This window comes from Saprospiraceae bacterium, from assembly GCA_026129545.1.
Lineage (GTDB): Bacteria > Bacteroidota > Bacteroidia > Chitinophagales > Saprospiraceae > M3007.
Genome location: JAHCHX010000001.1, coordinates 1,054,899 through 1,112,569, shown reverse-complemented (window position 1 = coordinate 1,112,569; position 57,671 = coordinate 1,054,899). Strand labels below are relative to the sequence as shown.

General features: G+C 48.7%; 44 protein-coding genes (2 of these 44 cut by a window edge). 29 read left to right on the top strand and 15 right to left on the bottom strand.

Annotated features, from left to right (window positions below; genetic code table 11):
* From KIS77_04040 to KIS77_03960, 17 genes are all read left to right on the top strand, one after another.
* Positions 1 to 1,307, top strand: partial view of a hypothetical protein gene (locus KIS77_04040; GenBank protein MCW5921489.1) — the 3' portion only. It extends 430 nt beyond the left edge of the window; the window shows 1,307 of its 1,737 coding nt (coding positions 431-1,737); its start codon lies beyond the left edge, outside the window; its stop codon occupies positions 1,305 to 1,307.
* Between the two features lie 20 nt (positions 1,308 to 1,327).
* Positions 1,328 to 1,897, top strand: coding sequence for an N-acetyltransferase (locus KIS77_04035; GenBank protein ID MCW5921488.1), 570 nt, complete (start codon positions 1,328 to 1,330; stop codon positions 1,895 to 1,897).
* Positions 1,898 to 1,925: 28 nt separating this feature from the next.
* Complete coding sequence (locus tag KIS77_04030; protein MCW5921487.1) at positions 1,926 to 2,735, top strand: SUMF1/EgtB/PvdO family nonheme iron enzyme; 810 nt, start codon at positions 1,926 to 1,928, stop codon at positions 2,733 to 2,735.
* A 63-nt stretch (positions 2,736 to 2,798) separates the two neighbouring features.
* Positions 2,799 to 3,428, top strand: a complete 630-nt coding sequence (locus KIS77_04025) for a CatB-related O-acetyltransferase (GenBank protein MCW5921486.1) — start codon at positions 2,799 to 2,801, stop codon at positions 3,426 to 3,428.
* 35 nt (positions 3,429 to 3,463) lie between these two features.
* Positions 3,464 to 4,030 (top strand): UpxY family transcription antiterminator, encoded by a 567-nt coding sequence (locus KIS77_04020; protein MCW5921485.1) that lies wholly within the window; start codon positions 3,464 to 3,466, stop codon positions 4,028 to 4,030.
* A gap of 32 nt (positions 4,031 to 4,062) precedes the next feature.
* Positions 4,063 to 6,258, top strand: a complete 2,196-nt coding sequence (locus KIS77_04015) for a peptidase domain-containing ABC transporter (GenBank protein MCW5921484.1) — start codon at positions 4,063 to 4,065, stop codon at positions 6,256 to 6,258.
* A 325-nt stretch (positions 6,259 to 6,583) separates the two neighbouring features.
* On the top strand, positions 6,584 to 9,424 hold the full coding sequence (locus KIS77_04010; protein MCW5921483.1) for a gliding motility-associated C-terminal domain-containing protein: 2,841 nt from the start codon (positions 6,584 to 6,586) through the stop codon (positions 9,422 to 9,424).
* A gap of 293 nt (positions 9,425 to 9,717) precedes the next feature.
* Entirely contained in the window at positions 9,718 to 10,716 is a 999-nt protein-coding gene (dusB, locus tag KIS77_04005) for a tRNA dihydrouridine synthase DusB (protein MCW5921482.1), read from the top strand.
* Between the two features lie 391 nt (positions 10,717 to 11,107).
* The gene (locus tag KIS77_04000) at positions 11,108 to 12,676 is read left to right on the top strand and encodes a hypothetical protein (GenBank protein ID MCW5921481.1); all 1,569 of its coding nucleotides are present in this window, start codon (positions 11,108 to 11,110) and stop codon (positions 12,674 to 12,676) included.
* 24 nt (positions 12,677 to 12,700) lie between these two features.
* Positions 12,701 to 18,082 (top strand): AAA family ATPase, encoded by a 5,382-nt coding sequence (locus tag KIS77_03995; protein ID MCW5921480.1) that lies wholly within the window; start codon positions 12,701 to 12,703, stop codon positions 18,080 to 18,082.
* Positions 18,083 to 18,259: 177 nt separating this feature from the next.
* Positions 18,260 to 19,369 carry a response regulator gene (locus KIS77_03990; GenBank protein ID MCW5921479.1) on the top strand — a complete coding sequence of 370 codons (1,110 nt, stop codon included), beginning with the start codon at positions 18,260 to 18,262 and terminating at the stop codon, positions 19,367 to 19,369.
* An 84-nt stretch (positions 19,370 to 19,453) separates the two neighbouring features.
* Positions 19,454 to 19,966, top strand: a complete 513-nt coding sequence (locus KIS77_03985; protein MCW5921478.1) for an RNA polymerase sigma factor — start codon at positions 19,454 to 19,456, stop codon at positions 19,964 to 19,966.
* A complete protein-coding gene (locus KIS77_03980; GenBank protein ID MCW5921477.1) occupies positions 19,963 to 20,571 on the top strand; it encodes a hypothetical protein in 609 nt (202 codons plus the stop codon). Before KIS77_03985 ends, KIS77_03980 begins: the two co-directional genes overlap by 4 nt.
* Positions 20,572 to 20,596: 25 nt before the next feature.
* Entirely contained in the window at positions 20,597 to 21,481 is an 885-nt protein-coding gene (locus KIS77_03975; protein MCW5921476.1) for a DUF4097 family beta strand repeat protein, read from the top strand.
* Positions 21,482 to 21,516: 35 nt separating this feature from the next.
* Entirely contained in the window at positions 21,517 to 22,860 is a 1,344-nt protein-coding gene (locus KIS77_03970) for a hypothetical protein (GenBank protein MCW5921475.1), read from the top strand.
* Positions 22,857 to 24,179, top strand: a complete 1,323-nt coding sequence (locus KIS77_03965; GenBank protein ID MCW5921474.1) for a hypothetical protein — start codon at positions 22,857 to 22,859, stop codon at positions 24,177 to 24,179. Before KIS77_03970 ends, KIS77_03965 begins: the two co-directional genes overlap by 4 nt.
* Before the next feature lie 24 nt (positions 24,180 to 24,203).
* Positions 24,204 to 25,547, top strand: a complete 1,344-nt coding sequence (locus tag KIS77_03960; protein ID MCW5921473.1) for a hypothetical protein — start codon at positions 24,204 to 24,206, stop codon at positions 25,545 to 25,547.
* A gap of 174 nt (positions 25,548 to 25,721) precedes the next feature.
* On the opposite strand, the gene prfB is transcribed toward KIS77_03960, so the two are convergent.
* The 3 genes from prfB to KIS77_03945 form a co-directional block, all read right to left on the bottom strand.
* Positions 25,722 to 26,829, bottom strand: a protein-coding gene (prfB, locus tag KIS77_03955; protein MCW5921472.1) for a peptide chain release factor 2 whose coding sequence is annotated in 2 segments (ribosomal slippage) — positions 25,722 to 26,768 and positions 26,770 to 26,829 — 1,107 coding nt in all. Because the reading frame shifts where the segments join, the coding sequence is not laid out codon by codon here.
* A gap of 93 nt (positions 26,830 to 26,922) precedes the next feature.
* Complete coding sequence (locus KIS77_03950) at positions 26,923 to 27,801, bottom strand: FKBP-type peptidyl-prolyl cis-trans isomerase (protein MCW5921471.1); 879 nt, start codon at positions 27,799 to 27,801, stop codon at positions 26,923 to 26,925.
* Between the two features lie 89 nt (positions 27,802 to 27,890).
* Positions 27,891 to 28,898, bottom strand: a complete 1,008-nt coding sequence (locus KIS77_03945) for a bifunctional oligoribonuclease/PAP phosphatase NrnA (protein MCW5921470.1) — start codon at positions 28,896 to 28,898, stop codon at positions 27,891 to 27,893.
* A gap of 243 nt (positions 28,899 to 29,141) precedes the next feature.
* On the opposite strand from KIS77_03945, the gene KIS77_03940 reads away from it, so the two are divergent.
* Both KIS77_03940 and KIS77_03935 read left to right on the top strand, forming a co-directional pair.
* Complete coding sequence (locus KIS77_03940) at positions 29,142 to 29,561, top strand: nucleoside-diphosphate kinase (protein MCW5921469.1); 420 nt, start codon at positions 29,142 to 29,144, stop codon at positions 29,559 to 29,561.
* Positions 29,562 to 29,843: 282 nt separating this feature from the next.
* On the top strand, positions 29,844 to 30,143 hold the full coding sequence (locus KIS77_03935) for a hypothetical protein (GenBank protein MCW5921468.1): 300 nt from the start codon (positions 29,844 to 29,846) through the stop codon (positions 30,141 to 30,143).
* 16 nt (positions 30,144 to 30,159) lie between these two features.
* Here KIS77_03935 and KIS77_03930 read toward each other — a convergent pair whose 3' ends face one another.
* Positions 30,160 to 30,477 (bottom strand): antibiotic biosynthesis monooxygenase, encoded by a 318-nt coding sequence (locus KIS77_03930; GenBank protein MCW5921467.1) that lies wholly within the window; start codon positions 30,475 to 30,477, stop codon positions 30,160 to 30,162.
* A 95-nt stretch (positions 30,478 to 30,572) separates the two neighbouring features.
* Here KIS77_03930 and KIS77_03925 point away from each other — a divergent pair, with 95 nt between their 5' ends.
* Together KIS77_03925 and mqnB are read left to right on the top strand one after the other, a co-directional pair.
* Positions 30,573 to 31,556, top strand: a complete 984-nt coding sequence (locus KIS77_03925) for an aldo/keto reductase (GenBank protein ID MCW5921466.1) — start codon at positions 30,573 to 30,575, stop codon at positions 31,554 to 31,556.
* Between the two features lie 26 nt (positions 31,557 to 31,582).
* Entirely contained in the window at positions 31,583 to 32,269 is a 687-nt protein-coding gene (gene mqnB / locus KIS77_03920) for a futalosine hydrolase (GenBank protein MCW5921465.1), read from the top strand.
* A gap of 24 nt (positions 32,270 to 32,293) precedes the next feature.
* On the opposite strand, the gene KIS77_03915 is transcribed toward mqnB, so the two are convergent.
* The 4 genes from KIS77_03915 to KIS77_03900 form a co-directional block, all read right to left on the bottom strand.
* Positions 32,294 to 33,625 (bottom strand): saccharopine dehydrogenase NADP-binding domain-containing protein, encoded by a 1,332-nt coding sequence (locus KIS77_03915; protein ID MCW5921464.1) that lies wholly within the window; start codon positions 33,623 to 33,625, stop codon positions 32,294 to 32,296.
* Between the two features lie 116 nt (positions 33,626 to 33,741).
* Positions 33,742 to 35,319: a DUF1501 domain-containing protein gene (locus KIS77_03910; GenBank protein ID MCW5921463.1), complete on the bottom strand. Its 1,578-nt coding sequence runs from the start codon at positions 35,317 to 35,319 to the stop codon at positions 33,742 to 33,744.
* Between the two features lie 63 nt (positions 35,320 to 35,382).
* Positions 35,383 to 37,086, bottom strand: a complete 1,704-nt coding sequence (locus KIS77_03905) for a DUF1800 domain-containing protein (GenBank protein MCW5921462.1) — start codon at positions 37,084 to 37,086, stop codon at positions 35,383 to 35,385.
* A gap of 71 nt (positions 37,087 to 37,157) precedes the next feature.
* Complete coding sequence (locus KIS77_03900) at positions 37,158 to 37,847, bottom strand: hypothetical protein (GenBank protein MCW5921461.1); 690 nt, start codon at positions 37,845 to 37,847, stop codon at positions 37,158 to 37,160.
* A gap of 490 nt (positions 37,848 to 38,337) precedes the next feature.
* Here KIS77_03900 and KIS77_03895 point away from each other — a divergent pair, with 490 nt between their 5' ends.
* From KIS77_03895 to KIS77_03875, 5 genes are all read left to right on the top strand, one after another.
* A complete protein-coding gene (locus KIS77_03895; protein MCW5921460.1) occupies positions 38,338 to 39,546 on the top strand; it encodes a site-specific integrase in 1,209 nt (402 codons plus the stop codon).
* Between the two features lie 11 nt (positions 39,547 to 39,557).
* Positions 39,558 to 40,214, top strand: a complete 657-nt coding sequence (locus tag KIS77_03890) for a hypothetical protein (protein MCW5921459.1) — start codon at positions 39,558 to 39,560, stop codon at positions 40,212 to 40,214.
* 566 nt (positions 40,215 to 40,780) lie between these two features.
* Positions 40,781 to 41,689, top strand: coding sequence for an Abi family protein (locus tag KIS77_03885; GenBank protein ID MCW5921458.1), 909 nt, complete (start codon positions 40,781 to 40,783; stop codon positions 41,687 to 41,689).
* 159 nt (positions 41,690 to 41,848) lie between these two features.
* Positions 41,849 to 43,864, top strand: coding sequence for a hypothetical protein (locus KIS77_03880; GenBank protein MCW5921457.1), 2,016 nt, complete (start codon positions 41,849 to 41,851; stop codon positions 43,862 to 43,864).
* The gene (locus KIS77_03875; GenBank protein MCW5921456.1) at positions 43,861 to 44,901 is read left to right on the top strand and encodes a hypothetical protein; all 1,041 of its coding nucleotides are present in this window, start codon (positions 43,861 to 43,863) and stop codon (positions 44,899 to 44,901) included. Before KIS77_03880 ends, KIS77_03875 begins: the two co-directional genes overlap by 4 nt.
* A 27-nt stretch (positions 44,902 to 44,928) precedes the next feature.
* On the opposite strand, the gene KIS77_03870 is transcribed toward KIS77_03875, so the two are convergent.
* The 6 genes from KIS77_03870 to KIS77_03845 form a co-directional block, all read right to left on the bottom strand.
* Positions 44,929 to 45,996, bottom strand: a complete 1,068-nt coding sequence (locus KIS77_03870) for a hypothetical protein (protein ID MCW5921455.1) — start codon at positions 45,994 to 45,996, stop codon at positions 44,929 to 44,931.
* A gap of 20 nt (positions 45,997 to 46,016) precedes the next feature.
* Complete coding sequence (locus tag KIS77_03865) at positions 46,017 to 49,013, bottom strand: type I restriction endonuclease subunit R (protein MCW5921454.1); 2,997 nt, start codon at positions 49,011 to 49,013, stop codon at positions 46,017 to 46,019.
* The gene (locus KIS77_03860; protein ID MCW5921453.1) at positions 48,997 to 50,406 is read right to left on the bottom strand and encodes a restriction endonuclease subunit S; all 1,410 of its coding nucleotides are present in this window, start codon (positions 50,404 to 50,406) and stop codon (positions 48,997 to 48,999) included. The genes KIS77_03865 and KIS77_03860 overlap by 17 nt, the downstream gene beginning before the upstream one ends.
* A complete protein-coding gene (locus KIS77_03855) occupies positions 50,403 to 52,226 on the bottom strand; it encodes a DUF262 domain-containing protein (protein MCW5921452.1) in 1,824 nt (607 codons plus the stop codon). The genes KIS77_03860 and KIS77_03855 overlap by 4 nt, the downstream gene beginning before the upstream one ends.
* 5 nt (positions 52,227 to 52,231) lie before the next feature.
* Positions 52,232 to 54,226 (bottom strand): SAM-dependent DNA methyltransferase, encoded by a 1,995-nt coding sequence (locus tag KIS77_03850; protein ID MCW5921451.1) that lies wholly within the window; start codon positions 54,224 to 54,226, stop codon positions 52,232 to 52,234.
* 174 nt (positions 54,227 to 54,400) lie between these two features.
* Positions 54,401 to 54,961, bottom strand: coding sequence for a recombinase family protein (locus KIS77_03845; GenBank protein MCW5921450.1), 561 nt, complete (start codon positions 54,959 to 54,961; stop codon positions 54,401 to 54,403).
* Positions 54,962 to 55,199: 238 nt separating this feature from the next.
* Between KIS77_03845 and KIS77_03840 the strand changes: the two genes are divergently transcribed.
* From KIS77_03840 to KIS77_03830, 3 genes are read left to right on the top strand one after another with little or no spacing between them, the layout of a single operon-like run.
* Positions 55,200 to 55,772 carry a DUF488 domain-containing protein gene (locus KIS77_03840; protein ID MCW5921449.1) on the top strand — a complete coding sequence of 191 codons (573 nt, stop codon included), beginning with the start codon at positions 55,200 to 55,202 and terminating at the stop codon, positions 55,770 to 55,772.
* Positions 55,756 to 56,244 (top strand): DUF488 domain-containing protein, encoded by a 489-nt coding sequence (locus tag KIS77_03835; GenBank protein ID MCW5921448.1) that lies wholly within the window; start codon positions 55,756 to 55,758, stop codon positions 56,242 to 56,244. The genes KIS77_03840 and KIS77_03835 overlap by 17 nt, the downstream gene beginning before the upstream one ends.
* Positions 56,241 to 56,873, top strand: a complete 633-nt coding sequence (locus tag KIS77_03830; protein ID MCW5921447.1) for a hypothetical protein — start codon at positions 56,241 to 56,243, stop codon at positions 56,871 to 56,873. Before KIS77_03835 ends, KIS77_03830 begins: the two co-directional genes overlap by 4 nt.
* Before the next feature lie 209 nt (positions 56,874 to 57,082).
* Here KIS77_03830 and KIS77_03825 read toward each other — a convergent pair whose 3' ends face one another.
* Positions 57,083 to 57,671: the 3' portion of a DUF1738 domain-containing protein gene (locus KIS77_03825; protein MCW5921446.1), read on the bottom strand. The gene runs 365 nt beyond the window's last position; the window shows 589 of its 954 coding nt (coding positions 366-954); its start codon lies beyond the right edge, outside the window; its stop codon occupies positions 57,083 to 57,085.

The window sequence follows — 57,671 nt, the reverse complement described above, 5'->3', positions numbered from 1 at the left end:
TCAACCCACTCTTCAATTTCCATATCGGCGAGCAAGCAGGCGACCCCGAACTTTTATTTGTGAATCAACGTGGCCTCGAGGTGCGTGGCTCGGTGGACGACAAGGTGTTTTTTTACACCAACGTAGTGGAAACTCAGGCGCGTTTTCCCAACTATGTGACGGAGCGTGTGGAGGAATTCAACGCGATACCCTATGCCGGAAACTTCAAGCGTTACAACCCGCGCGTGCTCGACGTGACCAATGCCTACGACTTCAACCAAGCCGTCGGGTACCTGTCCTTCAAGGCCACGAAGCATATCGGCGTTCAGTTGGGTCATGGAAAACATTTCATTGGCAATGGCCATCGTTCCCTTTTTCTTTCAGACGCGAACAATTACGCTTTTTACCTCAAATTGAACACTCGCGTTTGGCGCTTTCACTACCAAACCCTGTTACAGGAACTTAGCCCAATCGGCGCCAATGACTTGGGCAACAATATCCGCATCCCCAAAAAATATGTCGCGGCACACTACCTGAACTACCGTATCACCCCCAAACTCTCGGTCGGGTTGTTTGAGGCAACGGTGTTCAACCGCAGCCAACAGTTCGAGTTGCAATACCTCAATCCGCTCATCCTTTACCGCACAGTGGAGGGCATGCTCGGAAGTCCCGACAACGTGCTGGTAGGCTTCGACGCGCGATGGAATATTCTCGACCGCTTTCAAGTGTACGGCCAATTTGTGCTCGACGAGTTTTTGTTTTCCGCGCTCGTCAAGCCTGAGGAAAAAGGCTGGTGGGGCAACAAATACGGCTTTCAATCGGGTGTGAAATATATCAATGCGTTTGGGGCCGACCATCTTGATTTGCAGTTGGAATACAACTTGGTGCGGCCATTTACATACTCTCACGCCGATTCGCTCAACGCTTACACGCATTACAACCAGCCTTTGGCGCATCCTTTGTTGTCCAATTTCAAAGAAATCATCTGTATGGCGCGGTGGCAACCCTTGCCCCGACTAAGCCTTGCGGCACGCTACATCCACGCCAAAACAGGGGACAATACCAGCACCGAAAACTGGGGGGCCAACCCGATGATTAGCAACCAAAACCGGGTGCTGGACTATGGCAACTTCACGGGGCAAGGCATCGCTGCCAACATTGACATTTTTGGCTTCGACGCCTCGTGGATGATGTATCACAACCTGTTTGTGGATTTGAAATTTTTGTACCGCAAAAAAGACAGTGCCGACGATGGCCGCGATTTGAAAACCCAGATTTTTGGCCTCGGAATCCGCATGAACCTCTGGAATGCAAACCTTGACTTTTAACGAAACACCTTATTTTCAAAATGGACTACTACGCGCACCCCACCGCAGTCATTGACGATGGCGCCATCATCGGCGAAGGCTCCAAAATCTGGCATTTTTGCCACGTCATGCCCAACAGTGAAATGGGCAAAAAGTGCATTCTTGGGCAAAACGTGATGGTGGCCCCCCGCGTCAAACTTGGCAACAATGTGAAGGTGCAAAACAACGTCTCAATTTACACGGGGGTCATTTGCGAGGACGATACCTTTTTGGGACCGAGCATGGTTTTTACCAATGTCATCAACCCGCGCAGTTTTTTGGAACGAAAAGAAGAGTTTCGCACGACATTGGTGAAAAAAGGCGCCAGCATTGGCGCAAACGCCACCGTGATTTGCGGCGTGACGCTGGGCGCCTATTGCCTCATTGGCGCGGGCGCGGTGGTGACGAAGGATGTGCCGGATTATGCGCTGGTGGTGGGCAACCCCGCCCGCCATCTGGGTTGGGTGAGTCGGCGAGGAATGCGGCTTCATTTTGATGAAAAAGGCGAAGCCGTTTGCCCAGAGAGCAAGGAGCGATACCAATTGAAAAATGGCGCAGTTGCTTTGTTGTAATAGCACACCTTTGAAACCACTTCCAAATATGCTGCTTCGTTTCACCGTGTTTTCGTGGGTAGCGCTATCGGCCTGCACCGCGCTCCACAACAATCCAGACCACCCGCGCCCTATTCAAAAGGGGTTGCCCGGCACCATTTTTCTGCGCGACAGTCTTTGGCTCGACCAATACGAGCTGACAAACGCAGATTGGCGGGAATACGTCGGGTGGCTCGTTCGGCAACATGGCACGGGTTCGCCGGAATATCTTGCCGCACTTCCCGACAGCGCATTCTGGCTTACCCATCACGACCTGTCAAATGAGCCACAACATGAAACCTACTTCCGAGCAACGCGATATGACGACTACCCCATCACTGGCATCAGTCATGAGCAAGCTGTGGCCTACTGCCAGTGGCGCACCGAGCGCGTGCGTGAAGCCGTGTGTGCCACGCCACCAGAAAAGACCGCCATGCCGCAGCGCTTTCGTTATCGCCTGCCGAGCGTCGCCGAGTGGGAATATGCCGCCACCGCCGGGCTGAATGCGGAAGAACACCCCTTTGGCTACATATCTCTTCGAGACAAAAAGGGCCATCACAAAGTGGTCACAAAAGAAACCCTGCCGGCCAACACCGACCCAAGCGCGACCTTTGGCCTTCCGCGCAACACTGGCTCGCCAAACCGCTATGGCTTTCACAATTTGATTGGGAACGTCGCCGAAATGGTAGCCGAGCAAGGCGTGGCAAAAGGCGGCAGTTATGCGAATACACTTGAAGAAAGTCGAGTGAAAAACGAAATCCGGTACGACAGGGCCATGCCTTGGCTGGGATTCAGGTGCGTGTGCGCAGTGGGAAAATAGCCGCTGTCACCCGCCACCTTTTTAAGCAATGTTCGGTCAACCATTTCAAAACCCACACAAATTATGACAGGTCCAAGTCCTCACACTCATTTCCCACTTGCTGGCTACGAACGCCTGTGTTTTTTAAAAAATCTGGTCAAGAATCCCCTCATCCAAGTCGGCGACTACACCTACTATGATGATTTTGAGGATGTTGCCAATTTTGAAAAAAACGTGAAATACCTTTTTGACTTCACGGGCGACCGACTCATCATCGGAAAGTTTTGCGCCATCGCTTCCGGTGTCACTTTTATTATGAACGGCGCGAACCACCATATCGAGGGTTTTTCGACTTATCCCTTTGACATTTTCGGTCATGGTTGGGAAAATGCGATGGAAGGCCGCATCTACCCTACCAAAGGCAACACGGTCATCGGCAATGATGTTTGGCTCGGTTACAACGCTGTCATTATGCCGGGGGTAAAAATCGGTGATGGCGCGGTGATTGGCTCTTGCTCAGTGGTCGTCAAAGATGTGGAACCGTACACCATCGTCGGTGGCAACCCTGCCCGCGAGATTCGCAAACGATTTTCGGAAGAGCATATCCAAGCATTGTTGGAGGTAAAATGGTGGGATTGGGAGCCGGAAAAAATCACGCGCAATTTGGCGGCATTGACCGGAAACGACATGGAGGCGCTACGGCAGGCGGTGTAAGTGTCACCGTTTTTCCCCAAATTTGCCCCCAAATTATGTCAACTGCCCATCAACGTTCGTCGCCAGTCGCAACTAACCACCTGCACGATTCTGAGCCACGGTGGTTTGCGGTGCATACCCGTTCCAAAAGCGAGAAATTCGTGCAGCGCATGCTGGCAAAAAAAGGCATTCACGCATGGGTTCCCTTGCAGCGCCTCGTGCGGCGCTACACCCGGAGCACACGTTGGGTAGAAAAACCGCTTATCAATGCGTATATCTTTGTGAAAATCACGAAGGAGCAGTATGTGCCTGTGTTGGAGACCGAAAACGTGGCCGGTTTTGTCAAGTTCAGCAAGAACCTCATCGCCATTCCCGAATCGGAAATAGATTTGTTGAAACGCATCACGCTTGAGGATGGGCTTGACATGGAAGCCGTGCCGGGAGGCCTGAGCGAGGGCGATTGGGTGGAAATCGCGGCGGGCAATCTCATGGGCTTGAAAGGACGTATCGTGAAGGTGCAGGGCAAGCGAAAATTTCAGGTAGAGCTCAACTATCTTTTCCAAAGCTTGCTCATCACGGTGGATGCGGCGTTTTTGGAGAAGACACGACTGGCGATTCCTTGATTAGAGATACATTTGCCCTCGCAAGCTGAACAATGTTCTCCGACAACTTCCCATTCTACAAACAGTTAGATGCCTCCGATTGTGGGGTAGCATGCCTGCGCATGGTGGCCAAGTATTACAACAGGCATTATTCGTTGGAGTACTTGCGCGACCTCTCTTACCTCGACCGCGAGGGAGTATCGTTGATGGGCATATCGGATGCCGCGGAGAAAATCGGGTTTCGCACGTTGGGCGCAAAAACGGGGTTTGGCCGCCTTCAAGACAACATCCCATTGCCGTGCATTGCGCATTGGAAGCAAAACCATTTCGTGGTGGTTTACCGAATCGCCAACGGAAAAGTCTATGTGGCAGACCCCGCAGCGGGAAAAATCGAACTGAGCGAGCAAGAATTTCTCGATGGCTGGATTAGCGATGTGGTCAACACGGAGCCACAGGGCATTCTACTCTTGCTCGAAACAACCCCCGACTTTTTTAGCCGCGAGGGAGAAAAAGCCAATCGCTCGAGCTTGGGTTTTCTCTGGACGTATCTGTCGCAACACCAAAAGCTGCTCAGACAGCTTTTTTTCGGGCTGCTGCTGGGCAGCCTCATCCAGCTGGCATTTCCCTTTTTGATGCAGGCATTGGTGGACAAGGGGGTTCAGCTGGAGGACCTGAATTTCGTCTATCTCATACTGGCCGCGCAGGGCATGTTGTTCGTCAGCCAAGTAGCGGTTGAGTTCATCAGGGGGTGGATATTGCTACATATTGGCACACGGGTCAACATCAACCTGGTGTCGGACTTCCTGATTAAGTTGATGAAATTGCCCATGTCGTTTTTCGACTCCAAAATGACGGGCGACCTCTTGCAACGCATTTACGACAACGAGCGCGTAGAACGGTTTCTCACCTCCTCCTCTTTGGTCACCTTGTTTTCGATAGTCAGCTTGGCGGTGTTCGGTGTTGTGCTAGCCTTCTACTATCCGCCGATTTTCTTTGTTTTTTTCTTTGCCGCTTTGTTCTATTTCGGCTGGATTGCCATTTTCCTACAGCGCCGCCGGGCACTCGACTACCGACGTTTCGAGCAGATGGCCGAAAACCAAAACACCCTTATCCAAATGGTGAACGGTATGCAGGAAATCAAGCTCCACAATGCCGAGCGGCAGAAACGCTGGTCGTGGGAGCGCATTCAGGCGCGGCTGTTTCGAGTCAACGTCCAATACCTAGCCACCGACCAATTCCAGCGAGCAGGCGCGGCGTTCATCAACGAAGGGAAAAACATCCTCATTTCGGTGATGGCCGCGCACGCGGTCATCGAGGGTCACATGACGTTGGGCATGATGCTCGCCGTGCAATACATCATCGGCCACATGAACGCTCCCTTGGAGTCGCTCGTGCAGTTCATCCTCGCTGCACAAGAGGCTAAAATCAGCCTCGAGCGGATGAACGAAATCCATCTGCGCCCCGACGAGGAGCCGACCGATTATCCAAAAGTAACGGTGTTGCCCTCGAATGGCGACCTCTCGCTGCACAACGTCTCGTTCCGCTATGGAGGGCCTTACGACCCGTGGGTTTTGAAAAACATCAATCTATTCATCAGAGAGGGAAAAACCACCGCCATTGTCGGCACGAGCGGCAGCGGCAAAACAACGTTGATGAAACTGCTGCTCAACTTTTACCAGCCCACGGAAGGCCAAGTCAGGCTGGGCGACATCAACCTTTCCAACATCAACAATCAGCTCTGGCGCGACCGCTGCGGGGTAGTGATGCAGGATGGTTTTATTTTCTCCGACACCATTGCCCGCAACATCGCCTTGGGCGAGGAACACATTGACCGTCGGCGATTGCTCTACGCCGCCAAGGTGGCCAATATCCAATTGTTCGTGGAAAACTTGCCTTTGGGCTACAACACCAAGATAGGGCAAGACGGCGTGGGGCTTAGCCAAGGCCAAAAACAGCGGCTGCTCATCGCCCGTGCCATTTACAAAGACCCGCAGTATATCTTTTTCGACGAGGCTACCAATGCCTTGGATGCCTTCAACGAGCGGGTCATCATGCACAATCTGGAACATGCTTTTCGCAACAAAACAGTCTTCATCATCGCACACCGACTGAGTACCGTTCGCAACGCGGACAACATCATCGTGTTGGAGAAAGGCGAAATAGTGGAACAAGGGACGCACCAAGTTTTGACCGAACGACGCGGGGCTTATTTCCACCTCGTGAAAGAGCAATTGGAATTAGGGGCTTAGCGCGGCTTGCTTTGTCGGATAGCAGCAGTTTTTCGGCACAATTCATGCCGGGTTCGGCGGCTCGCCGAGTAGCCTTTTCTTCTGTCGCTGTTCGGCAAAATTTCTCAATTCCTTTGGTAAAAGCCCACCGAAGCCGGAATTTCGGGCGGCGAAAGTCAAGCACTCTATATTTTGATTTCCCAAGTTTTTCAAGCCGATTAAATTCATTTACATGAGACCTTATTTTACCCTGCTTCTCTTACTGTGTTGGGCAGTCGCTTTTTCTCAACCCTGCGATTTCAACCTTGGACCCAACATCACGGTTTGTAACAACGCCTCTTTTCAGTTGAATAAAAATGGCCCACAATTGGGCAACTACACTTGGACCGGACCGGCAGGACTTAGCTGTTACAATTGCCCTTCCCCAATGGTGACAGGGCTGACAACTGGGGTTTACACATACATCGCCACGTTGCAAACACCTCAATGCACGCAGAGCGACACGATAACCATCACAGTGGTGAATGGGCAACAACCGCAATACACCATCAGCCCCAACAAAGTGCTTTGTGCAGGTCAGTCAACCAACCTCGGTGGGCCGGGTTTCCCCAATACCTTTTACCAATGGAGCTCTGTGCCGCCCGGGTTTATCTCCTCCTTGCCCAACCCGTCGGTGGCACCATTGCAAACCACGACCTATTACTTGGTGGCGGTCAACCCGACCTGTCCTTTCCCTTCCACCGATAGCGTGAAAATAACGGTGTTCCAACAACCCGTACTAGCAGTGCAGGGCGACACAGCCATCTGCATCGGCGAGAGCGTGCGCCTTGCCAATACTGTGCCCGAACCCAATACCAATTATTCATGGACACCCAACAACGGCACCTTGGACACAGCCACCGTCGCCAACCCTGTCGCCACGCCGCAACAAACAACCACCTACATACTGACAGCCAGCAATCCCGGCTGCATCGTGAATCGCGCGGTACAAGTCACGGTCATCAACTTTGAACTGCAACTCAACCAACCCGACACGGTGCAAACTTGTAAAGGAGTGCCACTCACCATCCAAGCCACGCTTACCCCGCCCGGCGGCGTGGTGACGTGGGCGCCGCTGAGCAGTCTGCAAGTCACTCCCAATGGGCTAAGCGCCATCGCAACACCATCTGTACCAACGCTTTATTCTGCCTCTGCGACCGTACCCGGGTGCATCCGAACCCGCTACGTTTTTGTACAAGTAGATAGTTTGCCACCAGACTTAAACATTCAGCCATCCGACACCACGATATGTTTCGGCTCGCAAGTGACACTCGTGTCAAACTTGTTTGAGCCCTTTGAATACCCCAACATTCGATTCGAGTGGATACCCGCAGCAGGCCAACTCACCCCCGATAGTCTTTACAACATGGTGGTGCAACCCGACACCACCACGCTTTACCAACGTATCACCCGAAACGGCACCTGCGTGGACACCTCGGAAGCATTCGTGAAAGTGATACCTCCCGCGGAAATGTTTGCCACCCCCGACACCATCATTTGCCCCGGTCAGAGCGTCATACTCAATACAACTTTTACCCCAGGAGTGACCAACATAGAGTGGTCGCCCGCCGAAAGCTTGAGTTGCACTACCTGCAACAGTCCCATTGCCACTCCGAGCGCCTCCACGACATACACAGTGAAAGGTGAGTTTCAAGGCTGCCCCACGAGCGCCACCGCCGTGGTAAACATCCGCCCCTTGCCCATCATTCAATTCCCCGCCAATACGCAGATTTGCATCGGGCAGCCGGTATTGCTCAATCAGGCATTCGACCCCTCAGCCACTTACAATTGGACTTCGACCGATCCTGCGTTTGCCCCGACGACCAACCCGCAGCCCGTTGTGACACCTACTTTGCCGACAACCACCTATTTTGTGACAGCCAACAATGGCTGCCCTGCGCAGGGGCAAGTGACCCTTACACTCGTCAATGTCCAGCTCACCGTATCAAACGACACCACCGTATGCCGCAATTTCCCCGTGCTACTTACTGCCTCGGGGTCGGTGCCCGGCACTTATGTGTGGAGCACAGGACAAACGGGACAGGCCATCGAGGTGCGACCAAACGCCACCACAACCTATACCGTCACCTATACTGCCAACAATTGCCAAATCACTCGCCAAATCACGGTCACGGTAGATGGCATGGGGCCAGACATTGCTTTTCCCAACGACACGGAACTCTGCCCCGGCGAGAGCGTGACGCTCAACAACATCGCAACTCCCGGCGCTACTTACACTTGGACCTCTACCCCGCCGGGCTTCACTTTCAACGGAGCCACTCCGCCTCCCGTGTCGCCGAACCAAACTACCCGCTACAACCTTACCGCCACTTTGGGCAATTGCACCATCAACACTTCGGTGAACGTCGTTGTCTATAACGCCACTTTGACCATATCGCCCAACCAAAATCTTTGCGCGGGCGAAAGCGTGACATTGACCGCCAACGGCTCCTTGTCGGGCGAATACCTGTGGTCGTCAGGCCAAACCACTCCATCCATCACGGTATCGCCATCGCAGACAACCACCTACGATGTGGTTTACACCTACGGCGACGGCTGCACATTGGAAGCAGCGGTGCAAGTCACCGCAGTCCCCAACTTTACTCTGAACATTGCTGCCAATCCCGACACCAACCGCATCAACATCGGCGCCCCCATTTCCCTGCGAGCGGTGGTGGCACCTTCGCAGAACCTCTCGAATTTCCAGTTTCAGTGGCTCGAAAACGGCCTTACCCCAATAGGCAATACAGAAACCGTCGTCACCTCGCCCTCCACGAGCGACACCACGATTTTCTACAAACTCATCGCCACATCTCCCAATGGCTGCATGCAAATGGTGCAAATCAACTTCCAATTGGTGCAACCCTTAGTGATTGTGCCCAATGCTTTTTCGCCCAATGGCGACAGCGTGAATGATGTGTTCCGAATGAAAATTTTGGAAGGCTCCGCCACCATATTGGAGATGAGCATCTACGACAGATGGGGAAACAAAGTGTTCAGCAGCACCGACACCAATGCCGTATGGAATGGCAAGACCAACGACGGCAAGGACTTGCCCAGCGATGTCTATGTCTATTACATTCGCTGGCAACGAGGCGACGGAGCCTTGCAACCACCCAAAAAAGGAGACGTGACGCTCTTGCGCTGAGAGCCTGCGCACACAATTGGGATTTCATTCCAGACAAGTCAGGCTTGGTGTTGCATTTTGTGAAAAATTCGCAGAAACTTAGTCAGCCTCCAAGCACAGAGGGCTCGGCTGGCAGGCTTACATGTTTTTGACAGGAGCTGCAAAATTTGCAGGTTGGATGAGGTGGTTTCGCCGCCAAAAATCCTATAAACCTTGTCAATCCTGTCAAAATTCAATATCCGCTGCCCCAAGTTTTTACGTTTTTTGATAAAATCCTTTCTTATGAGGCTTCTGTAATACCCTAACTTTGCGCCATGGTCAAAATCGGCAACGTCGAGCTGGGCGAATTTCCACTCCTGCTCGCCCCTATGGAAGATGTGAGCGACCCGCCTTTCCGCAAGCTGTGCAAAGAGCAGGGCGCGGATATGGTTTACACAGAGTTCATCAGTGCCGACGGCTTGGTGCATGAAGCCAAAAACACTTTGCAGAAACTCGAAATTTTCGACTACGAGCGCCCCATCGGTATCCAGTATTTTGGTGGCCAGTTGGAAAGCATGCTCGAGGCAGCCGAAATCATAGAAGCCAAGAACCCCGATGTGATTGACATCAATTTTGGCTGCCCGGTGGCAAAAGTGGCCTGTCGCATGGCCGGGGCTGGCTTGCTCCGCGATGTGCCGCTCATGGTAAAACTGACGGAGGCCGTCGTGAAAAGCACCAAACGCCCCGTCACCGTGAAAACCCGCCTCGGCTGGGATGATGCCACCATCAATATCCAGGAAGTATCCGAACGCCTTCAAGACGTGGGCATTCAGGCGCTGAGCATTCACGCCCGCACCCGCTCGCAGATGTATAAAGGTGAGGCCAATTGGTCGTGGATCGCCAAAGTGAAGGAGAACCCACGCATCCACATCCCCATCTTTGGCAATGGCGATGTGGACAGCCCGCAAAAGGCGCTGGATTACAGAAACAGGTTTGGGGTGGATGGCATCATGATTGGGCGAGCCAGCATAGGTTATCCGTGGATATTCCGCGAAATCAAACACTACTTTTCCGCAGGCGAAATACTCCCGCCACCCACTGTTGAAGAGCGCGTTCGGGCAGCGCGCCAGCACCTTCGCGACAGCCTCGATTGGAAAGGCCCCAAACTCGGCGTTTTGGAGATGCGTCGCCATTACGCGCCTTATTTCCGGGATTTGCCCAACATCAAGCCTTACCGCGCACGTCTGGTCACAGAAATGCAGCCAGAAACACTTTTCGCCATCTTGGAAGAAATTGAGGCCGAGTATTCCGCAATGGAGATGGAGCTCGCTTAGATTTATGCCTTGATTCGCGTTAGGGTTTGTCAGATTAATATGATTGCTCTCCGTGATTTTGAGCGGATTGCGGCTGTAGTCATGCTCAAAAATTGGCGGCGCGAAGTGTATGTACGCGGCCAGTCCGAACCGAACAATATTTTCCCGCCCAAATGTAAAAACTTAGGCAGAGGGCGGAAGGTAGAGAGCTGAAAGACTTGCCTTGTATTCAATGGATATGGAATCAGCCTTCTTCCATCAACCTTCTACTCAAGTTTTTCCGCCCAAACATTTCTTTCGCAAAATCGCCTTTGCTTTGCCTTTCTTTGCCATTGATAATCGCTTGGAACGATTCGTCTAACACGCTGCATGTTCGCACAATATTAAACAAGACGGCATTAACGCAGCATCCATGAAGTCATCAGGCTACAAACTTCCCAACGTCAGGCCACAATCGGACTACCTCTACGAGCGTCGCGGCCCTTGGCCCCAACCACAACCCGCCCACCCCTTTGGCTTTGCGCCCGGCGTGGTGCATATTCCCAAAAACGAAATCCGCCACTGGAACCGCACCACTGGCTTGCGCTACACCCGCACCGTGCTGACCTATTGGCCCGTCGCTGCTTGGTATGCGTGGACGCATCGCTCGTTGGAGCCACTCTCCGACGAACAGTACGAAGAATACATCACGCACTCGGCGCTGAGCAAGTTTATCTCTAACGAGTTGAACGAGCCGGAACGCTCAAAATGCCCACAAAACGAAAAACTCCGCTACTTTGCCGAGTTCATGAAAAAAGAGCCAAACCAGTCGTGGTGGGTTTCGGATTTCACATTGGTCAAAGATTTGAAAAAGATGACCTACCCGGGCGTATATGTGGAGCCGACAATTGCATTGTTCAAAGGACCGCTGGTGAACGGCAAGCGCAAGGCGGTCGCCATTTATTTTCCCGAAAACAAACTGATGCTCACGCCGGAAGACGGCAATGCTTGGGAACTTGCCAAGTATTTCGTGATGCAGGGTGCCAGCTTGCGCATTTCGCTGTCGGCACACGCCAATTTGCATTTTCCTTACGACAGCATCAACGCCATCACAAAATCCGCACTGCCAAAAGACAGTGTGCTGCTTCGACTGCTGTTGCCGCACCTCGAGCTCTCGTTGGAATTGAATCACAACGTGTTGAATTCCAAAAACTCACCCGTCCAGAACCCCCACAACATGCCCTACGCGGCGTTGCCCTCCGATGCCAACGGATTGATGACGCTCTTCCTGTATGGGTATCACGGGATGCTCAACGACCCATCGGAAGACGCACAGGGGAACCTCATCTTCAACCCATCCTACCCGATGTACGAGTATCAGATGGAACCACGCTTTTTCCACTCCGATTACGGCACATTTTTGATGGCATATTACGATGTCATCAATGGATTTATACACAAAATCGTTGAACAGATTCCTGAAAAGGAATACGAGGACATCATGGTTTGGGCTGATTATGTCAAACATTGGGTGCCAAAATTTCCCGCCGGCCACGAAATATTCGTCAGTACCAACTCAGGCGTGAAATTTCGCAACTACGAGGAGGAGAATATTTTGGCCAAGGCGATTTCCAGTATCGTGTGGGACTTGTCAATCGGCCACGCGGCAGACCACTACAACTACAGCACCATCAACATCAACCACATGCCGTTCTGCATCCGCGTCCCGCCGCCCACAAGCAAAAACATCCCGCCGCTCGACCGCAAGGCCATGGTAACTTGGTGGGACATTTTCAAACACAAATACGAACGACAAATGTTCTTCGTGGCTCGCAACGTGACTTTGCTCAAAGACGTGCGCTACAACTTCAACAAACCCCACGAAGCCTCCCTCCGCGAACTGAACGAGCAGTTTTTGAAAGATTTGCACAAGACAGAAAAGAGCCTGACGGTCTTCAACTACATCCCGCTCGACCAGATAGCGAGGAGCATCCAATATTAAGGCAAACTTCATCAATCCATACCAATGATAGTTGTCCCGGATTTTGACATAAAAGACACCCTTCTGTCGGATGAGCGTCGCACCGTCTGCCGTGCCATGCGGCTGCGAGACGGGCAAGCCGTGATTTTGAAAATTTGCACGGGCGAGTTTTCCGATACGCGGGAAATGGCAAAGCTGCGCCGGGAATACGACATTGCCCGGCAACTTGATTTTGAAGGCGCGGTCAGAACGCTCGAACTGCACGAGTTCACAAGTGGGGCAGCCTTGGTGATGGAAGACTTTGGCGGCATGGCCTTGAGCCAAATCGCAGGCAAAAAACCGCTGCCGCTCGACTCCTTTTTCCCGATAGCCATCCGGCTGACAGAAATGCTGGCCGAACTCCACCACCGCAACATCATCCATAAAGACATCAAGCCCGACAATATCTTGGTGGACCCAAAGCAAAAGGATGTTCGGCTGATAGACTTCGGCATCGCTACCCTGCTGACCAACGAAACCGTAGGCATCGTCAGTCACAGCGAGTTGGAAGGCTCTTTGCACTACATCTCGCCCGAACAGACCGGACGCATGAACCGCCCGATTGACTACCGCTCCGACCTTTATTCGCTCGGTGCCACCTTCTACGAATTGCTCACCGGCACGCCGCCTTTCCCATCAGGCGATGCGGCAGTGTTGGTCCATGCGCATCTCGCGCGGATGCCTATTTCGCCGACAGAAGCCAACCCCACCGTGCCAGTTGTTTTGTCGGAACTAGTGCTGAAATTGCTCGAAAAATCCCCCGAATCGCGCTACCAAAGCTTGAAAGGGCTGAAAGCCGATTTGGAAAAATGCGCCTTGCAATGGCAACGAGCAGGCAGCATCGAGCCTTTCCCGTTGGGAGAAAACGACGTGTCCGACCGGTTTTTGATTCCTCAAAAACTCTACGGGCGCGAATGGGAGACGGAATTCCTGCTCGATGCTTTCGACGAGGCCGCGCAAGGCGACGCGGTGCTGCTCACCGTGTCGGGCTTTTCGGGCATCGGCAAAACAAAACTCATCGAAGAAATCCACAAACCTGTGGTGGCGCAGCGCGGCTATTTTATTCACGGAAAATTTGACCAGTTCAACCGCGACGCGCCGTACAGCGCGGGCATCGAGGCATTCGGCGGCCTGATTCGCCAATTGCTTTCCGAGAGCGATGCCTCCATAGCCGCTTGGAAAGAAAAACTCCTGAACGCGCTGGGGTCTAATGCGGGTGTCATCGCCGAGGTATTGCCAGAGTTGGAACTCATCATCGGCAAACAACCAGCCCCCGTCGTGCTGCCACCGTCCGAGTCGCAAAACCGATTCAACCTCGCATTTTTGCAGTTCGTCAGCACCTTCACCAAGCCAGCGCATCCGCTTGTGTTTTTCGTTGACGATATGCAATGGGCCGACATTCCGTCGCTGAAGCTGCTCGAACTGCTCATGGCCGACAAGGAAACGGCCCATCTGTTGTTCATTTGCGCCTACCGCGACAATGAGGTGAATGCCGCGCACCCGCTCATAAAGACCTTTGAAAGCCTGAAAGCGCAATTTGTCCCAATCAAAGAAATCACGCTCGCTCCCCTCCAATTCGCACACATCAGCCAAATCATCGCCGACACGCTGCACTGCCCGCCCGGCGAAACCGCCGAGTTGTCCAAATTGATTTTGGAAAAAACTGGTGGCAACCCCTTCTTTGTCAACGAGTTCTTGAAGTCGCTCCATCAAGAAAAACTGTTTGTGTTCGACCACGCGGAGCACCGTTGGTATTGGGATTTGGAAAAAATAAAACTCCGCGACATCACCGACAACGTAGTGGAACTGATGAGCGGCAAAATCCGCCTGCTCGACGAAAAAGCCCAGCGCCTTTGCCAATACGCTGCCTGCATCGGCAACAAGTTCGACCTGCACACCCTTGCCACCGTCTATGAAAAACCGCTTCACCTCACGGCGAAAGATTTGCGACCCGCCATCTTGGAAGGGCTGATAGTGCCCGTTGGCAACGCCTACCGCGTGGCCGAAATACCAGATGCCGCCGATTCGGGCACGCCAGTAGAATACCGATTTTTGCACGACCGTGTGCAACAGGCCGCCTACGACCTCATTCCCGATTCGGACAAACAAGCCTTGCACCTGAAAATCGGGCGGCTCATGCTCGGTCATTTCTCAGAAGAAGAAAAGCGCGAAAGGCTGTTTGAGGTAGCCAACCAATTCAACGCCGGCATACAGCTCATTGAAGAAGAAGCCGAAAGAAATCAACTTGCCACACTCAACCTCATGGCTGGCAAGCGGGCTAAAAACTCCGCCGCCCACGAGCCAGCATGGAAATACCTCTCCACCGGCACCAACTTGCTACCACCCGACGCATGGCAGCGATACTACGACCTCACGCTCGAGCTCCACAACGAGAGCGCGGAAGCTGCCTATCTCAGCGGCGACTTCGACAGCATGGTGCGGCTCACGGGCGTGGTGTTCGACCATGCCGCCGAGCTGCTCCACAAAGTCAAAGCATACAGCATCAAGATACAGGGCTATCTTTCTCTGACCCGCAATGGAGAGGCCTTGAGCACCTGTCTGGAAGTGCTGGAATTGCTGGGGGTGAAATTTCCCAGCAAACCAAGCAAACTGCACATCGTCAAAAGTTTGATTGAAACAAAATTGCGCCTGCGCGGAAAGTCCGCCGACCAATTGGTGGGGCAGCCCAACATGACCGACCCCAAAGCGACGGCCATCATGGAAATCCTTCCCTATACCGCATCTGCCTCCTATTTTGCCAAACCCGACCTTTTCCCCCTCGTCGTTTTCAAACAAGTCAGCCTTTCCGTCAAGTACGGCAACCACATCCAATCGGCATTTGCCTACGCCACCTACGGGTTGGTGATGTGCGGCAGCACCCTTGAATTCGATGAAGGACAAAAGTTTGGAGATATCGCCGTTCGGGTGCTCGAAAAATTGAATGGTACTGCCGTCTATTCGCGGGTGCATTTCGTCCATTCGGGCTTTATCCTTCAATGGCGCGTGCATTTCAGACATTGCCTCGACGGGCTTTTGAACGCTTACCAGAAAGGACTGGAAAACGGCGACTTCACCTATGGCTCTTACGCGATTTTCAATTATTGCTTTGACAAACTCTACATGGGGGAACTGCCACTCCCATCCGTAAAAGCAGAAATGGATGCTTATGTGGCAGCTCTGCACAAAATCAAACAGAACACCAGCATCGTCTGGCTAAACATACCCCAACAGGCGGTGGCCAACCTGCTCGACGAAAACCAAATAAGCGCCCGTTTTCTTGGCCCCCACTACGACGAGACGACCGAGACAGAGCGGCAAATCCAAGGCAAAGATTTAAGCGGGCTGTGCGTCTATTACCTGTGCCGGATGATGCTCAGTTACCTCTTCGACGAAACAGAGGAAGCATTGGAAAACGGTGAAAAATGCGTGAAACTGCTCGACGCGGTATTAGCCACCCCGCATGTGATGGCCATTCATCATTTCTACGCGCTCACGCTGCTACGCACCGCCGAAAAAACTCCCGCAAAAAGACAGCAACTCATCAAAAAAGCCCAAAAAACACTGAGATTAATAAAGAAATTTGCCAAAAGCGGCCCCGCGAACAACTTGGCCAAACAACATCTGGTGGATGCCGAAATCCAGCGCCTCAAAGGCAACGCAAGGGAGGCCAGCATACTCTACAAAAATGCCATCGCCACTGCCAACGCTCATGGCTTCACCAACGAGGAGGCCATAGCAAACGAACTCTACGCTCGTTTTCTGGCGGCTTCGGCACCCGAGCAAAGCCGTCAGTACTTGCTCGAAGCCCGCCGTCTCTACCAAAAATGGGGCGCAGTGGCCAAAGTAAACCAACTCGACCAGCAACACGGCTTGAAAGCCCCTACAACCACCACCAGCGACACCTACTCCTCCCGCTCCGGCAGCCATAGCAGCGACGAGCTCGATATGCTCTCGCTCACAAAAGCCGCGCTCGCCATCTCCGGCGAAATCCATCTGGACAAGCTCATGTCCAAGCTCATGCACGTCGTCGTCGAAAACGCAGGCGCTCAAAACGGCTACCTCATTATAGAACGCAACGGCCAGTGGCAACTCGAAGCAAAAGGCTCGGTGGAAGAAGAAAAAGAACCCAAAAACGCCACTGAGAGCGCAGTCACATCGCACGAACCCGCTTCCGCCCCGCTCCATGGCAACGAGCTCGTGCCGGAATCCGTGATTCAATATGTGGCACGCACGCGCGAGGACTTGGTAATCGGTGATATACAGCAAGACACCCGCTTTTCCAGCGACCCTGTGGCACAGAAAAACAACCCGCGTTCCGTGCTCTGCCTGCCAGTCATCAATCAGGGTAAGATAATCGGCATTTTATACTTGGAAAACAAACTCAGCACGGGAGTCTTCACCGAACAGCGCGTGCAAATCATGAAACTCCTGTCTGGGCAAGTGGCAGTATCGCTCGAAAACGCCCTTCAATATGAGCGTCTCGAACAAAAAGTGGCCGAGCGCACCGCCGAAGTGATGCGGCAGAAAGATGCCCTCGAAAAATCGCTCACCGAACTAAAAATGGCTCAAGCCAAATTAGTGGAGAGCGAAAAAATGGCATCGCTGGGCCAACTGACAGCGGGCATCGCACACGAAATCAACAACCCTATCAACTTTGTCTCCGTCGGCGTACGCAATTTGGTGCGCAACTTCGAGGAAGTCAAAGAGGTCATGGATACTTATCTCAACCCCAACGCCGACACAGACAAAGTGGCCCAACAACTCTCCGAAAAACAGCGCCGACAGCAAATCCTTGAAATCTTCGAAGACAGCGATACCCTTTTCAAAAGCATTCAAAAAGGTGTGGACCGCACCATCGGCATTGTCAAGAGTCTGCGAAACTTCAGCCGCCTCGACGAGGGCGAGCTGAAAGCCGTGGACATACACGAGGGGCTTGACTCCACGCTCGAAATACTGCAAAGCCAAATCAAGAAAAAAGCCGAAGTAGTGAGGCGATACGGCGAGTTGCCACTGGTGGAATGTGCCGCCGGCAAAATCAACCAAGTCTTCCTCAACATCATCAACAATGCCTTGCAAGCAATAGAGGAGCGCGGCACCATCACATTGGAAACCAATTTTTTGAAAGAAAACAATGCGGTTGAAATCATCATCTCCGACACGGGCAAGGGCATGAGCGAAGAAGTGAAACGCCGCTTGTTTGAACCGTTTTTCACCACCAAGCCCGTTGGGGAAGGCACAGGGTTGGGGTTGAGCATCAGCTACAGCATCATCGAAGAGCACAAAGGCAGCATCTCGGTGGAAAGTCCGGCACGCGCAGTTTACGCGAACAACGAACAAGGCAAAGGCGCTACCTTTGTGATTACACTACCGGTTACACAAGGCGTTTAGATTTGTCCGGCTGAGCTCGTCCAAGAGAAACAATCGCCCCTCACACCCCGCTCTTCACGCACGACCGAACAAAGCGCCTCTATACCTGCTGACCTTAACATAGGCGGTTCTCAACCCAACCCCGTCCACTCCCCTTGTCCGGTAAACCAATCTTCAAAAATCGAATCATTCGACTGTATGAACATACCAGAAAAACCCACTGTGCTGTATGTGGACGACGAGGAAGACAACCTCATCGTTTTCAGATCCGCTTTTCGCCGGGATTTCAACGTATTGACCACCACATCCCCCGATGAGGCACTCGATATTCTCAAAAGCGAGGAAGTCCCAGTGTTGATTTGCGACCAACGGATGCCCATGTGCACCGGTGTCGAATTGTTTTGCAAAATACCACCCACCGTGGAAAACGTGCGCATCATCCTGACAGGCTACAGCGACGTAGAAACCATCGTGAGCGCCATCAACATCTGCAACATCTACCGCTATCTCACCAAACCATGGGACCAACCCGAGCTGAAGCACACACTCGATATGGCGGTGGAGAAGTATTATTTGCAAAAACACAACGCCAGCCTATTGCTCGACCTCCAGCAAGCCAATGAACAATTGGAGGAAAAAGTACGAGTGCGCACCAAAGAGCTGAATGAGGAAAAAGAAAAGTCCGAGCGCCTTTTGCTCAACATACTGCCCGACGAAATCGCGGAAGAGCTGAAGCAACACGGCAAAGTGCAGCCTCGCCGCTTCGACCAAGTGAGCATGATATTTCTCGACATCGTGGAGTTCACCAAAATCGCCGAGCAAATGTCGCCGGAGCAATTGATTGAAGAGCTGGACTACTATTTTCAAGCGATTGACACCATCTTCAGCCGACATGGCGTGGAAAAAATCAAGACTATCGGCGATGCCTATCTCGCCGTCACGGGCCTGCCCGTGCCCAATGCCAACCACGCCCTCCAAGCCTTGCAAGCGGCCATCGAAATCCTTGATTTCATCAGTCAGGAAAAAGAAAAACGCACAGCAGCCCAAAAAACATCTTTCGATGTGCGCATCGGCATACACAGCGGCTCGGTCATCGCAGGCGTGGTTGGCAACACCAAGTTTGCCTTCGACATCTGGGGCGACGACGTGAACATCGCTGCCCGACTTGAAAGCAGCGGCGAAAAAGGCCGCATCAACGTGTCCGAATCCACTTGGAGGCTCGTCAACGGACGCTACAAATTCGAACAGCGCGGCAGAGTAAGCGCCAAATACAAGGGAGAAATTGAGATGTATTTCTTGGAAACGTAAAAAAATCGCCCCCCCCATACAACGTCGCTGTGCCGCCTGCCCCTCTTTAAAGCAAACAACTGCCGAAAAGACGAACAGTCACCCATGCACGAGCGCGACCTCATCCAGCAATGCTTAGCCAACGACCGCAACGCCCAACGGCAGCTGTACGAACGCTACAAAAACGCGATGTACACCTTGGCCTACCGGGTCACGGGCGACTTCGACACCGCAGCAGAAGTGTTGCAGGATGCCTTTTTACAGGTGTTCCGTCATCTTGCTGATTTTCAGGGAAAAAGCACGCTCGGCGCGTGGATAAAAACCATCGTGGTGCGCACGGCGCTCGGCGAATTGCGCCGCCGCCGCATCCGTTTTGAGTCGCTCGAACCACACCACGAAACGGTCAATTGGGATTGGGGCACCGACTTGGATGTCGAGTATTTGGAACATGCCATTCAGGCGCTACCCGAAGGCTACCGTGCAGTGTTCGTGTTGGCCGAAATCGAAGGTTTTTCCCACAAAGAAATCGGCGATATGCTCGGCATTTCCGAAGGCACCTCCAAATCCCAACTTTTTTACGCCAAAAAACGCTTGCGCCAAACCCTCACGCTGATATGAAAGAATTGAACCACAACACCTTGCAACAGGCCATACAACGCCTGCCCCAATATGAGCCGCCTGCCGGACTCTGGGATGCGTTGGAGGAATCGCTCAACGCGGAGGAGCAACTTTCGGCGGCTGCGCGGACTTTGCCGAAATACGAGCCGCCCGCACAGGTTTGGGAAAATCTTGAGACGGCGTTGGAGCGAAACCCAACGACGAGGCCAATGCTGCGCCTCGCGATTTTCCGGCGGCTCATGGCAGCCGCTGCCCTCGCTTTGGTTTTGTTGAGCGCGTGGTGGTTTTTCAAAACTGGCAATGTCGGCGCGGAACGAATCGTGGTTTCGCAAGCAAGATTGGACGAACAAATCCGAGCTTCCGTGCAGGAAAAAGAGGACACGGCCTTCGAACTCGTGCAGACACTTTGCCAATCCCGCGCCCCAGTATGCGAAGAGCCTGAATTCAAAACCCTGAAATCCGAGTTGGACGCACTTACCGAAGCCAAAGAGTCCCTGCGTCAGGCACTCGGCCAATACGGCGACGACCCAAGCCTTGTCGCCCAGCTCGTCCGCATCGAGCGCGAGCGTTCGGGATTGCTCCGACAAATAATGTCCTTGATTTAAAAACTGATTTTCAATCATTTAAAGCATGAAAATCCAAACATTGCTGCTCATTCTGCTGCTCGCGGCAGGTAAAGCGGCGGCCCAAACTACGCTCCAAGTCGTGACCAAAACGGTGCAAAAAACCGTGCCGTGGAAACCCGGCTACGCGGTAGAAATCAACTGCGAAAAGGCGGACATCGAGATAGAGACCGCCCCAGCAGGCCAAAATTCGGTGCGTGTGAAAGCAGAATTGTCCGCCCGCCACCCCCAACTCGACAGCGCCACGCAGGATTTGAAGGCTTGGAAATTCGTGACTTCCACCATCGGGAAAAAAATATTTATCCGCGCTTACATCGGCTTGCCTTCGGGCGCGGCATTGCCGGCTTCCAACCTGAAAGCAAAACTGACAGTGACCGTACCGGCGGATTGCCCGACCACGCTCACCAATAAATTCGGCAGCGCCCGGCTGGAAAAAATCGCCGCGAAAGTGGTGCTCACCGGTGAGTTTTGCGCTTTCACGCTGCTCCAACTCAGCGGCAAAGTGGAGGTGGACAGCCGCTACGGCAACGTGGACGGCAGCCAACTAACTGGCCCAGTACAGATTGATGCCAAACGTGCCGATATATCGCTCACGGGGCTTGGCAATGACTGCACCATTCGCAGCGAATACGGCAAGGTGCAAATAGAGGCTGCCGCCCAAACGGGCAACGTGAGCGTGCAAGCCTCCAAAGGCGATGTGACGGTGGAAATGCCACAGCCATATCGCCACAATTTCGACCTCAAAGCCACCCACGGCGAACTGACCATGCCGCTCAGCCTCCGCCTTGACGCAGGCGCAGGTATCAACGCGAAACAAGCGTCCATTCATCAGGGCAACAACCGACCCCGCATGGTTGTGGAGACCACGTTCGGAAACATCGTTATCAAATAGAAACAATATGACCCGTTGAGCAAAATAAAAATTTTATGAAAAGAATTGCCTCGCTTTTTGCCACCTTGCTCACCTGTGCCGCCCTGTTTGGCCAGACGAAAGACACTACTTTTTTGTTCTATGGCGAAGAAATCTCGACCCATCAAAGCCCGCGCTTCATGGACAGGTACGACGAGGTGTTCCGCACGATGGATCCCGCACGGTGGATGTTCCGCTGGGATTTGACGGGCGGCTACGAGATAGGCACTGCGTTGAATTTGGGCATCGAACACAAACTATCGCCCGCTTTTTCGCTGCAATTCGCTTATGGATTGAGCGGAACCAACCGCTACGATTCCCTCTCGCCGCTTGTGCCTTTTCCCGACCTCGATACAGTGTTCTATTTCCCGCTAAGCACATCAATGGCCATCCACCGTTTTGGCGTTCAGTCACGTTGGTACTACGACATGGCGCGGCGCATGAGAGCAGGTTTGAGCGCCAACAATTTCAGCGGCAACTACTTCGGGCTGGAGTTGGCCTACACCACTTTCGGACCGGGTTTGAGCGGTGAGGAGGCGCGTTTTGCTTCCGACCAAGCGACGGCGGCTTTGCGCTGGGGCTTGCAGCGGCGTCTTTTCCGGCACGGCTTCATGGATGTCAGTTTTGGTGTCGGTGCGCGGCGCTCCGGCGGGTTCGACGAGAGGGTATTAGGTCAGCGCAGTTATTGGGATTTTTTTGCCAACACGCAGTTTTCTCTCGGATTGGCACTTTATAGACCAAAAGCAGAAAAGAAGGCTTTGGAGTATTGTGACGTGCTCCGCTGTTTCCGGGAAGAAAACCAAATGTTCAAGATTGACCTGTACAACCTTGTGAAAATCAGAGACAAAAACAATTTGAGAGGGAAAGCCTCGCTCGCGTGGGAGAGAAAACTTGGGCAGTCGCCATTTTCTGTTGAGTTGTTAGGGTTTGTGAAGGCGCGAAAAGAAGAGGTGGCCGCCGGCGAGAATTACAAATACGGCTATTCAGGCTGGGGATTTGGTGGGCATATCCAACCTCGCTTTTATTACAGTCTCAAAAAACGCATTGCCAAGGGCAAATCTGGCAACAATCTTTCCGGCGCTTATATCGCCCTGCATACCGCAATTGAGCGAAACACGGAAAAGCGCACTGACAGTGACAGGGGCTTCAAATCCGACTTTGACGGCACGGTGGATTATTTGAAAATGGGGCCAATGTGGGGGCTTCAATACCGGATTTTCAAGACTGGATTTATTGACCTAAACCTCGCATTTGTCGGTGGCCCAGAACATCAGGACGGTATTAAAGACGGCAAAAAACACATCTACGAGACACGCTCTTTTGAAATTACAGGAGGCCTGCGCGTCGGGTTGGCTTTTTGAAAAATAGAGCACAAAATCAAATTTTCATAAAAATCATCCTCATCATTCTCATCACCACAGCCACTTGTGCAATCGCTTTCGGCCAATCAAATGACACCACATTTGTCAGCATCGGCCAAGACACCACTCGTTTTGAAAAACAGCGTTTCATTGACCGCTATGATTATGTGTTCGGCACTCATCAACCAGCTCGATGGATATTCAAATGGGACGCAGGCAGTATGTTCCCAGTTGACGAAAGGGGACTGCGGCTCGATGCTGAATATAAACTCAGCCAAGCCATCTCAATCAATGCTTCTTACGAGCTGGGATTCAGTATGAATAGCAGTTTGTTTGATGGCGGAGACCTGACATTTGTCGCTCACCGATTTCGGGCAGAGTCGCGTTGGTATTTTGATATGCGAAGACGCATCCTCGATGGGCGGAGCGCCAACAATTTCAGCGGCAATTATCTCGGTCTCGAATGGGCACAGGACATAAGGATTCGCAAAAGCGATGCAACACTGCCTCAAAGCATATATCACGGTGTTAGCGCCCGATTTGGAATACAAAGACGGTTATTCCGATATGGCTATTTTGACATATCGTATGGCATAGGCTTCAGAGAATACCCCCAGACAGTTTTTTACAGAGGCCGTGTCGGCATCTATACCGACGCCCGGCTGGGAGTAGGGTTTGCTTTGACAAGCCCCAAACCAGAGATGACAGACAAGGCGGCCTATTGTAATGTTTTCCAGTGTTTTAGAGAGGAGAAACGAATGTTTAAAATTGATTTGTTCAATCTTTTCCGTGCCGCCACTCTGGACAGAATACAAGGCTCCCTGCGGGTGGCTGTTGAGCAAAAATTGGGCGAATCTCCTTTTTCTATTGAGGGGCAAATAAGGTTGGACGGTAGCTACTATAGCTTCGAGTATGATGGGTATAATAATTCACCCCTCAACAGAACCTTTAAATCAAACACAATAGGCGTAGGGGGGCATTTGCAGGGTCGCTACTACTACGGGTTGAAACGCCGCATTGCGACCGGGAAATCCGGCAACAACCTGTCAGGGGCATACTTTGCAGGGCAAGTTGACTTGAATCAAAGCAACACCCAATATACAACCCAAAATAGCGACGGAACGACAAGCAAACAGGCAGCAACTTTCAATCGGAAAAGCGCGGGGTTGCTGTGGGGAATCCAGCACCGCATATTTGACAACGGCTTTGTTGACCTGAATTTTGGGGCCTCTATCGGCAACGACAAATCATCCTCCCAACCGAAAGTACGAACCTTGATTTACCTGCTTAGCGCACTGCGCATCGGATTGGCTTTTTAAATCAATACAAAATTTGAGAAATCCATGAGACATACCGTACTGACTTTTTCCGCTTTTCTAACCTGCGTTACGCTGTCGGGTCAGACCAATGATACCACTTTCATCACCGTCAGTCAAGAAGTAGGTGCGTTTGAAAAACAACGTTTTGGCGATGAGTATGACCGAGTATTCGGCACCATGGTGCCAGCTCGTTGGGCATTCAAATGGTACATTTTAGGCGAATCCGACAATGGTGATTTGGCAGGTGCAGCCAGCGTCGAACACAAATTGTCGCCTTCATTTTCGATACAGTTGGGGCTGGGGTTAGGGCTTATCAATCGCTACGACACTTTCCCGCTCATCCTGCCGCCTCCTTTTCCCGACGATTTGCCAGCGGTGCCGCGAAGTTTAAGGGTTTTTGTCTATCAGCTCAATCTGCAACCACGCTGGTATTATCAAATGGGTAAGGGCGTAAGGGAAGGCCGCAGCGCCAATAATTTCAGTGGAAACTATCTCGGTTTGCAACTTGCATATACCCATTATGGCACAAACCTCAGCGGTGAAGAGGCTCGCCTCGCTTCCGACCAACTCACGATGGCTTTGCGCTGGGGGTGGCAACGCCGGTTGTTTCGGAGGGGTTTTTCCGAAGTCAGCTTCGGCATCGGCGCCCGGTATTCGGATGGATTTGACCAAGCAACTTTGCAGCAACGTGCGCACTGGGACCTTTACGCCAACACACAGTTTTCTTTCGGCTTGGCCACTTTCAAGCCGAAAGACGAAAAACAAGATTTAGCCTATTGCGATGCCCTGCGATGCTTTCGCGACGAGGTACAGATGCTAAAAATTGACCTTTACAATCTCTTGCGAATCGCAGACAAGGACAACTTGAAAGGCGCGGCATCCCTCGCTTATGAGCGAAAATTGGGACAGTCTCCATTTTCCGTCGAATTGCTGGGGTATGCCGGCATGCGTCAAGAGGTCAGCACTCAATATGTTTCTGAATACAATTTTTCCGGCTGGGGTTTTGGCGGCCACGTTCAGCCCCGATTTTATTTCAATTTGAAAAAACGCATCGCCACCGGAAAGTCGGGAAACAATCTTTCAGGGCCATACATCGCTTTGCAAACCGCATTTGAGCATAGCAACGAAGAGCGCACGCAGGTTGCGGGAAATACAATAACTTATTTTGAGGACACGAAAAACGCTTGGAATATCGGCCCACTCTGCGGCATTCAATACCGTTTTTTCAAAAATGGATTTATTGACCTGAACCTTGGCGTAGTCGGTGGCCCACAGCGCAGAAAAGGAGTTCAGGACGGAAAGGACTATACCGCAAAGGAATCTCCTGTAAGATTCACAAGCAGCTTTCGCGTCGGATTGGCCTTATAAGAAACAAACTCGCCCGACAGCCTCTAATGCTGCCGGGCGAGTTATACTTCGCGCCGTTAGGTTTTGGGCATGGCCGCAATCACAATCTGTTCAAAATCACGGAGAGCAATCATGGTCATCTGACAAATCCTACCGAATCAAGGTATAAAATCGCAAGTCGCACCGCGAAAATCATCAATCCTCCACTTCCACCGCCGTCGGGTTCCGTTCCCACATCAAATATGCTTTGAGGAAGCCGTCAAGGTCTCCATCGAGCACAGCGTCGGGGTTGTGCACCTTATGGCCGGAGCGGAGGTCTTTCACCCAGCGGTCGTCGAGCACATAGGAGCGGATTTGGCTCCCCCACTCTATTTTGCTTTTGCCTGCTTCGATTTTGTCTTTCTCGGCTTGGCGCTTGCGCAGCTCGACCTCATAGAGGCGGCTTTTCAGCAAAGTCATCGCAATCTCGCGGTTGCGGTGCTGGCTGCGGTCTTGCTGACATTCGGCCACGATGCCCGTCGGGATGTGCGTGACGCGCACGGCGGATTCCGTCCGGTTGACGTGCTGCCCACCTGCGCCGGATGCGCGAAAAACGTCCCATTTCAAGTCGTCTGGACTGATTTTCACTTCGATTTCGTCGTCTTCGATGAGCGGATAGACGAACACGGAGGAAAACGAGGTCTGGCGCTTGCCCTGTGCATTGAACGGGCTGATGCGCACAAGGCGGTGCACCCCGTTCTCGCCTTTTAGCCAGCCGTAGGCGTAGTCGCCTCGAATCTCGATACTCGCCGATTTGATGCCAGCCTCGTCGCCGTCCTGCTCAAAGAGTTCAATGACTTTGAAGCCTGATTTTTCGGCCCACATCTTATACATCCGCAGCAGCATGGCCGACCAGTCACAGGCCTCCGTGCCGCCCGCGCCCGCGTTGATGTTGAGCACGGCGTTCATGGAGTCCTCTTTTTGATTGAGCGTGCTGCGGAATTCGGCATCCGCCAAAATCTGGGTGGCTTTGGCAAACTGGGCATCCACCTCCGATTCGTCGGCAAGTCCTTCTTTCTGAAACTCATAAAGGCCTTCGAGGTCGTCCACCTCTCGGGCGAGGCTGGCGTATTCATCGAGCCATTTCTTGTTGAGACCGATTTTGCGCTGAATGGCTTCGGCGCGTTTGGGGTCGTTCCAAAATGTGGGGTCGAGGGTTTGGCTGGTCAGGTCTTCGACTTCTCTGGCGCGGTTGTCCACGTCAAAGATACCTCCTTAAGACCGCCAGCTTATCCTTCAACTCTTTAAGTTGTTCGATAGTCATGGCAAAAATTTTTGATGGTGTGGTTGGTTTGGGGATTTGTTGACAGGGAGACCGAGTTATTTCAAACAGCCAAATCAACAAATCCCCATTTTCTTACAATACCTCGATGTAGAAAACCAGCTCTGCGTTGGGTGGTATGGAGCCTTGGCCGTTTTCGCCGTAGGCAAGATTGGACGGGATGAACAAATAGGCTTTGCCGCCGTGGTTGAGCGTGAGCACCCCTTCGTCGAAGCCCGGAATCATCTGCCCAACACCTGCACTGAACGGCAGGGGCTGGCCGCGTTCAAAAGAGTTGTCGAACATGGTGCCGTTGGTCAGCACGCCATAATAGTGTGTTTTGACGGGTTCGCCTTGCTTGATGGGGGAGCCGCTGCCCTTGTCCACCGTGAGTATTTTCAAGCCGGAAGGTGTGGTGGTGAGTTTGCTTTTCAATTTGCCAGCACGATAGTCGGCAGCGGTGGCTTTCACCATAGTGGCCACGCCGGGGGCACGAGTGATGGCTTCCTCTCCAGCTTTTTGCGCTTCCATAGCCCGCTGTTGCGCTTCGGCCATTTTCTGCTGGACTTCCTCTTGAGACACGATTTTCTCCAAGACGATTTCGTAGCGGACCTCTTTTTCGGTTTGTAGCGACTTGGGGACAAACTGCTGCAAAAACGAGTCTATTTTCTCATAGATGGTGACGCTATCGCCTACCCCTGAGAGCAAAAGTGCATCGTAAACAGCTGGGACGCGCTGCGGGAGCTTGTCGGCTGCGGGTAGTTCGTATTCACGGGGGCCACCGAAGTTGACGCGGGTGCTGCCCATGAGCGAGTCGCCGATGTATGCCTCGAAGTGGAACAATACCGTTTGGCCGGGTTGGGGTTTTTCGCCGCCTTTATTGGTGTGGTTGACGTAGCGGAAGCCATGTTCCGTCGTGGTGCCATCTTGTTTGCAGGCGATTTGAGAGAGAAAAATGGCTGCGAGAGCCAACATCAAAAATGTACGCATTTTCTTGAAAATAAATGAGTGATGTGCCAAATTGTTGAGATTGTTGAGATTCGGGGTTGTGTAATTTAAAGTCTTTAATTTTTCAGCAATTGCTCCTTGTAGAGCGGCAATAGGCTCTTGAATTTTTCGATGGTTGCTTTGAGGCTGTCGTGCGAGTAAGCGCCTGAGGCATTTTTGTGTCCGCCGCCGTTAAAATGTTTTTTGCAAATTTCCTGCACGTCGAGGTCGCCTTTGGAGCGCAGGCTCAGTTTCACCACCGTCGGTTGATTGTGGATGAAGGCAGCGAGCCGCACGTCTCTGATGGTCAGCAGGTAATTGACGATGCCCTCTGCGTCGCCGCGCTGAATGTTGAATTGCTCATAGTCTTTCTTCGAGAGCCATATCAGCGCCGTCCGAAACTCGGGGTAATACTCGAAACGGTTGGAGAGGCAATGGCCTAGCAAACGCAGATTTTTCTCCTTTTGGGAATTGAAAATCATGTCTTGCACCGCAGTGTCGTCCACGCCGCGTTCCACCAAGTCGGCTGCTATCCGATACACGAGCGGATTGGTGGCGTGGCGAAAAGAACCTGTGTCGGTCACCAGACCTGTGAAGATACACTCGCCAACGGTCGGGTTGAGCTTCTGCCCGTCCCCCATGCCGACGATGAACCGATACACCATCTCACAGGTGCTGCTTGCCTCTGGCTCACTAAAGATATAGTCGGCCATCGGGTCTGGATAGAGGTGATGGTCAATCAAAATGCGTTCGCCGGGCAAGTTCTTCATGAAGTCGCCCAACTTGTCTATTCGGCTCAACTGGTTGAAATCGAGATAGATGAACAGGTTTTTCTTGGTCAGGACGTGCTTGCATTCCTCTGTGTGGATGTCCCACACCAAAATATCGTCGGCACCCGGCATCACTTCAAACTCTTCTGGAAATTCGGATGGAAACAACACATGAACGGTGTGGCCATATTGCTCCAAATAGTGCCGCATGGCAAGACTGCTGCCTATCGCATCGCCGTCGGGATTGCGGTGCGATAGGATGGCTACATTCTGTGGATGATGAAGCAGTTGCTTCAGTTTTGCTGGAATCTCCATCAAAGAGGTTTGAAGTTGGCAAACAAGTGTATCTTTTTGAAAGAACTTGATAGCCCAACGCCCGATTTTTGACAAAGCCTTTCAAAAAGGCGGGCAAAAGTACGTTGTTCCGACTTGAATTGCGGGTCAACCAGATATTATTTTTCTGAAAACCTTTTTTTGCCCCTCATTTGAAATAAAATCTTGCTCTACCTTTGCGCGGCTTTCATCAAATCCATCATTCATCACTCACAATTGTTTGTAATGGCAGGAAACCGCACATTTACCATGATTAAGCCTGACGCTGTGCGCGCTGGCAATATCGGCAACATTCTCCAGATGATAAACGCCGCGGGCTTTCGCATCGTGGCCATGAAATTGACCAAGCTCAGCCTTGAAAAAGCGGGTGAATTTTACGCCGTTCACCGCGAGCGTCCATTTTATGGGGAGCTCTGCGAATTTATGAGCAGCGGCCCCATCGTGGCAGCTATTTTGGAAAAAGAAAATGCCGTGGAAGATTTCCGCACCCTCATCGGAGCAACCAACCCCGCCAATGCCGCTCCCGGCACCATTCGCGCTCGCTATGCCACCAGCGTGGGCGAAAATGCGGTGCATGGCTCCGATAGCGACGAAAACGCAGCCATCGAATCTGCATTTCATTTCGGCGGGGTGGAGATGTATTGAGGCTGGGACTGCAATGCTTGACGGGTTTCTACCGAGATTTTTTTTTGTTAAGGTTGACAGGATTTGCAGGGTTGCTTGTGTTGTTTCCAAAACCTGCCAATCTTGTTTTTCCTATCAAGAAAGGAAAAAAGAAAGTTGTCAGATGGTCATCGCCCGGCCTTCGCCTCTGTGTATTACTTTTGCGGAGGGTGTATCAAAGGACTTGATGCGCCCTCCGTTCTTTTTCCGAATGCCCCCTTATGAAACTGTCTCTCGGAACTTTGAACCATCAATTTTGAGATTATGCTGAACCAAAATAAAATTTGGACGGGTCTGTTCGTTGGCTTGGTGTTGCCCATTCTGGGAGCCATTCTTATTTTCAACATATTCAAGCTCCTCGCCGCGCTTGGTGGTGCGAGTGGGGAGGGCTTCACGCCCAATTTCCGCGAACGCACCAGCCTCGTCATTGCGCTTGCGCTCAATTTGTTTCCCATGAACCTCTTCCGCAAACGGCGTTGGGATTTGGCCATGCGGGGCGTGGTGATAGCCACCACCCTTTTGGCGTTTGCTTGGGTGGCATACTACTACTTGAACTTGTTTTAGAAAAAAACTTGGCGCTTCATGTCCCCATCCCGTAATCTCTCTCCACTCGGCAGATGCGCGTTTTGTAGGCACTATACCATTTTTCTCGGCCAAGCTTTTGGGCCACCAAATGCTCGGCATGCGCTTTCCAATGCCGAATCGCCTCCAAACTTTCCCAATATGAAACGGTGATGCCGACCTCGTTGCGTGCCGATTCGGCACCCAGAAACCCGGGTTGTTGGGCGGCAAGTTGGAGCATCTGTTCGGCCATCTGACCATATCCTTCGTCAATCTGTGTGCGAACGGAAGAAAAAATAACGGCGTAATAGGGCGGGTTGGGCGTTTTTGCAATCATTGTTTGGATATTTGAATGTTGAATGTTCGGATGATGCAAAATTCGTCATTCGTCATCTTCAACGTCTTTTTTTCATCTTTTATCGTTGTCAAAATATGGAATACAGAAGACTCGGAAAATCCGGCTTGCAGGTGAGCGTGCTTTCGTTGGGCTCGTGGATTACGTTTGGAAAACAAATCGAAGACCGAACTGCCGAACGCCTCATGGCAATTGCTTACGAGCAAGGGGTGAATTTTTTCGACAATGCCGAAATATATGCTCGCGGGCAAAGTGAAATCGTGATGGGGCAAATCCTGAAAAAGATGAAATGGGAGCGCAGCTCGTGGCTCGTTTCTTCCAAGGTGTTTTGGGGCGATGGGGGCAAAAAGCCCAATCAGACTGGCCTGAGTCGCAAGCATATCTTTGAGGCGTGCCATGCCAGTCTTCGTCGGTTGCAGGTGGAATACATTGACCTGTATTTCTGTCATCGCCCAGACAAAAACACGCCCATAGAGGAGACGGTGTGGGCGATGAATCACCTCATTGCGCAAGGGAAAATACTGTATTGGGGCACTTCGGAATGGAGCGCACAGGAAATCATGGAGGCCCACATGGTCGCCCGCGAAAACCGTCTGATTGGCCCCGTCATGGAGCAGCCGCAGTACAATATGTTCCATCGGCACAAGGTAGAAGTCGAGTTTTCGCAGATTTACAAAACGGTAGGGCTGGGTACCACTATTTGGTCGCCGTTGGCATCTGGCGTGTTGACGGGCAAATACTTGGAGCAGTTCCCAAGTGGTTCGCGCCTCACGCTGGAGGGGTTCGAGTGGCTAAAAGAGCGCAATCTTACCCCCGCCCACATCGAACAAGTGCGGGCATTGGATGGCCTTGCAAAAGATATTGGGGCTTCGCTCCCCATGCTCGCTGTTGCGTGGTGCGTGCAAAACCCAAATGTGAGCACTGCCATTCTGGGTGCTTCGCGGCCCGAGCAACTGGAAGAGACGCTTGGAAGTTTGGAGGTCGTGCAGAAGCTGACCGCCGAGGTGAATGAGCGCATAGAAGGCATTTTGAGCAACAAACCTGTACCGCTTCAATTCTGATTGTTTACGAGAAATCCATAGAAGTAATGCGCATTCTGCTTGTTTCCGCCACTATTTTCGAGATTGCTCCCACCTTGAATTGGCTGGAAGAACACTTCCAAGTCACCGATGGCGGCATTTTTGAAAATAACGGGCTAAGCGTGTTCCCATTGGTGACGGGTGTTGGGCTGGCAGCCACCGCTTTTCATGTGGGTCAATTTTTGGCAATCAACCAGCCCGGATTGTCCATCAACGCCGGCATTGCCGGTGCGCTGGACAAAGACCTTCGCCTGGGCGATGTGCTGAATGTCGTCAGCGAGCGTTTTGGCGACCTCGGCGTGGAAGAAGCCGATGGCCGCTTTACGGATTTGTTCGAGTTGGGCTTGATGGAGAAGGATACCCCACCCTTTTCAAAAAACAGATTGTGGAATCGCGCAAGCGAACAGGCCGGTTTCTTGCCCGCCGCACACGGGCTTTCGGTCAACAAGGTGCATGGGTTTCCGCCCTCCATTGATGCTATTCGAGCAAAGTACCCCGATGCTCAATTGGAAAGCATGGAAGGCGCTGCGTTTTTTTTCGCTTGCCTGTCGGCAAAAATTCCGTTCCTCGAAGTTCGAAGCATTTCCAATTTCGTGGAAGCACGCAACCGAGAGCGGTGGAACTTGCCGCTCGCCATCAATAACCTGAACCGCACCTTGATTGCGCTCTTCGAACAAATGGTGCCACCTCGCTAACCAGCAAAACCGTCAGCCCGTCCTTCATTCTTCCTGCTCGATAAACTTGACCCCGTATTCTTCCAATTCCTGCATCACAGGCTCATACACTTCGGGCATGGTGGGTATGCTGACTCCTGTGGTGGATATTTTACCGAGCATCAGTAGTTTCACAAAAATACCCAGTGGCAGCCCGACGAGGCGCGACATGGCGGTCTCTATGCCGTTTTCGCCCTTCATAATGAGCGTGGAGGTCAGTTTGCGCTTTTTTCGCTGCTGTTCGTACTCGAACACATGCTGCATGATGACCATGTCCTTTTCATCGGGCTGAAGTGCCCATTTTTCCAAGAGCAAATTTTCCAGTATCAAGGAAGGTGTGGCGTTTTTGACTTTGATGCGGCGTTTGCTGAACAGGCCGAGCCATTCCAACTTCTGAACCACCTCGCTATCGGGTTCTACCTCAATTAGTTTTGCGATGCGCTCTTTGACCGAACCCGTATGCTGGCTAATGCCGAGAAATGCCTCCATGAGGTCGTGGTAGGTGAGTTGGTCGCTGTCAACGATAGGGAATGTGGCATCCGTCAGGCCGATGCGCACGAGCGCGTTCCACGCATCGCAAAAGCCGCGATGTCGGATAGTGCCGCGAAAAAGCGTCCTGATGTCTTGAAGGCCATACGCATCTTTGTAGAGTAAGGAATCGCGGTTGGCATATACTTCCCATTGTCCCATGTCGGGAATATCAACCAGCCGATACTGGCGGAACAAACGACGGTATGGGATATATTTAAGCTTACCATCCTCAAGAAACTGTGCCGTTCCCTGACCTGCCAGCACGACGTTGCGCGGGTTCCAGCTGAACTTGTAATGCCAGGGGTTATCGTCACTCTCTGGCGCGACCAACCCGCCCGTATAGGAATAAAAGGCGGTTATTTTACCACCTTCTGCCTTGATTTTGTGGATGCGTTGCATGGCGCTCATGTGGTCAATGCCTGGGTCGAGGCCGAGCTCGTTCATGAACACGAGTGCTCTCTGGCGGGCTTCGTCGCCCAGCCGGAACACCTGTTTGCTGACATAACTGGCCGTCACCATATGCTTGCCCAGCGAAATGCAATCTTGGGCTACTTCGAGGTGCATTTGTGGTGGCAGGAGCGACACGACCACGTCATGCCGGCTGATAATGTCGCGGCGGTCGTTGGTTTTGGAGGCATCGAGCCAAATCGCACGACCTTTGGGGTGGTCGTTGATTTTGCGACGCGCCATTTCAAGGTCGGCATCGGCCAACGTGATGAAAAAGTCGTGTTGACGTGCTTGTTCGAGGACGTATTTGATGAGTGCCGTGGCAGAACGCCCAGCCCCGATGATGAGGAGGTTTTTCATTGACAATCAGTATTTTTTTCCTGCGAAATGTGTGGTTTGGAAAAATATGGCTGGACTTGGACACGGCAAACCTAAGCGAATTTGCGATGGAGTTCAAAAAAAAGATGGAGCGCGGCTCACATCACCACCAGCTTTTTCGTCACCGTGACGCCGTTCACCTTTACCTGATAAAAGTAATGACCGGGAGGAAGGTCGCGGGAGCGGCTGAACGTCACTCGATGCGTGCCTGCCGGGTATGTGCCTTCTGTGATGTTTTGCAACACCCTGCCCGATATATCTATCAGATTGATGGTCACTTGCCCCCCTTCGCTGGTGAACGTGAAAGTCGTCGTATGGTGAAAAGGGTTGGGAAAATTGGATGCTTGCACCTGAGGGGTGGCGACAGCGGTCACGCTGCTGACACCTGATTTGAAAATGGGCAAAATGGGGAATTGGTCGCCCAAAACGTTTTCGGGGTTTGTGACACCAAACCAATCTTTCAAGGTGCTGGCATAGACCGCACGGAAATCGTATTGCATGGGCAGGTCGGCTGACAGATGAGGGTTGTTCGGTATTTGGGGGTTGTTGCCGATGATGCCCGGAATCACGTTTTTTCCAAAGACAAAAAGGGGGGCTGCAGCGCCATGGTCGGTGCCGAAGCTGGCGTTGGAGGCAATCGTGCGGCCAAATTCGGAGAATGTCATACCTGCCACGCGGTCGTCCAAGCCAAGCAGCCGCAAGTCGTCCTGAAATGCGGCAACCGCTTCCGACACCATGCGCAACAAGTTGGCGTGCATCCCCTCCAAGGGGCCAAACGTGCTGTCTATTTGTGCGCTATGCGTGTCAAAACCATCAAGAGTGACGATATAAATAGGTGTCTGTAGCCCTCCGCTAATTAGTTGTGCCACGATGCGCAGTTGGTCGGCCAGAAAGTTTTCGCCTTGCGACGGGTAGAGCGACGATAGGTTTTGCCCCACATCCGCAGCCCCTTTGACGGACTGGTAATAGACTTGGGCCTGCTGCGCCACGAGACGGATGAACTTCAGCTCCTGCCCGTATGGAGTGTCGGGGGCTGGCTCCACCAAGTCGTTCACAAACTGGTAGTATGCCGTTGGGTCGGCAATAGCCATGCCCACAGGAGCAGTGCTGCCCATGAGCGCCAGAGAAACCACCGAGCCTATTTGTATGGCCAACGGGTCGGGATTTTCGGCATTGGGATAGCCATCCGGGAAATCTGGATGCAGGTTTTGCTGGTAGCGCCCCAACCACCCGGTTTCTACCAACTCGTCCGCTTCGGAGGCAGACATCCAAATGTCGGTGGAACGAAAGTGCGAGTAGTCTTGGTTTGGATAGCCAACATTTTGCACGACTGACACCAAGCCGTTGTCGTACATATTTCGGATGCCCGGCATGGAGGGATGAAAACCGGCGGTGGCAGTGCCGGTTATTTTTAGCACATTGTTTTCTGGGATGAGCAAGCTGGCGCGAGCGCTCGCCAGTTTGCTGTATTGGTCTAATGGAATGAAGGTATTCAGCCCATCGTTGCCGCCGATGAGCTGAATGAGCACCAGCACTCTGTTGTTGGGGTTGCCGCCATCTTCCAATGCTCGCAAAAAGGGAAGGCGCGGAGCAGGGTTTATGGAGAAGCCGTTCAATCGAAAACTGGCCCATGCTGCCGCTGCGCCGCTGTATCTAAGGAAGTTTCTTCTTTTCATAGTTTTAAAATTGAGCAAGTTAGGCGAACATTTTCGACAAAATCCTGCGGGCAAGTCTTCACATCAAGCAAGTTGATACTCGGCCAAATTCATGATGTATTTGTGAAGATTGGCGAGACGAAACCACACGGCTTCATAAGCCATTGGGTTGTTCGGATTAGCCAAATATGTCAGCCAAGCGGCAGTCCAGTAGAAATCGTTTGCTTGGCCAGAGAGCAGGATGCTTTTAAGCAGCTGCTTTTTTTCTTGCGAAATCGCCATAGGCAACATGATACGAAGCGTGTCGTCAACGAGCTGATTGGGGTCGCTTGGGTTCGACGACTGCGATGCCATGGCAATGTGGTCGAGTTGCAAGTCTCCAAAACCGAGCAAGACGGCGAAAGAGAACAAATCAGAGAAAATGTTTCTGTTGCGCATGGTGTCGCCATTTATCCAAGTTCGATAAAAAGCAGGTGCTTGGCGAAAGGCAGGCCACCCGGCCACGTTGGGAGGGTCGCCGGGCAACATTTGAAGATTGTTGCAGAAATAATTGATTTGGAGGCGCAGCACAAACTCATCGTAGGGCGTTGGCGCTGGCAGCGATTTGTCAAAATTGCGCAAGACACCCAATGCGAGGTCAAGCGGTGTTTTTATGAAGCAGCCTTTGTTGTATGCGTCGAAAAAGTGCTCGCTTTTCAACAATGCTTCCATCATTGGTCGGATTTCATAATTATTGTTCCTAAAAATCTCTGCCAACGGCTCGATTACCTCCGCTTCCACCGTCGCGTCAATTTTATAGTAAATGAAAAAACGGTAAACTTTTCGGCAGACAAATTTTGCCACTTCTTCCTTTTTGAAAATCATATCCAACATGGCATCCAGCTCTTGCTCGGCGTTGGTGCTGCCTTGAATCACCGTGTTGTTGTAATAGCTCGAAAAAGACTTGTTGCCAGTATCATGCGCGTTCACATCCAAATAGGTAGTGGCGTTCAGGAAATTGATGCGCCAACCCGTGAGCACTCTTGCCGCAGCTTCCACGTCTTCTTCGGTGTAAGTGTTGTTGGAATCTTTTCCGATGGTGAATAGCTCTTGCAATTCACGCGCGTAGTTTTCATCAGGCGCAGACTTGTGATTGAGAAAACCGTTGAGAAATATCAACATACACGGGTCGAGCGTGACGGCCTTCACCAGCGTTTTGAAATTGCCCAAAGCGTGTTGCCGAAGGGTCGCATTGTGCAGGTAAGAAGCTCGCCCCCAAAAAGCGGCCTCCGTGCGCGTGGCGAAATGATTGTGCCAAAACAAGGTCATCTTTTCTTGGATATCCGCCCCGCTGTGCAGCATGCGGTCGAGCCACCAGCCTCGCCACGATTCAATGCGATAGCCCTCCGCTTCCACATTGTACATGGCATTCACCCAAGTTTGACCCGTCGAGACGGCTGGGTCGGTAAAGTTTGCGCTATTGTAGTTGTTGACAGGTGGCAGGGGGGGCGTTTGTGGCACGTCCAGCACGGCATCCACAGCTGCTGACGCGCTGCCTATTGCCACAAGTTGGTCCAGCTGCGACTTTTTCACCCCAAAAGTGACGCGGCGCAATAGGTGCGCGGCCTGTTCTTTGCCCCATGTGCCTGCGTACGGATTTAAGCCACCGGATATGGTGAGCTCTCCCGATGGAAACATCTCGGCAGCGATGTCTGCCTGTTCAGCGGGCACCTGTTCGATTTTGTTCCCCTCTGAGAAGGCGACAATATGTTGGAAGAAATCCCGGCGGGCAATCGGATGGTGGGACATACGCAATGAAAGTTGAATTAAAGGATATTGCTAGACTGTCTTCTCCCCGATTAGCATCACAGAGAAGGGCGTCAGGGGGCATCCGCTATTGCTTTCGCTACCTTTTTTTGCAAAAAATCAAGTGTCACCTTCGTCCACACCTCATATCCTTTGGCATTCAGATGCAATTGGTCTTCATGCAAAAATTCGGGGTTTGGCCTTCTGTCGGGAGTAAGAAGCGGATTCGTGGCATCAATAAAAAACACTCGCTTTCGATGCCAGCAAGCATACCTTTTGAAGCGCCTGTTCACTTTTCGCTGCTGTGGCATCGTGGTCTCACGAGCAATGCTCGGACGCAGCGAAAATACGGCAACTTTTGTCTGGGGCAACTTACGCTTCACCTGTTTCATAAAAATTTTAAAATCCTTAAATATCCGTCGCGGTGTCTTTTTCCCATTCGTCAAATCATTGTCGCCTTCATAGAGCAATATCCACGACGGCTCCAACGGCACCACCACCCGGTCGAAATAAAGAATCGCATCCGACATCTGCGAGCCGCCAAAACCTCTGTTAATGACCGGATAGCCAGCCAAATCCTGCTGAAACGAATTCCACATTGCCATGGTGGAGCTGCCGTACAAAAGGATTTGGCCCTTGGCGGGTTTGCTAATCATGTCCGACTGCTCGAATGCGCGGATTTCGGCCTCGAACGGCGAGTCGGTTTGAGCGGAGAGAGACATACAATTGAAGAAAAGCGTGAAAAGCAGTAGGCGGATAGTCATGGCACAAATCTCAATACTTCGACGATAAGTTGTGACTTGGCTCGACAATTATTTTTTGCCAAACACAACTAAAACACCCCCATTTTATACCTTGATTTGCTAGGATTTGTCAGTTCACCATGATTGCTCTCCGTGATTTTGAGCAGATTGCGGCTTTTAGCCATTTGCATGATTTCCAAAGGATTGCAAGCGCCGTTCGTTCAAAACGGCAGGCACGGTCATTTCGGGGGTTTCGGCCAAATCGCAAAGGCCTCCACCCATGGCACAAACAAAAAAAGCCACCGAAAGGTGGCCTCTTGTCGGGATACCAGGATTCGAACCTGGGACCCCCTGCTCCCAAAGCGTCACCAATCTGGTTTTATCTGGTTTCATTTGGTTTTAACTGGCTGATTATCAGTACTAATTTTTTGCGATGATTTCATAAGGTGTCGGAAAGAACCTATATTTGCTTGCAAATGGCTTGCAAATTTGCAAGCGGGTCTTTCAAACTATGATCTCTGCAAACATCATTCTCGACACTCGTTACAAGAAGAAGGGGGATGTTTATCCCCTCAAACTTCGGGTTGTTCACAACCGCAAACCTTTTGATTTGAGTCTCGGTCATAACCTCTCTGCAAAAGATTGGGACGAGAAGGGGCAGAAGGTAAAATCTTCCTGCCGGACAATTGAGAATATCGCCCGCTTTAACGCGCTCCTGAGCAAAGATAAGCAAAAGGTGCAGGATGTTCTCATCCGGCTTCAAGACGAGGGCAAGTTGGATACCCTCACTTTGGAGGAACTCAAAAACTATGTTACCCAAAAGAGCACCGAGACGATGACCCTCGCTTTCGGTGAAGCGATGATTGCTGAACTTCAAGATGCCAAAAAATTCGGCAATGCACGGGTTTATGACACGATGCTCAGGAGTGTCCTCAACTTTGTGAAGGGCAGGGACTTCCCGATGAAGCAGATTACTTATACCTGGCTGAAAAAATACGAGGCTTGGTATCTCTCCAAAGGCAATTCCGCGAATGGGTTGAGTGTCAGCCTGCGGACGCTCAGGGCATTGTATAACCGCGCCATCAAGCAAAAACTGATTTCCAAAGATTATTACCCCTTCACTGATTACAGGATCAAGGGGGAATCTACCCGTAAGCGGGCTATTTCAGGGGCTGACCTTGAACTCATCAAGCAGTTCCAGCCGAAAACCGAACGGCAGGCGCGCGCCAAAGATTACTTCCTCCTTAGTTTTTACCTGATGGGAGCGTCTTTCGTCGATCTGGCTTTTCTGCAAGTCCGGAACATCACCGGCGGACGAATTGAATATAAGAGGCAAAAGACCGGACGGCTTCACTCCATTCCCATCTCTGCGCCCCTGCAAGCGATACTGGACAAATACCTGCAAGGGAAGAAGAAAGGCGACTTTATTCTGAATGTCATCAAGTCGGACGACCCAAAACGGCAACTGATGAATGTTCGGGACGAGTTGCGCCAGTTTAACCGCCGACTCAAGGAGATCGGCGAGTTATGCGGCATTGAGGCTACGCTCACCAGTTATGTCGCAAGGCATTCATACGCAACCATCGCTAAATATAAAGGTGTGCCGACGGCTGTTATCAGCGAAGCATTGGGACACTCTTCCGAAGAGGTAACGCAAGTTTACCTTGATTCCTTTGACAAGGAAGTTTTGGACAAATATCACACGCTTATCATTGAGTAAAAATTGCTCCTATGGAACATACTCTCATCAATCACGATTTTGAGCGGGCGGTGCGGCAAATGCGCCGTGTTTTGCCGCTACTTTCCTTTGGGCTTCTCATCGGCACTTACCTCATATCTGCCCTGATTATGGGGATATTTCACGCACAAGATGCGGAAAGCATCGGGTTTAAGATTGCCGCGTTCCTCGTCCCGCTTGCCATTCAAGCGGGCAGGGGGACTTTGGTGTTCTTTTTCCAACTGAACCCTGCGCGAATACAAAGCAAATTTTCCTTCGGGATAATTGCTGCGACTGCTTTGCTCATTCTCTCGCTTTGCGAAGCAGTTTTGGTGATGCTTCCTTACGGGCTTTCCTGGACGATCTCGGTTTCTACCCTGATGCTCATCGGGTGGGTGATTGAGATTATGATTTTGCGGGAGACCACATTTGCAACGCAAATGGAACTCTACCAAAATCAGGCGCAATGGCAGGAATTGCGGAATTTCTACATAGCGAGAAATGAATTTGAGCGGTTTGTCAAAGGACTTCCGGTCGGGGAGACTGTGAGGGAGTTGCCGGAAAAGCAGGAAGTGGGGTTGACTGAAAGAGAAAATGAGAGCAGGGAACTTGGCTTTCAGGAGCAGGAATTGAATGGCGCCGACTTGGGAAAGGCGTTTCGCCCGTTGTAAAACGGGCGGTAGATGTTGAAGAATTGATTAGTTCCAAAGCGGTTTTTTATGGCGTTCGGTTGGACAAGGGCGACCCTTTCACCGAGCGCAACCTTGCGAGGCTTGAAATGAGATTTAAGGAACGATATGCGGCTTCCCTTGAAAAGGAAGAGCGGCGGAAAGGGGAAGGGAAGCCGCCTCACAAAACTGTTACTCAATCGGTTGAAGATAACAGGGTAAGGTTGGAGGCGGTGCGACAAATGCGGCAGTTTTTGTCTAAGGACTAAAGTTTGAAGAGGGAAGGGGATTTAGGCATTTAGGCAAATGACCATTTGCGCAAATGCCTAAATGAGAGAATAAGCAAACGCGCGTTTGCGCACCCCCAAAGGCTTTTTGAAGGCTATTTTGTCAAGAACTTGACTGAAATGAAAAATTGTGCTATCTTTGCGCCAACAGTACTCGCCACGCTACCCGTCAGATCAGCGTCCCAGGGCGAGTCTTGTTTTTTTATAGCACCTGCTAAAAATTCGTGATACCCTCTTGAGAGTGTTTAAATACATTTTCAAGAGGGTATTTTTTTTTGACCTATGCGATACACTAAACCGGCCACTACTATTCAAGATCAAATCCGCCTTCTTCAAAAAAGGGGGATGATTATTTCCGATGTCGCGGAAGCGGAGAGTTTTTTGTCCAACATCAGTTACTACCGCTTGGCGGGTTACTGGTGGCCTCTGCAAGCGGACAAGATTAACCATATTTTCAAAGCCGGAAGCCGGTTTGAAAATGTCATCGCGCTTTACAATTTTGATCGGGAACTCAGGGTTTTACTTTTCGATGTGATTGAGCGCATTGAGATCGGGCTTCGTACCCGACTGATTTACCACCTCTCACACGAGATAAACCCCTGGTGGTTTGAGGATGCAGTGCATTTCAAAAATCGGATAAATCATTCGGATTGCCTCCTTTCGATTGATCGGGAACTGCAACAATCGAAAGATACTTTCATCAAAGAACACTACCTGAAATATCACACCGATACGAGGAGACCGCCTGCTTGGAAAACTTTGGAAGTAGCGAGTTTTACGACCCTTTCCAAACTTTACGCGAATTTGCTTCCTTCACTGAAATCAAAGGATTTGATTGCCGGTGAATTGAACACGGTGAACCACACTTACCTTCAAAGTTGGTTGCAATCCATTTCTCAAATCCGAAATATTTGCGCCCATCACGGAAGGTTATGGAACAAGAACCTGCCTGGCCGACCGAAGTTACTGCCGAAGCCACCCGCGCCGTGGCTGAAACTTGTGCCACCCGTTACCGAGCACCATAAATTATATGTGCATCTGTGTTGTATGAAATACCTGCTCGATGTGGTAAGCCCTGGGCATCATTTCACTTCCAAACTTGCGGGACTGGTGGCCAAATATCCGACGGTGGATATTCACGCACTTGGGATGCACACGAACTGGCAGAGTGAAGATTTGTGGGTGAAGTGAGTTTGCGCAAATGAGCAGATGAGTGTTTGCATAGATGGGCAAACGAGTAAAACCCTTCCCTGTTATCAATCCAACAAATAGTTGCTAAATTTTGCTTGTGGCTTGATTTTTGTACTTTTGTGCTTCAAACTCCTTACGAAATATTAATCTTGATTACCGATGAGTGGATTGTTTTTAAACTTCATCCAATGCGAACTCTCCAATGATAATTTTGAAATCTGGACTCTTCCTTATGAAAATTATCCAACAAAAGAGGCTTATCTTGAATTGAGGGCAAGTAACCCCGATTTTGCCTTTTATAGAAGAGGAGAAAATATATTTTTCTGGGAAAAATCCGCGACAGATGTTCAGCCTAACCCAATAGGAAAAAAAATCTGGATCAACAGAAGGGAACATCCACATATTGTTTCCAAAATAATAGAAATCTCGATTGTGGGGGCGATGGCAACCCTCAAGGATTACAGACTTCATAAAAATAACCATAGCCATACTTGGGAATTAACCTCTCCAAATGATGCCTTAGAAGGTCGTATTCCAGGTTTAATTGCAAATAGGCAAGTAACTTTCAATCCTTATTTTTTTACGCCTGGCGAAACTATCTATCACGGTTTTACATTAGCAAGTAGCCTAAAATTCAAATTTGACTGGAAAGTAAATGACTTTCTAAGGAAGGGAATTGATATTGGCCACTTGAAAATTGCAGAGGACGGTGAAACTGTGATTCCTGATGTTTCTTCAAGATATTATTTTCTTGAGGCTACTGGGACTCAAAGTTTTTTCGAAACGAAAACGACGGAGTTGGAGAAATCTACATCCACTTTTATCATCATAAAAAATTTCTCAGATTGGCTTCAAAAGCGTAAGGATAAAATCTATCTTCCTTCCAGAGTTAAGGTGAAAGATTTTAATTGGAGGTATTTGCCTTTTGATAGAGTTCGCTCAGAGCAACTCTTCTCCCCCTTGCGATACTTTTATGGAGGAACGACGGATACCAAACGAATGCGTTTTTATAATGATATGGTGCGAACTTATAAGCCATCGTCTTATGGAATGTTCGAAGATAAGCAGGTAAACATTGGAGTATTATACCCAGCCGAATATGAAGGAGTTACAGAAGGCTTTTTGAATAGATTAGAAGAAGTGTTAAAAGCAGATTTGCATTTGAAAAATTTGCAATTTCACTTATTTAAAATTGCGGACACATCCTTACCATCTTATGAAAAAGGCATATACCAAGATGCCTCAAGTGTATCCAAAAATTGCGACCTCTTCTTGATTATAGTAAATCAAGATCACGAAAAACTCCCCCCTGCAATATCACCGTATCATTTTTGTAAGGCTAAACTATTAGGGTCTGGCATTCCTACTCAAGATGTACAGGCAGAAACAATAAAGAAGAAAATACACCCTCTTGTACTTAGTAATATTACACTAAATATTTACGCAAAAATCGGAGGAACGGCTTGGACAATTGAAAAAGAAGAAAAAAGAAAAGATGAACTGGTTATAGGTATTGGTTCTACTATCAGAGCCGACGGAAAAACTGTGCTCGGGATTGCTCAGATATTTCACGCAGATGGACGATATATCGTTGGTGATTGTGCTCCCTTATCAACTTTTGATAACTATGCACAAAACCTTGAAGAATACCTTTACAATCAACTTTATGAAGTGATTACTAAAAATATAAATACAAAAGAATCATTCAGGCTCATTTTTCATCTCTATAAGAGCGCCGGTGCTGATAACGAAATAAAAGCAATCGAGAATGTTACAAGGCGGTTAAATAGTTTTAAATTCGATTTTGCTCTCCTTCATCTTGGCTATGGTCATAATTTCAGACTTTACAATGATGACGGGAAAGCAACAATTAAAAAAGGCTCTTTGATTAAACTTGATTCACATACTGCTCTTTTACACTTCGTCCCAGAAAGTTCATTACCTCTCAAAATTGAATTAGATAAACGTTCAAATGGCTTTACCGACCTTTTCTACTTGGCTAAACAAGTGTATTGGTTTTCAAACTTATCTCACAGAAGTTATAATCCTTCTAAAAAAACCGTAACATTGATGTATCCCTCCCTAATGGCATCTATGGCAGAAAAATTATGTAAAGTCCCAAATTGGGATTATGACAGATTGAAATACGTTAGCGATAAATTATGGTTTATTTGAAATCAGAAATAGACGCCTTAAAATCTCGACTGGTTGAGGAATTGAACCTCCGGTCGCTTGTTTACTATTTTGTCAGAGATAAAAGTAAACTTTCAAAACTTGATTTTAATCTAGCGGAAGAGGAAGCAATTGCAGTGAGGGGATTTAAAAACTTACCCGTTGATGAAACCGTAATAAATGTAACTATTTCAAAAAAACCAACCAAAGGATTTAGTTTTTCGGATAATATTTATAAGTTGATAGGAATACATCTGGCATCAGGTAAAAGGCTACAAGAGCAGATTGAAAATAAGTTCAAGAGTACTTCAATCAAGAATAAATACTTGATTGCGCAATGTTTGCCTGAATATAGTGATGCCTTTATAAAAGCATTAGGAGTCGTTGAAAACGATCCTGCTTGGATTCTACTTGCATATTTAAATGGCACTGATTTTCCGGAGGAAAATTTAAAGGAATCCTTACATAAATTCTTAAAAGACGGAAATGATATTATTGATTTACTTATACTAGAAGATTTGGAGAAATATTTGACAACCCAATCAATAGTAAAAACTCAGTATTTGGAAAAGGACGCTAAAACACTAGTTGTTGAGGTGTTAAATAATTTTGACGATGCTGTAAAAAAAATAAAAGGAGACAGAAGAAAAGGGCACGAGCCATTCAAGATAAATGATGAATATGATGTTCAGGATTTGCTATACCTTATACTCAAGTCAATTTTTCCCAAGTTAAAAGAGGAAGACCCAACCCCTAGAGTTGGAGTTAAATCTAATAAAATTGATTTGATTATTAGAGAGGAAGGAATTCTTATAGAGGTCAAAATGATTAAGGAGACTGACAGCAACGAAAAAGACTATATTGAACAACTTAAAAATGACATTGAGTCATACTATGAATGTAAATGGCTTAAACACTTAATCTGTTACGTTTACGACCCTTTCAGTAAAAGTAAAACGAATCAAAACTTTTACGACCTCAATGGCAATCGAACCATTAAAGATATTTCCTTTTCGGTTGAAGTGATTGTTGGAAGGTAAATATCGAGGATGCTTAATTTGCAGTTTTTATCTTGTCTTTCTCTTCCCACTATAATTTCCCCAAACTTGTTCAATATCTTCCTTTTCAAGACCCACTTGAATTGACTTTATGGTCTTAGGAGAATACCTGTCAAACTTAGATTTCCCGATTTTAATAGATTTATAGCATTCGGGGTCTTCTTTGATTTTGAAATATTCTATGGCCGCAGAAGTTTTAGGCCCTGATAAACCCATTTTATCTGCCAATTCATTCCTACTAAAATTGTAAAAATCTAATTCGTTGACCCTCTTTAAGGCCACTTGAACACCGGCTGTATCTTCTGGAACAACCTGAACTGGAATACCGCCTTGCTTTACAATTCGTAGGTCAAGCGAAGGGCCATAGCCTTCAGCAGTAAAAGTTAAAGTTGCTACCCCTGGGAAAATCTCTGCCCAATCATCACCGGATTTAAGCCTTTTGATGATTTTATTTAGTGTAGAATTTGAAGGTTGTGTATCAACCCCTTGTGTTGTATTCTCCATTATCGCAAGTCCACGCAATCTTTCTGAGGCTTCTAATGACTTCCGACTTCGAGGTTGTAAAAGCCTTCGTATATCCTCAACCTCATTTGAAAAAAATTCTTGGATTTCAGTAGGAGGTATAGTTGATAAAGGCAAGACTCTACTTGGTATTCTTTCCCTAAGGTTATCGTTGAATAATCGTAGAGCCAAATCACGAAAAAGCGTCAAACCTGCTTGAGCGTGGAAGTAGAGATGCTGTTCTGACATTTCCAAAACGTGGTGTTGTGCCGCATCCCTTAGACTATTTATAGTATTTAATGTTAAGGATTCCCCTTCACTTAAGAAACGAATTGCCCCTTCACTTAACGCCCTCTTTACGCACATTGAAAAACCAATAGTCTCACTTTTCCTTTTATCTCTAATCTGTCCTCCTTTATGAAGAATGCCGGATTTCAGTAACATTTCGAAAGAGTGATCCATAAATATCAATACCCCGTGCACTCGGCCAGAGTCACTCGGACGGTTAAAGATTTCTACACTAAGAATGAGGGATTCAATAGCCTTGTTATAAAGGTGTTTAACTTCTTTTTTCATCGTTGGGGCAATTTTAAAAACTATATGCCTGCTTGTCTCTGGTTATTCGCCTGCTTCCAAAGTTTATCAAATATGAACTCCAAATACTGGCGTTTGAAGTCGGGGTTATCCATAAACATTTTGTAAAAATCGGTGCTGGTCGTCATAAAATCCATTACCACATCAGTAGTTTTTTCGTCCGATGTGATTTTGGCGTTCTGACGGTCGGAGTTTATTATTTTCCGCATCGTATCCTCATCGCCTGCAAGTTGGTCGGGGATTTCCTCGAACATCACCTTCCTGATTTTATCGTCTTTTATCCAGTCAATATTGCCGAACCGTTCGTTGAAGATGCGAACAATGGCTTCCAGTTCGTCCAGTTCCGGCTCGCCCTTACTGCCGCGCATCGTCGGCGGAGTAGGGGTTAGTTCGCCTGCGCCGGCGAGTTTAATATCATCGGTAGTAACGCGGCTCAGGCGGTAACTGTCCAGGTCAACTGCTGTCAAAATGCCTTTTGCCAAGTCTTCCTCTTCTTTAGGTTTGAGTTTGGGAGTGAGAAATTTCAAGAACCAGTAAAGGCGCTCCCAGTAGGCATTGTTGAACGAAAGGATTTTCGAAAGAAAAGCATAAGTGCGGGTAAAGGATTTTGCCCGCACCAGAAAATCCACTTGTTGCTCCTCGGATAAATCCGTGTCGTAATTGAGTTTGCAGACATCAATAATGGGGTCAAGTTCGGTGCGTTCCGCACCTTTAAAGTACAAATCGGTGAAGGCAATCACATTGCCCTCATTATACACTTGGGCATTGTCGAGCGCGTCTTGCAGATCATTGAGTTTGTTGGCATCAGTGCCTTCGCTCAAAATCGTGGTAGTGTAATACGGGTTGAAAGCCTCTTTGATGTCATCAACGGAGTTGAAAAAATCAAGAACGAACGTGTCGGCTTTCCAAGGTTTGAAGGCACGGTTCAAACGGGAAAGGGTTTGAACTGCCTGCACATCCCGCAACTTCTTATCCACATACATCGTGTGGAGCAGGGGTTGGTCAAAACCCGTCTGGAATTTATTGGCAACAATCAGAAAGCGATATTCTATTTTTTTGAACTCTTTGGGAATGTCGTTGCTTGAGAAGCCGTTTAGTTTGGCTTCGTCGTACTCCTGACCGTCAACGGTCTTTTTACCGGAGAAAGCGACGATAACTTTGTAAGGCGAATGTATCTCCCGCAAATACTCTTTGAAGGCGAAGTAATACTGAATGGCATTGGCGATTGATTTAGTCACCACCATTGCTTTTGCCTGCCGGTTTATCTGATTTTGAACTTCGCTTTGGAAGTGATCTATCATCACTTTTGCCTTTTCCTTGATAGAAAAAGGATGGCTTTCGACGTAGGCTTTGAGTTTCTTTTGGGCTTTTTTCGTATCAAAAAGCGGGTTCTCTTCAACCGCTTTGTTGAGTTTGTAATAGGATTGGTAGGTGGTGTAGTTTTGGAGAACATCAAGGATAAATTCCTCCTCAATGGCTTGCTTCATCGAGTATAAATCAAACTCCCGAAAAGTGCCGTCCGGTTGAGGGATACCGAAAACCTCCAGCGTTTTGTTTTTAGGTGTAGCCGTAAAAGCAAAGTAACTGGCGTTTTTGAGCATCTTGCGTTGCTCGATGATGGCGTTGATGAGGTCTTCCGTGTCGTAGGTTTCCTCGGGGTCTTCCTGATAAGCAACCTCCGGTTCGGCGGCAAGTGCGACCGACTGATCGGCTAACGGCTTGGTAGCCAATGTAAGATTCATCTTGGCGGCTGTTTCCCCGCTTTGACTGCTGTGGGCTTCATCAATGATAATGGCGAATTTCTTGGCGCCGAGTTCACCGATTTCCTTCACAACGTGCGGGAACTTCTGAATGGTGGTAATGATGATTTTTTTGCCTTCCTCAAGTGCAAGTTTGAGTTGCTTGCTTCCTTCGGTGATTGCCTCTACCACGCCTTTGACCTGGGCAAATTGCTTGATGTTATCCCTTATCTGTTTATCGAGCACGCGCCTGTCTGTTACCACTATGACAGAGTCAAAAATGTTTTCGTTTTGCTCATTGTGCAATTCGGTAAGCAGGTGAGCAAGCCAGGTGATGGAATTGGATTTTCCTGAACCGGCGGAATGTTGAATGAGATAACGTTGCCCGATGCCCTTGCCTTTAGCATCTTCCAAGATGCGGGAAACCACGCGAAGTTGGTGGTAGCGCGGAAAAATCAATTTCTCTTTTACCCTGCCGGTATCTTCGTCTTTTTCTTCCACTACCTGCGCGAAATTTTCAAGGATATTAGAGAGGCTTTCTTTGGTGAGGATTTCCTTCCAAAGGTAATCCGACTTTAAGCCGTTGGGATTGGGCGGGTTGCCTGCGCCGTTGTTAAAGCCTTTGTTGAAGGGAAGAAAGAAGGTGTTTTTGCCTTCTAATTTGGTGGTCATATACACCAGATCAGGGTCAACGGCAAAATGTACCATCATCCGCTTGAAGGCAAAAACAGGTTCTTTCGGGTCGCGGTCGTCCTGATATTGCTTTATGGCATTTTTAACATTCTGGCCGGTGTAGTGGTTTTTGAGTTCAAAAGTGATGAGCGGCAAGCCGTTCAGGAAAATCACCATATCGAGCGATTTCCGGTTATCACTACTGAAAAAGAGTTGCCGACAAACGGCGAAAAGGTTGGTTTGGTAATCGCGGATGGCGCGTTTATTGAGCGTAGAAGTGGGCTTTTTGTAATACAGGTTGACGGTAAGGTCTAAATCTTTGATGCCTTTGCGGAGCACATCAATGACGCCACGCTTGCGGATTTGTTCCGCAAGGCGTTTTAGGAAGGTTTCTTCCCCGCGTTTCAAAATGGTCTCATATTTCTCGGGCTGGGTTTCTTTCAAAAACTTGAACAAATGCCTGCGGTTGATGCAAAGGTCGCGGTCATACTCATTGGAGTAGGCACGGTGATAACCTGCAACTTCGGCGAGGTGCGTTTCGATGATGGCTTCCAAGCCCTTTTCGGAAGTATCAGAGGTTTGCAACATTTTCAACCTGGTTGGTGATTTTGGATTTCGGTTTCCATTCCCTTACATCAATCTTACCCGTTACGGCTTCGGCAATCAAGGCGGTTTTGTATTCTTTTATCAGTTCAATTTCCTGCTCAATGCGAGAAATGGTAACATCAATCCCCTTACTTTCATTTTTTATGAAGTTTCTAATCTCAATTTGTTCATCAGTGTTTGGTAAGGCAAGCCAAAGTCTGAGAATTTTTGCTTGTGAGATATTCTGCATTGAACTACTTGCTCCAGTAGCAAATTCCTCGATTTGCCTTCTTGATGGCAATGCTCTGAGTAAAAACACTAAAAATTCCTTATCAATATCTGAGATAGTGTGAATTCTATAAAGTTTATCGCACAGCATTAATTTTGGCCTAATATCCCCAACTACTGAAATACTACCAAGTAACTCTTTCGTATTAGCCCGTGACATAAGTAAGTCGCCTTTATGCAATTCATAATCTTCCTTTGGCTTTAGGTTTTTTGGCAATGCTTTATTTTCTAAAGGATTAAACTCAATTTGATTGACACAACCCACTTTCATAATTCCCCATTCTTCAACATCTGCTTCTCTACCTTCACAGAATGGACTCCAGCCTTGCTCAATCTTATTAATAATTCTTCTGAATTTTGTAACCTTCCAATGTTCCGGAATTTTCCCAAGCCACTCAATGCCCGAGTCTTTCATTGGAGCATCAGGATTAAGCCCGCGTGTTACAGCGCGGTTGATGATGGCTTGTTTTTGCTCTTTGAGCAGTTCAATGAGGCGGGTTTTCTTTTGGATGGCGGTGTCGATGAGGGCGCATTTGTAGTCGAGGAACTTGGCGATTTGGGTTTGTTCGGGGAGTGGAGGGACAGAGATTTTAAGATTAAAAAAATTTGCTGTATCTAAATTTTGAATTCCGGTAGTTTGCTTTATCGCCAACAAATTAAGTCGGAAGACATACGATGCTTTGAACAAATAAAAAAGAAATCTTGTATTGGTGTAACGTAATTGGGGTTTAAGCCTCGCCATAAAATTTGAACAAACGGCCCTTTTTTCTTCCCAAGAATAAATACCTACTCTGCCAATAGGCAATAATTCTCCTCCCCCTGATTTTTCGATTAATAAGTCGCCGTCCATAAGTTTGCGGTTTTCATAATCTCTCGGAGAGACATTTCTCACAGTGTTGTTTTCTTGGCTCAGCACTTCAAAGTCCCTGTCAAAATCTGCTACACGTAAACATAAAATATCATTTTCATCGCCTTTAGGGTCATCGCCCCATACTCCGTTAGTTTCAGATTTGAGTAATGATTTGAAACGAAATATGTTCCAGTGCTCCGGTACTTGAGAGAGCCAAATGATAGGAGTAGGTTTATATTTAGGATACGGCTTTCTCATAGGTCTAATATTTCTTTTCCGGCTTCGAGATTCACTGGTTTACCCATTGCGTTGCTTATCATTGCAAGAATAGCCTTTGCACGCAAGTTGTAAAATTGAGTGAAATCATCAGACTGCAAATGATCTGCTTGGACAGTATGAGTAGAGAGTATTTCTCGTTGGCGAGTTAAAGGGTCTGGATGGTCGTTGTTCTCACTTCTCAATTTTTCAAGGTAAATACTTGGGGCGTGTCCGCCAATTTTCCTGTTGGTTTTGTAGGATATAGGCGTTTTATTAATGATGCTGTCGTAAATTTTGGACTCAATATTGTTATCCGTGCACCATTTTTTGGGAAAGATGTGATGAATATCTACGGCTTCCTCAAAATAAGTGATTGAGTTAATTGCTTCGCCGGAACGGAAATCTAGCGAGCCAGTTTGCATCATCAAAGCATAAATACCTTTGTATGCGGCACTGCCCCTGCTTCTTAAACTGAGTAATCGGGAAGGATAAAAATTTGCTTCTTTCACTGTTGACGGTTCTTCGCCTCCATTTATCCATTTCATTACTTCGTAAACATCTTTTGCAAAACGGGTTTCAGTAGCACTACCGTAAAGTTCGCCAAGAACGCCACACCAAAACCATCGTTTGACTTTGCTACGTATGCCGTCGTTATCCATCTTATCGCCTGCTAAAACTAGAATGACGGCTAATGGGACAAGTTGAGACGAATAGGGAATATCACGATCACTAAAGATATTCTGGGTATGCAAGAACTTGGCAGTGTTGATAAATCCTTGCTGAAGTTTCTCCGCCCAAGTTGTATAATCTTCAAGTTCAAGACGGAGAATATCTTTTCGTTTACAGGTTACGGCTGGCAACTCCTCCTCTTTTACTTTGTTGAATTCTGCCGCAAACCTGCGTGTGTACGAAGTTAACAGAGTATTCCCCTGTAAAAAATTATCATTAGGAAGGTTTTTCAGAACGGCTTGTTCTTTAAACTTCTTGGTTCGTGCTGTCCAATCATCCCTTAGGTTGAAATCGTCAATTGCGAATGTGGCGGTAAGCAATTCAAAAACGGTAAGAGAAACTCCGCCAGTGTTGACTTTTTCAAATACCTGACAGATTGCCGCTTTGGGAGTTTCCTTGTTCAGTTTTATTACAGGAACATTATATTGTTGAATGGCTTGCAAAACCTTTCCAAAAAATTGATTCCAGCGATTCAAACGCTCCAACATTTTTTCATTTCCTTCTGCCTGTAAATAGCCTGTCTGCCAAGTGTTCCAACGATTCACATCAAATACAATATTAAGTGGGAAAACTTCGTGTTTCCATTCCAACTGCTGAGTGGAATAATCTTCCTGCACTTCATTACGAAAATTTACTACCTGTTTAGAAGGAGGAAGGCTAAGGACTGCTTCTTCTAGATCATAGTTGCGATCAAGTGATTTTCTAATATCAATGTAATAAAGCCGATCAATTTCGTTTCCACGGCTATCACGAGTTTTAACAGGCGCGTTGCTAAACAAAGATTGATAAAGAGAAGTGAGCCTTTGCTGACCATCAAGTATTAATCGTTCGGCTTCCTTTTCTGAACTTCCTTGCACCCCTTCTATCAATCTGGTTTTGAATTTCACATCAGGATTACCTGTTTCCAACACCATTATTGCCCCGATAGGATATGCCGTTCCGAGACTACCGAGAAGGCTAACAATGTGGTAATCATCCCATACCCAACCTCGTTGAAAATCGGGAAGTTGAATTTTTCCGTTGTGAATGGCTTTCAGCAAATCTGCTAACGGCTCTTTTGTGCTGTCAAATGTGGAAATTGTCTGACTCATAAAAGTTATTCAATGATTTCTTTGATTAGACCTTCGGTTTCTTCTTCCAGTGCGAGGATGTCGCGGGTAATTTCTTCAAGGCTTCGAAGCGGTTGGTATTGGTAAAAAATCTTGGTGAAAGTGATTTCATAACCAATCGCAGTTTTTTCGTGGTCTATCCAGGCATCCGGCACGTGGGGCAAGACTTCGCGTTTGAAATATTCTTCAATGTCGTCTTTGAGCGGGACGTTCTCCGTATCACGGAGTTCGCTATCCGGTTCGTAAATAATCGTGCCGTCTTTTTCCTGTTTTTTCACGACGGGTTTGGCTTCTTCGTCCCGCCAAGTTATTGCGTCCAAAAAGGCTTTTTTCTCTTTCGCCTTCCATTTCACATCTTCCTTTTTGAGATGCTTTTCCAAAGCGGAAAGCAGGATATTGAAATCATTTTGCGGCTCATTCCCTAACTGCTTTTGGAGCGACTTTAAAACAGGTTGCAGAATTGCAAAATGCTCGCTTTCCTTAATGCGCTCCTCACTCAGTTGCCACGAAAGGCGGAACGGACGGTCAACCGTGATTTTGTAGTAGCCGAAATCGGCGTTGTCAAAAATGCGGGAAATGGCGGTTTCTTTAAAATCCAGATAAGCATCGGTGATTTGGCGGATGTGTTCGTCGGCAAGTTCATTGGATTTTTGCCCAAGGCTTTTGCGCATCTTGCGGTAAATCTCTCCGGCGTTAATCAACTGGATTTTGCCTTTGCGCTTCGCTTCTTTTTTATTGGAGAGTATCCAAATGTAAGTGGAAATGCCGGTGTTGTAAAACATACCGTTCGGCAGTTGAATGATGGCTTCCACCAAGTCATTCTCAAGGAAGTGGCGACGGATTTCACTTTCGCCTTGTCCGGCGTCGCCGGTGAAAAGCGAAGAACCGTTGTGAACGGATGCAATGCGACTGCCCAGTTCGGAGTCGGTTTTCATTTTTGAAACCATATTCATCAGGAACAGTAATTGCCCGTCGGACACACGCGGAACACCCACTTTAAAGCGGGCGTCAATTATCTCATTTTTCTTGCCGTCAATGATGGCGTCTTGGTCAATCTTCCAGGTTTTGCCGTAAGGAGGATTGGAGAGCATAAAGTCAAACTTGAGGCGCGGGAAACCGTCGTTTGAGAGGGTTGAGCCGAAAGCGATTTTTTCGGGGTCTTCCCCTTTGATGAGCATATCTGCCTTGCAAATGGCGTAAGTTTCGGGGTTGACTTCCTGCCCGTATAAATGGAAGGTTGCATTGGGATTAAGTTCCAAAGCGAACTCTTCGGACTCAGTAAGCATACCGCCACTGCCGCAAGCGGGGTCGTAAATCAGGTAAGTACCGTCTTTGATTTTTCTCTTTATCGGTTCGAAAATGATGTGGGTCATCAGTTTGATGATCTCGCGCGGGGTAAAGTGCTCACCGGCTTCTTCGTTGTTTTCCTCGTTGAACCTGCGGATGAGTTCTTCAAAAACATAGCCCATTGCAAGATTGGAAAGACCTTCGTGAATGGTATTTCCGGCTTTATCCATCACCGGATCGGGGCTTAAGTTGATTTGCGTGGAGCAGAATTTCTCAATGAGCGGGTAGGTGATATTCGCTTCCTCTAACGTATCGAGTTGGTTGCGGAGTTTGAATTTACTGATGATGTCCTGAACGTTACTGCTGAAACCGTCAAGATAGTTTTCAAGGTTCTGCCGAATGTTGCCAGGCTCACCGAGTAATTTTTTGAAAGTGAAGGGCGAAGTATTGTAAAAGGGGAAGCCCGAAACCTTGCGTAGTTGCGGGGCTTGGTTATCAATTTTGAGTTCGTTCAGTTTTCGGTGCATCTCAAACACCTGCTCCTTAGTTGGCTCTAACAAGGCATCAAGCCTGCGGAGAACCGTGAAAGGAAGGACAATGTCACGGTATTTCCCGCGTGTGTACACGTCACGTAATACGTCGTCGGCGATACTCCAGATAAAGTTTACAATCTGGTTATGCTGGATGTGGTTCATTCCTGCGGATTTGAGTTTGCGCTTGATGTAAGAATGTTCTTTGATGAATTCTTCCGTGTCATTGCTGACGGGAATCAGTTTTTGGGCTGTTGTCATTTAATCCTCTAATAATTATGCCATTGAACGCTAATATATCACTACACCTGAAAAAGTAATCCCAATTCTCCCTTCGCTTTAGGCTCGGAGATACTTGTAAAAAGTCTTCTTCGAGACGGCAAGGGTTTTACAAATCTCGGATACCGACTTTTTTTGCTGGTAGAGCGAGATGGCGGCGGCGGCTTTGATTTTGGCAGAAGGAGAAAGCCCTTTTGGTCTGCCGCCTTTGCGCCCTCTGGCGCGCGCCGATGCAAGCCCCGCTTTTGTCCGCTCACGGATTATTTCTCGCTCAAACTCTGCAATTGCCGCGAAGATATGAAAGGTAAGTTTACCCTGCGGGGTGGTGGTATCAATGTTGTCGTGAAGTGATTGCAAGCCTGCACCTTTGTCCTGAATTTCATTTACCAAATGCACCAGGTCTGCAAGCGACCGACCAAGCCGGTCAAGTTTCCAAATCACCACCACATCGCCTTTCCGAATTTGAGTGAGTAGTTTTTGGAGTTCGGGGCGTTCCCGTGTCGCGCCGGTGATTTGCTCCATATAAATATAGGTATCTGCGCAACCGGCTTTTTTGAGCGCATCAATTTGCAGGTCTAAATTTTGGTCGCGGGTGGAAACTCTGGCGTATCCGATTTTCATTTGGCGAGGTGTTTGGAGTAAAAAAACGGTAGCGGACACGATAAAGTAAACTTTGATTTTGTAAACGAGTTTTTTCTACTGACTGAAAGAAAAAAGGAGAGGTGAGGGGGCAGGGAACGGCAGGAGTAAAAAAACGGTGGTTTTTTTGCCTTGTTTTTCGCTTAAGGTAGTAAATTTGGCTTTGCCAAACTAATTAGGCTCTCTATTTTGGGTTAATTCAGATCAAATTGAATTGGAAATGAACATTGAAGGTATATACACAATTGGGTATGGCGAAAGAACATTTGAACAGTTCTCAAGCCTGCTTGAAAATTATCAAATCGACTACCTAATAGACGTTCGGTCGAAGCCATTTTCAAAATTTAAACCTGAATTTTCTAAAGCACCTTTGGAATACCAACTCAATTTACGTAAAATAAGATATGTTTTTATGGGAGACCTCTTAGGAGGACAGCCTGATGATGATAGTTGTTATACGGAGGGGAAGGTTGACTATAAAAAAATTCAAGAAAAAGATTTTTATCAACAAGGAATAAAGCGATTAAAAACTGCCTTTGATAAGAACTGTCGTGTAGTTTTAATGTGTAGCGAGATGAAACCACAAGATTGCCATAGAAGTAAATTAATTGGAGAGACGTTAACAAACGATTTGGGAATCCCTATGTTTCACATTGATGAAGATGGGGAAATTAAATCTCAAGAAAAGGTAGTATCCCTGCTTACGAATGGGCAGTATGAGATTTTTAATAATTTTTTCACTTCACGAAAATCGTACAAAAAGCAAGACCCTCAAAATGATGAATCATATTGAGATATTTACCATCGGTGTCTACGGTAGCACAGAAGAAGTATTTTTTAAAAAACTACTTGATAACAAAATTGATACATTTTGTGACATTCGTCAGCGCAGAGCGGTAAGGGGAAGCGCTTATGCCTTTGTGAATAGCCAAAGGTTACAAACCCACCTTAAAGAACTGGGGATAAATTATTTTCACATTAAAGAATTAGCGCCACCGATTGAAATAAGAAGGCAACAACAATTGGCAGATAAACAAAATAACCAAAAAAAAAGAACACGAACTGAACTCGGCTCACTTTTTGTAAAGTCATATAATGACCTTTGCCTGTCAAACTTTGACTCAAAAGCATTTGTCCAAACCCTAACACCAAAGGCTCATCGAATAGTACTATTTTGCGTTGAGCAGTCACCTTTAGCCTGTCACCGCCATTTAGTTGCATTGAAATTAAAAAATGAGTTAGACTTAAAAGTAATTGACCTATGAAGGCACTTATTGTCTCAAAAACTCATATGCAAAATGCCGCTTGTGTTGGGGCACTTGATTTAACTAATAATCAGTCAATAAGATTGCTTACCTCAGATGGAAGCAATCAACCCGTTGACACTGATTTTGAAGTTGGAGAAATATGGGATATTGATTATACAGCCAGAAGGAGTTTAAGAAACCCTCATATAGAGGATGTACTTGTGAGCAAAAAGGTTTATTTAAGTGATCAAGATAACTTATCTGAATTTTTCAACACTAATAATGATATTGTAATCTGGCGCGGGGGACCTGATTCTTTATTTGATGGAATGTTACAATTTACGGATAGAGGGAGTGGGTATATTGCTCATAATTCAGGCATTCCAGCCAATAGTGTTGGTTTTTGGATACCTGACAAGGATTTAACTAGAGATGATTTCAAAGAGAAAGTGAGATACCAATATGCTCTTTCGTCTTTTATGGGAATAACTTTTTCAAAAAGAACTATTCCATATGTAGGATTTGCGCCCCCTGTCGAAGTAATTGAGAAAGATACTTTAGTAAGAGTATCTCTTGCTAGATGGTGGAAACAAGATGAAAATACCGAAGAAAGGTGTTACCTTCAAATATCGGGATGGTATCTGTGAGAAAATCAATGATTAATATTATAATCACTGAATAACTTTCAGAAGTTTTTCAGTCGGAGAGAACGGTGCAGATTTTGCCGCTTTTCCCGCCCATAGGCGGGCGATTTTTTTAAAACAATTCTGACTATTTTTAAAACAAATAAAAATCCTCTGCGAACGGGAGACCGTTGCAGGGGATTTAATGTTTTGGGCCGGCATTAGTTCGGCGGTTATTCTTTTTCGTCGTTTGCCGGTTTGCGGTTCAGGATGTAGTCGGCGGCTTTTTGCGCTTCGGCGGCGGCTTTGAAAATAAACTTGCTGTCTGCTTTCAGAATGTTTAACCACCCTGCAAGATAGGCGGCGGAGTTTTCGGTAATGCCGTCAAAATCAATCTGACAGACAGCGCAAAGGAAAGAAGCACCCATTTCAGCAACCAGTTCTTCACGGCTGTAAGGCTGGCTTCCGTATTTCTGCGGGTTCATCACTTCCTCTCTTTTCAAACGCTTGGCGTGTCCGGTGGCGTGGATTTCTTCGTGAAAATAGGTTGCGTAGTAATCCTCTGCCGTCTCAAACTGCTCGATGGCGGGCATATTTACAAAATCGTGTGAGGGGGAGTAAAAAGCGCGGTTGCCGTCAATGCTCCGTAACTCTGGGCGGTTCGGCATATTCTCAATGATGTTTTCGCATTTCTCAATTTTCTCGTTGGGTTTGAGTTCCATTTCGGGGATTTCAAACTCAATCCCTTCAATGTCAGCGATATTGAAAACATTGTAATATTTGATGAACTTCAAAACCTGTATTTCCTCGCCTCTGTCGGCT

Excerpts from the sequence above, each read along its gene's own strand:
- KIS77_03950 (MCW5921471.1), bottom strand. The coding sequence starts at position 27,801 with ATGTTGGCTCTCGCAGCCATTTTTCTCTCTCAAATCGCCTGCAAACAA.
- dusB (MCW5921482.1), top strand. The coding sequence starts at position 9,718 with ATGGTCAAAATCGGCAACGTCGAGCTGGGCGAATTTCCACTCCTGCTC.
- KIS77_03995 (MCW5921480.1), top strand. The coding sequence starts at position 12,701 with ATGATAGTTGTCCCGGATTTTGACATAAAAGACACCCTTCTGTCGGAT.
- KIS77_03830 (MCW5921447.1), top strand. The coding sequence starts at position 56,241 with ATGAAGGCACTTATTGTCTCAAAAACTCATATGCAAAATGCCGCTTGT.
- KIS77_03845 (MCW5921450.1), bottom strand. The coding sequence starts at position 54,961 with ATGAAAATCGGATACGCCAGAGTTTCCACCCGCGACCAAAATTTAGAC.
- KIS77_03975 (MCW5921476.1), top strand. The coding sequence starts at position 20,597 with ATGAAAATCCAAACATTGCTGCTCATTCTGCTGCTCGCGGCAGGTAAA.
- KIS77_04015 (MCW5921484.1), top strand. The coding sequence starts at position 4,063 with ATGTTCTCCGACAACTTCCCATTCTACAAACAGTTAGATGCCTCCGAT.
- KIS77_03980 (MCW5921477.1), top strand. The coding sequence starts at position 19,963 with ATGAAAGAATTGAACCACAACACCTTGCAACAGGCCATACAACGCCTG.
- KIS77_03945 (MCW5921470.1), bottom strand. The coding sequence starts at position 28,898 with ATGGAGATTCCAGCAAAACTGAAGCAACTGCTTCATCATCCACAGAAT.
- mqnB (MCW5921465.1), top strand. The coding sequence starts at position 31,583 with ATGCGCATTCTGCTTGTTTCCGCCACTATTTTCGAGATTGCTCCCACC.
- KIS77_03850 (MCW5921451.1), bottom strand. The coding sequence starts at position 54,226 with ATGAACCACATCCAGCATAACCAGATTGTAAACTTTATCTGGAGTATC.
- KIS77_03865 (MCW5921454.1), bottom strand. The coding sequence starts at position 49,013 with ATGTTGCAAACCTCTGATACTTCCGAAAAGGGCTTGGAAGCCATCATC.
- KIS77_03940 (MCW5921469.1), top strand. The coding sequence starts at position 29,142 with ATGGCAGGAAACCGCACATTTACCATGATTAAGCCTGACGCTGTGCGC.
- KIS77_03855 (MCW5921452.1), bottom strand. The coding sequence starts at position 52,226 with ATGAGTCAGACAATTTCCACATTTGACAGCACAAAAGAGCCGTTAGCA.
- KIS77_04020 (MCW5921485.1), top strand. The coding sequence starts at position 3,464 with ATGTCAACTGCCCATCAACGTTCGTCGCCAGTCGCAACTAACCACCTG.
- KIS77_03835 (MCW5921448.1), top strand. The coding sequence starts at position 55,756 with ATGATGAATCATATTGAGATATTTACCATCGGTGTCTACGGTAGCACA.
- KIS77_03880 (MCW5921457.1), top strand. The coding sequence starts at position 41,849 with ATGAGTGGATTGTTTTTAAACTTCATCCAATGCGAACTCTCCAATGAT.
- KIS77_04000 (MCW5921481.1), top strand. The coding sequence starts at position 11,108 with ATGAAGTCATCAGGCTACAAACTTCCCAACGTCAGGCCACAATCGGAC.
- KIS77_03905 (MCW5921462.1), bottom strand. The coding sequence starts at position 37,086 with ATGTCCCACCATCCGATTGCCCGCCGGGATTTCTTCCAACATATTGTC.
- KIS77_03925 (MCW5921466.1), top strand. The coding sequence starts at position 30,573 with ATGGAATACAGAAGACTCGGAAAATCCGGCTTGCAGGTGAGCGTGCTT.
- KIS77_03870 (MCW5921455.1), bottom strand. The coding sequence starts at position 45,996 with ATGAAAAAAGAAGTTAAACACCTTTATAACAAGGCTATTGAATCCCTC.
- KIS77_04025 (MCW5921486.1), top strand. The coding sequence starts at position 2,799 with ATGACAGGTCCAAGTCCTCACACTCATTTCCCACTTGCTGGCTACGAA.
- KIS77_03985 (MCW5921478.1), top strand. The coding sequence starts at position 19,454 with ATGCACGAGCGCGACCTCATCCAGCAATGCTTAGCCAACGACCGCAAC.
- KIS77_04030 (MCW5921487.1), top strand. The coding sequence starts at position 1,926 with ATGCTGCTTCGTTTCACCGTGTTTTCGTGGGTAGCGCTATCGGCCTGC.
- KIS77_03970 (MCW5921475.1), top strand. The coding sequence starts at position 21,517 with ATGAAAAGAATTGCCTCGCTTTTTGCCACCTTGCTCACCTGTGCCGCC.
- KIS77_03895 (MCW5921460.1), top strand. The coding sequence starts at position 38,338 with ATGATCTCTGCAAACATCATTCTCGACACTCGTTACAAGAAGAAGGGG.
- KIS77_03935 (MCW5921468.1), top strand. The coding sequence starts at position 29,844 with ATGCTGAACCAAAATAAAATTTGGACGGGTCTGTTCGTTGGCTTGGTG.
- KIS77_03900 (MCW5921461.1), bottom strand. The coding sequence starts at position 37,847 with ATGACTATCCGCCTACTGCTTTTCACGCTTTTCTTCAATTGTATGTCT.
- KIS77_03915 (MCW5921464.1), bottom strand. The coding sequence starts at position 33,625 with ATGAAAAACCTCCTCATCATCGGGGCTGGGCGTTCTGCCACGGCACTC.
- KIS77_04035 (MCW5921488.1), top strand. The coding sequence starts at position 1,328 with ATGGACTACTACGCGCACCCCACCGCAGTCATTGACGATGGCGCCATC.
- KIS77_03860 (MCW5921453.1), bottom strand. The coding sequence starts at position 50,406 with ATGAGAAAGCCGTATCCTAAATATAAACCTACTCCTATCATTTGGCTC.
- KIS77_03885 (MCW5921458.1), top strand. The coding sequence starts at position 40,781 with ATGCGATACACTAAACCGGCCACTACTATTCAAGATCAAATCCGCCTT.
- KIS77_03840 (MCW5921449.1), top strand. The coding sequence starts at position 55,200 with ATGAACATTGAAGGTATATACACAATTGGGTATGGCGAAAGAACATTT.
- KIS77_03890 (MCW5921459.1), top strand. The coding sequence starts at position 39,558 with ATGGAACATACTCTCATCAATCACGATTTTGAGCGGGCGGTGCGGCAA.
- KIS77_03960 (MCW5921473.1), top strand. The coding sequence starts at position 24,204 with ATGAGACATACCGTACTGACTTTTTCCGCTTTTCTAACCTGCGTTACG.
- KIS77_03990 (MCW5921479.1), top strand. The coding sequence starts at position 18,260 with ATGAACATACCAGAAAAACCCACTGTGCTGTATGTGGACGACGAGGAA.
- KIS77_03930 (MCW5921467.1), bottom strand. The coding sequence starts at position 30,477 with ATGATTGCAAAAACGCCCAACCCGCCCTATTACGCCGTTATTTTTTCT.
- KIS77_03910 (MCW5921463.1), bottom strand. The coding sequence starts at position 35,319 with ATGAAAAGAAGAAACTTCCTTAGATACAGCGGCGCAGCGGCAGCATGG.